45 protein-coding genes (2 of these 45 cut by a window edge) are annotated in these 57,671 nt (G+C 41.6%); 7 read left to right on the forward strand and 38 right to left on the reverse strand.

Annotation, left to right across the window (positions count from 1 at the left end):
• The 23 genes from ligA to MKY98_RS23530 all read right to left on the reverse strand — a co-directional run.
• Nucleotides 1-1,433, reverse strand: partial view of an NAD-dependent DNA ligase LigA gene (gene ligA / locus MKY98_RS23430; RefSeq protein ID WP_069010719.1) — the 5' portion only. 583 nt of this gene lie to the left of the window's left edge; only the first 1,433 of its 2,016 coding nucleotides appear in the window; its start codon is at nucleotides 1,431-1,433; its stop codon lies beyond the left edge, outside the window.
• Between the two features lie 89 nt (nucleotides 1,434-1,522).
• Nucleotides 1,523-3,847 carry a DNA helicase PcrA gene (gene pcrA, locus MKY98_RS23435; RefSeq protein ID WP_029514509.1) on the reverse strand — a complete coding sequence of 775 codons (2,325 nt, stop codon included), beginning with the start codon at nucleotides 3,845-3,847 and terminating at the stop codon, nucleotides 1,523-1,525.
• Between the two features lie 41 nt (nucleotides 3,848-3,888).
• Nucleotides 3,889-4,599 (reverse strand): heptaprenylglyceryl phosphate synthase, encoded by a 711-nt coding sequence (locus MKY98_RS23440; protein ID WP_069010718.1) that lies wholly within the window; start codon nucleotides 4,597-4,599, stop codon nucleotides 3,889-3,891.
• 126 nt (nucleotides 4,600-4,725) lie between these two features.
• Nucleotides 4,726-5,598: a phosphatidylinositol-specific phospholipase C/glycerophosphodiester phosphodiesterase family protein gene (locus MKY98_RS23445; RefSeq protein WP_069010717.1), complete on the reverse strand. Its 873-nt coding sequence runs from the start codon at nucleotides 5,596-5,598 to the stop codon at nucleotides 4,726-4,728.
• A gap of 106 nt (nucleotides 5,599-5,704) precedes the next feature.
• A complete protein-coding gene (locus MKY98_RS23450; RefSeq protein ID WP_029514512.1) occupies nucleotides 5,705-7,105 on the reverse strand; it encodes an undecaprenyl-phosphate glucose phosphotransferase in 1,401 nt (466 codons plus the stop codon).
• A complete protein-coding gene (locus tag MKY98_RS23455) occupies nucleotides 7,102-8,010 on the reverse strand; it encodes a glycosyltransferase family 2 protein (protein ID WP_069010716.1) in 909 nt (302 codons plus the stop codon). Before MKY98_RS23455 ends, MKY98_RS23450 begins: the two co-directional genes overlap by 4 nt.
• Nucleotides 8,011-8,381: 371 nt before the next feature.
• On the reverse strand, nucleotides 8,382-8,474 hold the full coding sequence (locus tag MKY98_RS27115) for a putative holin-like toxin (RefSeq protein WP_219727884.1): 93 nt from the start codon (nucleotides 8,472-8,474) through the stop codon (nucleotides 8,382-8,384).
• A gap of 185 nt (nucleotides 8,475-8,659) precedes the next feature.
• Nucleotides 8,660-9,571, reverse strand: coding sequence for a glycosyltransferase family 2 protein (locus MKY98_RS23460; RefSeq protein WP_069010715.1), 912 nt, complete (start codon nucleotides 9,569-9,571; stop codon nucleotides 8,660-8,662).
• 191 nt (nucleotides 9,572-9,762) lie between these two features.
• Entirely contained in the window at nucleotides 9,763-10,635 is an 873-nt protein-coding gene (gene rfbD, locus MKY98_RS23465) for a dTDP-4-dehydrorhamnose reductase (RefSeq protein ID WP_069010714.1), read from the reverse strand.
• A gap of 1 nt (nucleotide 10,636) precedes the next feature.
• Complete coding sequence (gene rfbB / locus MKY98_RS23470; RefSeq protein WP_069010713.1) at nucleotides 10,637-11,656, reverse strand: dTDP-glucose 4,6-dehydratase; 1,020 nt, start codon at nucleotides 11,654-11,656, stop codon at nucleotides 10,637-10,639.
• A 96-nt stretch (nucleotides 11,657-11,752) separates the two neighbouring features.
• Nucleotides 11,753-12,301, reverse strand: a complete 549-nt coding sequence (gene rfbC / locus MKY98_RS23475) for a dTDP-4-dehydrorhamnose 3,5-epimerase (protein ID WP_069010712.1) — start codon at nucleotides 12,299-12,301, stop codon at nucleotides 11,753-11,755.
• A 37-nt stretch (nucleotides 12,302-12,338) separates the two neighbouring features.
• On the reverse strand, nucleotides 12,339-13,082 hold the full coding sequence (locus MKY98_RS23480; protein WP_069010711.1) for a sugar phosphate nucleotidyltransferase: 744 nt from the start codon (nucleotides 13,080-13,082) through the stop codon (nucleotides 12,339-12,341).
• Nucleotides 13,083-13,107: 25 nt separating this feature from the next.
• Nucleotides 13,108-13,545 (reverse strand): acyltransferase, encoded by a 438-nt coding sequence (locus MKY98_RS23485; RefSeq protein WP_280635060.1) that lies wholly within the window; start codon nucleotides 13,543-13,545, stop codon nucleotides 13,108-13,110.
• Nucleotides 13,546-13,583: 38 nt separating this feature from the next.
• Entirely contained in the window at nucleotides 13,584-13,982 is a 399-nt protein-coding gene (locus tag MKY98_RS27120) for a GtrA family protein (RefSeq protein ID WP_069010710.1), read from the reverse strand.
• The gene (locus MKY98_RS23490; protein ID WP_069010709.1) at nucleotides 13,972-14,349 is read right to left on the reverse strand and encodes a DUF2304 domain-containing protein; all 378 of its coding nucleotides are present in this window, start codon (nucleotides 14,347-14,349) and stop codon (nucleotides 13,972-13,974) included. Before MKY98_RS23490 ends, MKY98_RS27120 begins: the two co-directional genes overlap by 11 nt.
• A complete protein-coding gene (locus MKY98_RS23495; RefSeq protein WP_069010708.1) occupies nucleotides 14,346-15,059 on the reverse strand; it encodes a glycosyltransferase family 2 protein in 714 nt (237 codons plus the stop codon). Before MKY98_RS23495 ends, MKY98_RS23490 begins: the two co-directional genes overlap by 4 nt.
• Nucleotides 15,056-17,188: a DUF6020 family protein gene (locus tag MKY98_RS23500; RefSeq protein ID WP_069010707.1), complete on the reverse strand. Its 2,133-nt coding sequence runs from the start codon at nucleotides 17,186-17,188 to the stop codon at nucleotides 15,056-15,058. The genes MKY98_RS23495 and MKY98_RS23500 overlap by 4 nt, the downstream gene beginning before the upstream one ends.
• A 59-nt stretch (nucleotides 17,189-17,247) precedes the next feature.
• The gene (locus tag MKY98_RS23505; protein WP_069010706.1) at nucleotides 17,248-18,495 is read right to left on the reverse strand and encodes a glycosyltransferase; all 1,248 of its coding nucleotides are present in this window, start codon (nucleotides 18,493-18,495) and stop codon (nucleotides 17,248-17,250) included.
• A gap of 12 nt (nucleotides 18,496-18,507) precedes the next feature.
• On the reverse strand, nucleotides 18,508-20,775 hold the full coding sequence (locus tag MKY98_RS23510; RefSeq protein ID WP_208332590.1) for an HAD hydrolase-like protein: 2,268 nt from the start codon (nucleotides 20,773-20,775) through the stop codon (nucleotides 18,508-18,510).
• 9 nt (nucleotides 20,776-20,784) lie between these two features.
• Complete coding sequence (locus MKY98_RS27125) at nucleotides 20,785-21,909, reverse strand: class I SAM-dependent methyltransferase (RefSeq protein WP_069010704.1); 1,125 nt, start codon at nucleotides 21,907-21,909, stop codon at nucleotides 20,785-20,787.
• Nucleotides 21,910-21,921: 12 nt separating this feature from the next.
• Nucleotides 21,922-23,196, reverse strand: a complete 1,275-nt coding sequence (locus MKY98_RS23520; RefSeq protein ID WP_069010703.1) for an ABC transporter ATP-binding protein — start codon at nucleotides 23,194-23,196, stop codon at nucleotides 21,922-21,924.
• Between the two features lie 15 nt (nucleotides 23,197-23,211).
• On the reverse strand, nucleotides 23,212-24,006 hold the full coding sequence (locus MKY98_RS23525) for an ABC transporter permease (RefSeq protein WP_069010702.1): 795 nt from the start codon (nucleotides 24,004-24,006) through the stop codon (nucleotides 23,212-23,214).
• Complete coding sequence (locus MKY98_RS23530) at nucleotides 23,990-24,928, reverse strand: NAD-dependent epimerase/dehydratase family protein (RefSeq protein ID WP_069010701.1); 939 nt, start codon at nucleotides 24,926-24,928, stop codon at nucleotides 23,990-23,992. Before MKY98_RS23530 ends, MKY98_RS23525 begins: the two co-directional genes overlap by 17 nt.
• Before the next feature lie 144 nt (nucleotides 24,929-25,072).
• Here MKY98_RS23530 and MKY98_RS23535 point away from each other — a divergent pair, with 144 nt between their 5' ends.
• A complete protein-coding gene (locus MKY98_RS23535) occupies nucleotides 25,073-27,532 on the forward strand; it encodes an O-antigen ligase family protein (protein ID WP_069010700.1) in 2,460 nt (819 codons plus the stop codon).
• Between the two features lie 113 nt (nucleotides 27,533-27,645).
• On the opposite strand, the gene MKY98_RS23540 is transcribed toward MKY98_RS23535, so the two are convergent.
• The 7 genes from MKY98_RS23540 to MKY98_RS23570 all read right to left on the reverse strand — a co-directional run bounded on the left by MKY98_RS23540 (nucleotide 27,646) and on the right by MKY98_RS23570 (nucleotide 40,100).
• Nucleotides 27,646-28,986 (reverse strand): lanthionine synthetase C family protein, encoded by a 1,341-nt coding sequence (locus tag MKY98_RS23540; protein ID WP_069010699.1) that lies wholly within the window; start codon nucleotides 28,984-28,986, stop codon nucleotides 27,646-27,648.
• Between the two features lie 3 nt (nucleotides 28,987-28,989).
• The gene (locus MKY98_RS23545; protein ID WP_069010698.1) at nucleotides 28,990-32,202 is read right to left on the reverse strand and encodes a lantibiotic dehydratase; all 3,213 of its coding nucleotides are present in this window, start codon (nucleotides 32,200-32,202) and stop codon (nucleotides 28,990-28,992) included.
• A gap of 74 nt (nucleotides 32,203-32,276) precedes the next feature.
• Complete coding sequence (locus MKY98_RS23550; protein ID WP_176715693.1) at nucleotides 32,277-32,441, reverse strand: FDLD family class I lanthipeptide; 165 nt, start codon at nucleotides 32,439-32,441, stop codon at nucleotides 32,277-32,279.
• 101 nt (nucleotides 32,442-32,542) lie between these two features.
• On the reverse strand, nucleotides 32,543-33,433 hold the full coding sequence (gene galU, locus MKY98_RS23555) for a UTP--glucose-1-phosphate uridylyltransferase GalU (protein ID WP_069010697.1): 891 nt from the start codon (nucleotides 33,431-33,433) through the stop codon (nucleotides 32,543-32,545).
• Nucleotides 33,434-33,628: 195 nt separating this feature from the next.
• The gene (locus MKY98_RS23560) at nucleotides 33,629-36,139 is read right to left on the reverse strand and encodes a U32 family peptidase (protein ID WP_029514530.1); all 2,511 of its coding nucleotides are present in this window, start codon (nucleotides 36,137-36,139) and stop codon (nucleotides 33,629-33,631) included.
• A 753-nt stretch (nucleotides 36,140-36,892) separates the two neighbouring features.
• Nucleotides 36,893-38,806 (reverse strand): stalk domain-containing protein, encoded by a 1,914-nt coding sequence (locus MKY98_RS23565; RefSeq protein ID WP_029514531.1) that lies wholly within the window; start codon nucleotides 38,804-38,806, stop codon nucleotides 36,893-36,895.
• Nucleotides 38,807-38,855: 49 nt separating this feature from the next.
• Nucleotides 38,856-40,100, reverse strand: coding sequence for a S1C family serine protease (locus MKY98_RS23570; protein ID WP_029514532.1), 1,245 nt, complete (start codon nucleotides 40,098-40,100; stop codon nucleotides 38,856-38,858).
• A gap of 359 nt (nucleotides 40,101-40,459) precedes the next feature.
• Here MKY98_RS23570 and MKY98_RS23575 point away from each other — a divergent pair, with 359 nt between their 5' ends.
• A complete protein-coding gene (locus MKY98_RS23575) occupies nucleotides 40,460-42,085 on the forward strand; it encodes a nitrite/sulfite reductase (RefSeq protein ID WP_039271414.1) in 1,626 nt (541 codons plus the stop codon).
• A 113-nt stretch (nucleotides 42,086-42,198) separates the two neighbouring features.
• Here MKY98_RS23575 and MKY98_RS23580 read toward each other — a convergent pair whose 3' ends face one another.
• From MKY98_RS23580 to uvrB, 3 genes are all read right to left on the reverse strand, one after another.
• Nucleotides 42,199-43,410, reverse strand: a complete 1,212-nt coding sequence (locus MKY98_RS23580) for a hypothetical protein (protein WP_029514534.1) — start codon at nucleotides 43,408-43,410, stop codon at nucleotides 42,199-42,201.
• A 405-nt stretch (nucleotides 43,411-43,815) separates the two neighbouring features.
• Nucleotides 43,816-46,677 (reverse strand): excinuclease ABC subunit UvrA, encoded by a 2,862-nt coding sequence (uvrA, locus tag MKY98_RS23585; RefSeq protein WP_029514535.1) that lies wholly within the window; start codon nucleotides 46,675-46,677, stop codon nucleotides 43,816-43,818.
• 172 nt (nucleotides 46,678-46,849) lie between these two features.
• Nucleotides 46,850-48,841 (reverse strand): excinuclease ABC subunit UvrB, encoded by a 1,992-nt coding sequence (gene uvrB / locus MKY98_RS23590; RefSeq protein WP_029514536.1) that lies wholly within the window; start codon nucleotides 48,839-48,841, stop codon nucleotides 46,850-46,852.
• Between the two features lie 208 nt (nucleotides 48,842-49,049).
• Here uvrB and MKY98_RS23595 point away from each other — a divergent pair, with 208 nt between their 5' ends.
• Nucleotides 49,050-49,877, forward strand: a complete 828-nt coding sequence (locus tag MKY98_RS23595) for a flagellar motor protein (protein WP_069010696.1) — start codon at nucleotides 49,050-49,052, stop codon at nucleotides 49,875-49,877.
• Nucleotides 49,861-50,676: a flagellar motor protein MotB gene (locus MKY98_RS23600; RefSeq protein ID WP_069010695.1), complete on the forward strand. Its 816-nt coding sequence runs from the start codon at nucleotides 49,861-49,863 to the stop codon at nucleotides 50,674-50,676. The genes MKY98_RS23595 and MKY98_RS23600 overlap by 17 nt, the downstream gene beginning before the upstream one ends.
• A gap of 235 nt (nucleotides 50,677-50,911) precedes the next feature.
• On the opposite strand, the gene MKY98_RS23605 is transcribed toward MKY98_RS23600, so the two are convergent.
• Together MKY98_RS23605 and MKY98_RS23610 are read right to left on the reverse strand one after the other, a co-directional pair.
• Complete coding sequence (locus MKY98_RS23605; protein ID WP_023990607.1) at nucleotides 50,912-51,139, reverse strand: aspartyl-phosphate phosphatase Spo0E family protein; 228 nt, start codon at nucleotides 51,137-51,139, stop codon at nucleotides 50,912-50,914.
• A 297-nt stretch (nucleotides 51,140-51,436) separates the two neighbouring features.
• Nucleotides 51,437-52,837, reverse strand: coding sequence for a DNA-binding protein (locus MKY98_RS23610; protein WP_245231602.1), 1,401 nt, complete (start codon nucleotides 52,835-52,837; stop codon nucleotides 51,437-51,439).
• A 255-nt stretch (nucleotides 52,838-53,092) separates the two neighbouring features.
• Between MKY98_RS23610 and MKY98_RS23615 the strand changes: the two genes are divergently transcribed.
• Nucleotides 53,093-53,476: a helix-turn-helix domain-containing protein gene (locus MKY98_RS23615; RefSeq protein ID WP_069010693.1), complete on the forward strand. Its 384-nt coding sequence runs from the start codon at nucleotides 53,093-53,095 to the stop codon at nucleotides 53,474-53,476.
• Nucleotides 53,477-53,565: 89 nt separating this feature from the next.
• On the opposite strand, the gene MKY98_RS23620 is transcribed toward MKY98_RS23615, so the two are convergent.
• A complete protein-coding gene (locus tag MKY98_RS23620) occupies nucleotides 53,566-54,963 on the reverse strand; it encodes a helix-turn-helix domain-containing protein (RefSeq protein WP_069010692.1) in 1,398 nt (465 codons plus the stop codon).
• 296 nt (nucleotides 54,964-55,259) lie between these two features.
• Here MKY98_RS23620 and MKY98_RS23625 point away from each other — a divergent pair, with 296 nt between their 5' ends.
• Together MKY98_RS23625 and MKY98_RS23630 are read left to right on the forward strand one after the other, a co-directional pair.
• On the forward strand, nucleotides 55,260-55,835 hold the full coding sequence (locus tag MKY98_RS23625; protein ID WP_069010691.1) for an RNA polymerase sigma factor: 576 nt from the start codon (nucleotides 55,260-55,262) through the stop codon (nucleotides 55,833-55,835).
• Nucleotides 55,807-56,943 (forward strand): DUF4179 domain-containing protein, encoded by a 1,137-nt coding sequence (locus tag MKY98_RS23630; protein WP_069010690.1) that lies wholly within the window; start codon nucleotides 55,807-55,809, stop codon nucleotides 56,941-56,943. The genes MKY98_RS23625 and MKY98_RS23630 overlap by 29 nt, the downstream gene beginning before the upstream one ends.
• Before the next feature lie 60 nt (nucleotides 56,944-57,003).
• On the opposite strand, the gene MKY98_RS23635 is transcribed toward MKY98_RS23630, so the two are convergent.
• Nucleotides 57,004-57,366: a hypothetical protein gene (locus MKY98_RS23635; RefSeq protein ID WP_029514544.1), complete on the reverse strand. Its 363-nt coding sequence runs from the start codon at nucleotides 57,364-57,366 to the stop codon at nucleotides 57,004-57,006.
• 272 nt (nucleotides 57,367-57,638) lie between these two features.
• Nucleotides 57,639-57,671, reverse strand: the end of a protein-coding gene (locus MKY98_RS23640; protein WP_069010689.1) for a glycosyl hydrolase. It continues 4,032 nt past the right edge of the window; only the last 33 of its 4,065 coding nucleotides appear in the window; the start codon falls outside the window, past its right edge; the stop codon is at nucleotides 57,639-57,641.

The raw sequence follows: 57,671 nt of genomic DNA on the forward strand, positions 1-57,671 counted from the left end.
TCATATTGGAGTGTATACAAATCCGCAGGCTCGCGCACTTCCAGTTCGTCATGCAGCTGTATGGCCGTTTTGTCACTGAATGTCTCAATATCCATAGCATCACGTGAAGCAAAATGGGAAATACGAGCTACAATTTGTGGTTTACACCCCAGCTTATTGTCGCAAAACAAATGGGCACCTCGCTGCTGTAACGGAAACCCGCAGGCTGGACAATGATCTGGTACGACAATTTCCTCCCCGTCGTTCTTAGACGTTACCTTTCCTAATATCTCCGGAATGACATCGTTTGAGCGACGGATAAACACACGTGCACCCAAAGCAAACTTCAGGTTTTTGCGCTCGATGTCACCAGCATTGTTCAGTGTACAATTTTGTACAGTGACTCCCGCCAGCTCTACCGGCTCTACCCTTGCGAGTGGGGTGATTTTACCGGTTCGTCCTACATTCCACTCAACCGAGTTAAGCACCGTTGTCGTTTCCTCGGCTTCGAACTTATAGGCCACCGCCCAGCGCGGGAATTTATCGGTATACCCGAGAGCCTCACGTGTGCGCATATCTGTAATTTTCAATACTGCCCCATCAATGAGGTAATCCAATCCGGCACGAGATTTTTCAATCTCAATCAGTTGCTCCATTACATCTTCAAAATTATCAAAGTAAGTCAGGTAAGGGTTTACCTTAAAATGATTTTCACGCAGGAAAGTCATCATTTCCTGGTGGCTGTTAAACTGGATACGGTCTGCATATCCCACATTGTAGAAAAATGCATTCAAGCGCCGCTCTGCTGTCACTTTGGGATTCAAGTTGCGCAAAGCACCAGCTGCGGCGTTGCGTGCATTTTTAAGAGGGTCCACGGCAGTCTCATTATATTTGGACAATACAGAGAGATTCATGATCCCTTCTCCCTGTACTTCAATGGTTCCATTTCGAAAAGGAATTGTAAGTGGCACAGATTTAATGGTCTTCACCTGTGCCAGTATTCCCTCACCCACTACGCCATTACCGCGGGTAGAAGCCTGTACAAGCTGTCCATCTGTATACGTCAGGTTCAGCGTCAGTCCATCGAATTTAAGTTCTATCGCATAGCCTGGAGATGGCAAAGGTTTCTCCGGGTTCTTGGTATTGTAATCATTAACCAGTTTCACAACACGCGCGTTCCATGCACGCAGCTGTTCCATATTCTGAGCTTTATCAAGGCTCCATAATGGGGCAAGGTGGCGATGCGGTGTGAAACCTTTGAGTAACTCCCCACCCACACGCTGTGTCGGCGAATCCGGCAGCACAAGACCGCTCGTCTGTTCGAGCGCTACCAGCTCGTCATAAAGCACATCATATTCTTTGTCGCTGATCTTGGGTTCATCCAGTGTGTAGTAATGATAGTTATATGTGTTCAGTTCAGCAACAAGCTGCTCCATTCTGTGCATTGGGTTCATGCAGGCGTATCCCTCCGGGAACTTCATCAGGGCAGAGGCCTAAGCCAAACTGCCACTCATGAGGTTCGAGATTTAATGATGTTTGAGATTTATTCTACTTTTGTAATAGGTGCAAAGCCAGCCAGCAGTCGTTTAACCCCTACCGGAGCCGGGAAAGCAATTTGAAGTTCCATATCATTGCCAGTCCCTTTTACAGCTACAATGGTTCCAATTCCCCATTTGCCATGCTGCACCTTGTCTCCAGCAGCAAAAATGGAGGGACCTCCTGCCGAAGCAGCCGGAGTCGGTTTCGCGGATGAAGATGTCGTTACGGTTACGCGGGGTGACGCGGAAGCGGACGAACCACTGCGGCTCATCGTATCAAACGAGCGTTCTCCACCAAAGTTGCTGCCACTACCTTTATTCAGTCCGCGCCCACCATAAGATCCGCCTACATTGCCTGAACGGCGGTAGCGGTCACGTTTGATGATCGTATCCTCTTTTAACTCGTCTGGAATCTCTTCGAGAAAGCGGGAAGGCGGGTTAGCCGTGGTGCGTCCAAACAAAGTGCGCATCTGTGCACATGTAAGGAACAGTTGCTCCTCTGCACGGGTTATGCCGACATACGCCAATCTGCGCTCTTCTTCCAGTTCTTCGTTATCCAGAAAGGCACGACTATGAGGGAACACTCCCTCCTCCATACCGACAATAAATACAATGGGAAACTCCAGACCTTTGGCGCTATGCATGGTCATCAATACAACCGCATCGCTTTGCTCTTCTTCGTCGTCATTCATGGAATCAATATCAGCAATCAGCGCAAGGTCGGTCAGGAAGGAGACGAGTGACTTGTCTTCCGCTCCTTTTTCAAATTCCATGGTTACCGACAGGAACTCATCAATATTCTCCAAACGCGAGCGTGACTCGAGTGTATTCTCGTTTTGCAGTTCCAATCGATATTGGGTGGTTTCCAGCATTTTTTCTGTTAACTCTGTAACCGACAGGTAGTCTACCATACGGCTTAAACCTTCGATCATATCGTAAAACTCTACCAACGCATTGCGCGTACGTCCTGCAAAGCCCAAATCATCTACCACTTGAAGGACACGGAAAATCGAAACTCCACGTTCCGCTGCAGCTGCCTGCAATTTGCCGACAGTTGTGTCTCCGATGCTTCGTTTTGGCACATTAATGATTCGGATCAAACTGATGTCGTCGTCAGGATTGGAGAGCAGGCGAAGATACGCCAGCAAATCCTTAATTTCCTTCCGATCATAGAACTTGATACCGCCCACGATCTGATAAGGAATATCTGATTTAATCAGAATTTCCTCGACAACCCGAGACTGAGCATTCGTACGGTACAAAATGGCATGATGGCTATAGGTTTTGCCCGCTTTAATATTCTTATGAATTTCTGAGGCGATAAAGTAGCCCTCATCATGTTCAGAATCAGCACGGTAAACCTTAATCTTGGCGCCGCCTTCTTTGTCAGTCCATAGTTTTTTCGGCTTGCGGCCTGTATTTTGACCAATGACTTCGTTGGCAGCATTGAGAATATTCGAGGTGGACCGGTAGTTCTGCTCCAGCAAAATGGTACGCGCTTCCGGGTAGTCCTCTTCAAAATTCAAAATGTTGCTAATATCGGCACCTCGCCACCGATAGATGGATTGGTCACTGTCACCTACTACGCAAATCCGGTGATGCTTGTCGGCCAGCATTTTGCACAGCATGTACTGCGCACGGTTTGTATCCTGATATTCATCAACATGAATGTATTGAAATTTCTTCTGGTAGAAGTCCAGTACCTCAGGTACTTCTTTAAACAGCTGAATCGTTGCCATGATCAAATCATCAAAATCAAGAGAGTTGTTGTTTTTGAGCCGCTGTTGGTACTTGGTATATACCTTCGCCACAATCCCTTCAAAATAGTCGCCAATCTTGCGCTCATACATTTCGGGAGTGACCAGTTCATTTTTTGCCGTACTCATCATAGACTGAACCGCTTTGGGTTCAAATTTTTTGGTGTCTATATTCAGATCCTTCATGCAGCTCCGAATGACAGACAATTGATCCGTAGAATCCAAAATGCTGAAATTCGAGGTAAATCCAATCCGCTCGATATCCCGACGTAAAATACGCACACACATCGAGTGGAAGGTGGATACCCACACATCTCTTCCCTGTGGGCCAATCAGCTTGGATACGCGATCCTGCATCTCACGCGCGGCCTTGTTCGTAAAGGTAATCGCCAAAATGCCCCATGGAGCCGTCTTGCGGGTTGCGATGAGGTAGGCTATTCGGTGCGTGAGCACCCGTGTTTTACCACTGCCTGCGCCAGCCATAATCAGCAGCGGACCATCTACCGCCTCCACAGCCTGACGCTGAGGCGGATTAAGGCGAGCTACCGCCTCGTGTATATCTATTGATTGCATGCGTGCATGCTCCTTTCCCTGAGCTTCCATAAAATCACGTTCTATACTTCCAATTTCACAGCTATCGTCTCCAGCGCTTTCGCCAAGTCACGATAAATGATGTTTCCTACTACAATGGTGTCACAAACGGCAGCCGCTTGTAACGCGGTAGATTTATCCACGATTCCTCCCCCGTATAGGACACGAGAGTGCTCTGTACTGCGATGGATTTTTTGCACCAGCTCCATATCCCCAAAAGCACCGCTATATTCCACATATACAATCGGCAGATGCATGAGCTTGTCAGCAATCTGTGCATATGAGGTGGCAGATGAAGTATCCAGCGAAGTATCTGCTCCGGTAAGCTTAGCGACTGTAGAATCACCGTTCAAAACAATATATCCTTCCGTCACAAGCAAATCCCAAGGGATCATATAACCAAACTGTTCAATCGCACGTTGGTGCTGTCCTAGAATCCAATTACTGTCAGCGGTATTCAGTACCATAGGAATCATATATAGATCAAACCCTGGTACTACAGCTTCCAGATCGGACACCTCAAGCACACACGGCACCTCATAACGTCGAACCCTCGACAGCAAATCCACCGTATTTTCGTAGGTAATACCTGATGAACCTCCTACCATAATCGCATCCGTACCAGACATACACACGGCGTCAAGTGCCTCATCATCCAGTTCCTTTTCAGGATCAAGCTTAAACACATGCCTCCATGATTGAATTGAATCTGCCAACACACATTCCTCCAGCATCCATTGCTTTTGTCATGATCCAGTCGAACCGAATTCCAATATCCAAAAGCGTTCTATGCTAAGTCTATGACAGTGCTTAAAAGGTGTCAATGTTCGTATCAAATGGGAACACCCCGTTCAGACAGCTTAGGGGCGTAGCGCATACAACCAACTACGTTTACTAAGTTCTTTTTCCGTTAAAATATCTGTATAGAAACCTTGCACACCCATCTGTTCATACTCAGCCGCATCCTTCAACTCATTAATGGTATTTACGTAGCATACCGCTCCGGCCTGACGCAAACTTTCCACTAGAGCACCACTCACCCGATTCTCTGGTAAGGTTACTGCCGTTATATCATTTTGTTGTACAAATCGAATGATCTGGTCATCTTTATCCTCTGTGGCGTAGAGCGTATAAATAACGGATGGATAGGGATAAATACTCCGCAATGTTTGCAGCATTTCTTCATTATAAATTTGGGGAACAATACGAGACAAAAGCTCGGGGTTTTTCTCCTGTGCCTGACGGGTCAGTTGTGCAAACAACTGTTTGATCTGGGCAGGGTCCTGTTCTTTCGTATCGGTCACAATATAAGCATCCGGGTATGTTTCCAATAAATCCAATACATCCTTCCAATCTACTGGGGTATAAGAACCGTGTATGGGGGTGTTCTTGAATTGATGATAGCTCCAAGGTTTTCCTCCCTGTTCTGTAGCAACTGCGTGTTCCTGTTGCATTTGCTCTGTAAAAGATTCTGTCCATTCATGGCGCGCCACCAATTGTCCATCCGATGTAAACATCAGGTCGACCTCGAATACGCGGCTGCCTTTTTTATAATTTTCCACAAACGCTTCACGCGCATTAGTATAGGCCAAACCATCAACGGCTCCCATGGCATGCGAAATCACACGGTGCATGGTAAAGCCAGTATGTTCTTCTGTAGATTTTCCTTTGTATGCCAGTAAAAATGTGCCGATTAACATTAAAAGAATAACCGAAACAATCAATCGTTTCATGGGGTGTCACATCCTTTTCGTACAGGTCAATACCCCACATACGCATGCTCAAAACAACTGCCAGACGCAAAAACACCCTCCGGCTAAACCGAAGGGTGCTTTTGTATTAATATGCGTTCTTGAAACCGTTGCGAATCGTGCGGAAAATAATTTTAATATCGAATAAGAGCGACCAGTTCTCAATATAGAAGATGTCATGCTTAATCCGTTCCTCAATAGATGTATCTCCACGCAACCCGTTGCTCTGTGCCCAGCCTGTGATTCCAGGACGAACATGATGCTTCACCATGTATTTTGGAATTTCCTCACGGAACTGATCCACATAATAGGGGCGTTCTGGGCGTGGACCAACGACACTCATATCACCCAGCAGAACGTTGAAAAATTGAGGCAGCTCGTCGAGACTCGTTTTACGAATAAAAGTACCAAAACGTGTGCGTCTTGGGTCATTAGCAGTCGTCCAGCCCGTATCTTCAGTTCCAGGAGGCAGCACCTTCATCGAACGAAATTTGTACATTCGGAAGGTGCGACGGTTCAAGCCTACCCGCTCCTGCTTAAAAATGATGGGCCCTCTGGATGTAATCATCACACCAATCGCTACTGCTAGCATGATCGGAAAGGTCAGGAGAATCGCGAATAAAGAGAATAAAATATCGAATAGGCGCTTAAACAATCGATTCCCCGCTACATCCAGTGGAATATCCCGCACATTGATCATCGGCATACCTGCAAAGTTATCAAAGTACGGGCGAGCCGGCAAATAATCGAAAAAGTCGGGGATTATAAGCGTGCGCACTCCAGCCTTTTCACACATGTTGATAATCTTGGGGTACTTATCATGAGCATCCAGCGGCAGCGCCAGAATGACCTCGTCAATCATCAGACGCGACAGTGTAGCCTCCAATTGATCTAAACCTCCAAGAATCGGGCGGAAATGCGCCTCTTCCTCTTCACTCCAATGCCGCTTATCATCCAGAAAACCCACTACCTCGTATCCCAGATCAGGATACTGTCCAAGGTTATGATAAAATCGCTGGCCTAGAGTACCCGCCCCAAGAATAAGCATAAATTGTTTGTTGTACCCTTTTTGACGGAGAGCTTTAAGAACTTGCTTCAAGAAAAATCGATAAAACAAAATAAGCAGCACGTTTCCAACCATATAGATTGCCAGATAGGACCGCGAGATGTCGATTTGTTTCACGAAGAACATCACACTCAACAGCACGAACAGTCCAACGATATGAATCTGGGTGACGCGAAATACATCATCTGCAAATCGTTTTTTGCGTTTGGGCGAATAGAGCGAAAACAACATCCCCAGCACTACGGCAATCAGGCCGTAGATTAAGCTCCAGCCTCCATATACTTGAATAGGAAGCGGTTCTGTATAGGTGATCCATTCACTTTCAAATTTGAAAAACCAAGCGATCAGAAAGGACAACTGAATGACCGCGAAATCCGCCACAATATATAATTGGGTTAAAAAACGCTGATTTCTGCGTATCATGCTTTCACCTCAGTATGAGATTGTTCCCCGCCGTCCGGCTTGACCGGTGCGGACAACTTATTTTTTAGGAAAGCCATTCCAAATTTCACGGCAATCCCCGCATATACAGCCATATTGGTGATCCAACTGTATTGCTGTTTATAATGCTTACGATGAAATACCCACATAGCTCTATGAAACTCATAAATAATTTTCAAAGGACGACGGCGAGCGCTGCCCCCTTTGATATGAATAATATATGTGCGCGGGTAGTAGTAAATGCCCCACCCGGCTTGCTTAATCCGGTAACACCAGTCAATGTCCTCACCATACATAAAAAAGGTTTCATCCAAGCCACCGACCTGGTCAATCGTTTCTCGGCGCACCAGCATAAAAGCACCTACCAGTACATCTACTGGATACTCATCATCCGGGCTTAGATGCCCAAGCTGATATTGATTGTACTTCGGGTTATCCGGGTAACGCTTCGACCAGCCAAAAGCATAGTAAAAAGAAGCTGATGGCGTTGGAAAACCACGCTTACAAGCCTTGTCTAATGATCCATCCGGCAGGATGACCTTACAGCCCGATGCCCCCATCTCCGGATGCGTATCCATAAACTGGATCATTGTATCCAGCGTGTCCGGTTGCACCAACGTATCGGAGTTCAATAACAATACATAACGCCCGCTGGCTACTTCCATCCCCTGATTGTTCGCCTTGGCAAAACCTGTATTATCCTTATTGGCTATCAACGTAATCTCCGGGTATGCAGCACGAATAGCCTCAACAGATCCGTCACTGGAGTGATTATCAATAACAATCACTTCATATCGGTATTGCGTCTTGGACGCATACACCGACTGCAAACAATCCAGCGTCAATTGACACGTATTATAGTTGACGACCAGTATGCTTACATCCATATTTAAAACGCTCCTGACAAATTCAGTAATCTATTCTACTATCGCCTATTATAGCATACCGCGCAGACCACGGGGCGCAAAAAAGCACATAACCTGTAACCTTACATAGTTAGCAGAATTTCAAAAAATTCGATTCCAGTCGCTCCAAAGTGCAAATATAGACAAACGAAACCATTTCGATCTATATATTGTTCATTGGAAGTCGTTTATTAGATTTTTGTAAAATCCTCGGTTGAGGTCTAAAATTCATCGTGGTAAGATATACATGGAAAAAGGGCTGGTGCCAGCCAGCCCCTGCGCAACCAACGCTCCAAGAGCGGACGGTTTTGGAACAATCAGGCCGAAAATAGACCCTTCCTTGCGGGGGCGGTCTATTTTCGTTTGTTAAACTCTAACAGTGTGACGATTAACGCCCCGAACGTCAGCATTAAACTGAGCGCCTCAAACACTGTCACAGGCTTCACCCCCCTCCTCGGGAGAGTTAGCCGACCGCCCTTGGTAGCTCTATCGGTTGCACGTTTCAATTATACTATATTTTTCCATAAAGGAACACGCATTCGATGGTATTTTATCTAGTATTCATTTGCACCTTTGACTATTTGACGCTCATATATGGAAAAAAGTTTCAATATTTTTTCTTTCCATACCTCTATAATTTCCTCAATATGAAAACCAACTTATAAATCCAGTTGTCCAACCGTGACTGCCTATAAAATGGAGACTGCCAAATATATTTCATACGAGAAAATACGCCCTTTTGGTAGCTGTCCAAGAATTGACCCATATCTTTATACATTTGAGGAGATATGTCTTGTCCATAAAGCTGAATAAATTGCTGGGCTTGTTTGCTTAAAATATGGCGATTTTTTCCTTTTGCAAATCTACTTAGTCTTTTCCTCCACTTGCTAACCCAGCCATCCGTAGAACCTCCCAGTACATTGTTTTGATGCTGCCGATACCAAATGGACGGCTCGGGGTCAAAAACAACCTCACCAAAAGAGGAAGTGCATAAGTAAATCCACCAGTCATGCATAATAATGTTATCCAAAGAAGTCGGAATTCTCTTTTTCACGAGTTGGAGTGTTTCTTTATTGATCACCATGGTACAACCTACACATACATTCTCAATGAGAGCATTATAGAAGGATACAGGTCGGGGGATGTTCGCTGGCCATACTTTAAGTGGTTCCAATGTTTGAGAGACCATTTGTGTAGCAGAACAGTACATCAACGGCCGACTCCCATCCTGATCCCTGAGATGAGCCACAGCCTGAGCAAGTTTGTTCGGCATCCACACATCATCCTGATCACAAAAAGCGTAATAGTCGAATGTCTCAGACGATCTTTGAATCAAATCAAAAAAGCTTTTGATAACCCCTACATTGCTTTCGAGGCATAAAATAATCTGTTGAGGATAACGTTGCTTCAGGGCGCTCAACTTGGCAACCGTATCGTCTGTCGAGCCATCATCGCGAATTAAAATCTGAACTTCTACGTCTTTTTGATTGATGAGACTTTCGATTTGCTCATCTAAATAAGCTGCTCCATTATATGTAGACAATAAAATTTGTATGATAGGTCTGTTCAGAGTAATGACCTCCTTCTTTTAAATTGTGTAATAGCGGGACAATATGTTCCATCTGCTTATACATTATAATGCTCATTGTCCTTAATCAACATAGACTTTAATACAATAAAATCTCCCAATCATGAACTGATGGGAGATTGCTGATATTTATAATAAAGTTTTAATTACTCGGATTTACTAAGACACTCCTGCAAAAAATCACGCAATCCCTTACGCCAGTCGCGCAAATCATTTAACCCGTTGGTTCGGATCGCTATATGCTCCATAACAGAGTTGAATGGCCGCGCTGCCGGTCTGGGGAATTGCTCTGTGCTGCACGGCTCCAATTTCGCTGTGATCTTGGCATCTAATATTTCCGCCGCATCCTGTAAAATAGCTTGTGTAAATTCATACCAGGTACAGGAACCACTATTGGATGCATGGTATATGCCGTACTTCTCCGTTTGAATCAATTCCGCCAAAAAACGTGCCAAATCCACCGTATAGGTAGGTGAACCCTTCTGATCATTCACTACCTGGAGGAACGGCTTCTCCTGTCCAAGCTTCAGCATCGTTTTCACAAAATTGTTCCCGTGCAATCCATATACCCAAGATGTACGAACAATAAAGTACCTGGAGGAAAGTGTCTGGGTCAACACTTCTCCCGCACGTTTGGACTTTCCGTAGATACTCTGCGGATTGGTATTATCGTACTCATGATATGGCTGCTTTGCCGTTCCATCGAACACATAATCTGTGCTGATATAAACCAGCTTGGCTCCAACCTTTTCCGCAGCCACTGCCATATTACGTGTACCTGCCGCGTTGACTTGATAAGCCCCGTCGACATCAGTCTCCGCTGCATCCACAGCCGTATACGCTGCACAATGGATGACAGCATCAGGTTGGTACTGTTCCACGATCTTCACAGCCTGCTCCAAATCCGTGATATCCAATTGTTCCCGATCGTAACCAAGGACATCATGTCCTTGCTCCTGAAAAACCTTTACTACGTCTTTACCAAGTTGGCCGGATGCTCCAGTAACCAATACCTTCATTCTACGCATCCCCCAAGCGGGAACCGTACTGCTTTGCATAGTATTGTTGATATTCGCCAGATTGAATGCGAGTCCACCATTCTTCGTTGTCTAAATACCAGCGAATCGTTTCTTTAATGCCGGTTTCAAAAGAGTGGTTTGGCTTCCAGCCCAGCTCATTCATGGTCTTCGTTGGATCAATGCCATAACGGCGGTCATGTCCTGGACGATCCTGCACATACGAAATCAGAGATTCTGGCTTTCCCAGCTCCTCTAATACTGTTTTGACGATATGCACATTTGTCCGCTCGTTATTTCCCCCGATATTGTATACTTCACCCAGTTTACCCTGATGAATGACCAGATCAATGGCGCTGCAATGATCCTCTACATACAACCAATCGCGAATGTTCAAGCCATCCCCGTATACAGGTAGCTGTTGATCGCTCAGTGCACGAGAGATCATTAGCGGGATCAATTTCTCAGGAAACTGATATGGACCATAGTTGTTAGAACAACGCGTGATATTCACTGGTAAACCGAAGGTTTCATTATATGCACGGACTAGCAAATCGCCGCCTGCCTTGGATGCAGAATAAGGACTATTAGGTTGCAACGGAGTTTCCTCCGTAAACAATCCTGTTTCTCCGAGAGAACCGTATACCTCATCTGTTGATACCTGTACAAACTTGGTCACGTTATACTTCTTGGCTGCGTCCAGTAGCACTTGCGTACCTAATACGTTTGTTTTCACAAACACTTCCGGTTCCAAAATACTCCGATCCACATGTGACTCCGCTGCAAAATTAACCACCACATTAATTCCCTGCTGCATCAGTTGGTCAATCGCTTGTGCGTCGGTAATATCTACTTTGATGAAGCTATGTTTGGGGTTATTTTCAATGGATTTCAAATTTTCCAGGTTACCTGCATAGGTAAGAGCATCTATATTTACAATTTCGTAATCTGGATGGTGTTTTAACATATACAAGACAAAGTTACTGCCTATAAATCCGGCCCCGCCGGTGACAAGAAGTTTCATACAGACCTCCTAAGCTGAGCAATGTCTAAAGTATATTAGACATCTGACTCATTTTCTTAACTCAAAAGCATACAAAGTATAAATTTGCATTAGCCTCTAATCAAAATTGATTTCCGCATCTGTCAGTACTGGCTGCTGTCTATCCTTCTCTGACATTATCGCCTTGGAGGTAGGCCAGTCAATACTCAATGCAGGGTCATTCCACCGTATCCCTCTGTCGTGCAAAGGAGAGTAATATTCATCAACCTTATACAACACCTGAGTATTGGGAACAAGCGTACAAAAACCATGAGCAAACCCCTTAGGTACCAGTAACTGGCGACGATTATGCTCACTTAAAATGACACTCATCCATTGCCCAAACGTAGGAGAACTTTTTCGAATGTCCAAAATCACATCATAGATAGCACCTGTGAGTACCCTGATAAGTTTCGTTTGTGCCTTCGGATTTAATTGGTAATGCAACCCACGTATAACTCCTGCATCAGCAGAAAGAGATTGGTTATCCTGAACAAAAGTATGATTAATCCCCTCATTTTGCATAACCTGTTGATTATAACTTTCCATAAAAAAACCGCGTTGATCACCATGAACAGTCGGCTCCATTATACTTGCACCTGTTAATTTTAAAGGTATCACTTTCATGCTATACGTCCTTCCCTCAATGCTGTGAAACTTTGCATTACAACTTTAACTTACCAAATTCCTCACCAAATATAATATTTTGCGCGAGTTCATTTGCTCTGGCAAGCGAAGTATGCGTTCCTGCATCCGTCCACCAACCTTGAAGAATATCATAGGTCAATGTTCCGTTAGCAATATACGCATTGTTAACGTCTGTAATCTCTAATTCTCCACGTGTCGAAGGTTTTAGGGTTTTCACAATATTAAAAACATTATGATCAAACATGTATATCCCCGTAACTGCATAATCACTTTTAGGTAACTGAGGCTTTTCTTCTATAGATAGAATACGTTGATTTTGAATTTCTGCCACACCAAATCGCTGCGGATCATGAACCTTTTGCAATAATAATTTAGCTCCTGCGTTTTGTGTACGAAAATTTTGCACAAACGGAGAAATATCATCCTCAAACACATTATCCCCCAGAATGACGACCATTTGATCATTACCAACGAAATGCTCTGCCAAATCTAACGCCTGCGCAATGCCACCCGCTTCGTCCTGTACCTTATATGTAAAGGTTACGCCCATATTACGGCCGCTTCCAAGCAGATTTACAACATCTCCCATGTGTTCTTTACCTGTCACGATAAGGATGTCCGTAATGTCAGCTTGTTTCAGCTTATATATGGAATGAAAGATCATGGGATACTTACCGACAGGAAGCAGATGTTTATTGGTCACCTTAGTTAAAGGAAAAAGGCGAGAACCAGTCCCGCCCGCAAGAATTATACCTTTCATATTTCCTCCTATTTAATTTATTTATCTATTTCCTTTTAATTACTCTTGCCGGGTTGCCAGCAACAACACAATTTGGTGGGACATCTTTTGTAACTACAGCACCAGCTCCTACAATAGCCCCTTCACCAATTGTAACTCCTGGCAAAACAATAGCTCCAACGCCAATAAAAACCCCATCGCAAATAATTACTTTTTTTCTCACTAGTTCTCCATATATTTCGGACGCTGCCTTAGTAGGATGAAAATGACTTAATATCGTTACATTGCGAGTGATTTTAACGTCTTCACCAATTTGAATTAATTCAGGTGTCATATTATCTATATTAACATTATAAGCAATAAAAATTTTTGTTATGTCTTTTATTTTCACTCCTCTAATTTTATGAATTAAAGCAATTAAAAACGATGGCCATATTATTATGCTCGCCAAACTTCCTAAGACACCCTTAAGGAATACTTTCAAGAATTTAACCCCACTCTTTTTTATAATGTAAGACAATATCATTTTGTTTTAATATCTTTTTCTCCAAAAGTCCATCGTTTATTGAGAATAAAATTAAAAATAGGTACAACAATAACAGATAGTAACTGCCCAACCAAATATACTATATGAAATATATATACAATAAAATACATTAAAATCAGATTAATCAACAGCCCCAACAAAGATGTTATACAGTAGCGCAGGAAATAAATCCTGGTATTATTCACCACCCCAAATGTCCACCGCAAATTAATATAATAGGTCAATGTAATAATAAGCGCATAGCCAAATATTGTAGCTGTCAGTGGCTCGAAATGAAAAACCTCTACCAAAAACATTATCAATACGAGGTGAAGCATAGTGCCAATGCCGCCGACGAAACCATACTTTATAAATTGGAATAAATCAGTTCTCATTCGAACCAACAATCCTGTTTTTTTTCATTTCTTCAATTTCAATTTTCAAAAGACCTATTTCTTGAGATAAATTTTTTATCTTATTTGAGCTTCTTGAGGAAGCGACAGTTAAACTATAAAGGACAAAAAATAAAGCTACCAACGAAAGTAAAAAAAGAGCATTAACAGGGGTCTCTATATACAACCAATCAGAAATATAAAATAGAAAATGAGGAAATATTGAAAGAAATATTCCTGCCAGATTAATAAAGATCCATAATAAGGCATACTTTAATTCTAGCTGATATTTTTTTATTTTTTTTATTAATATAACTAGAATCATTACGCAAAAAAACAAAAGAATTAATTTCAGCTGAATGGGAATCATAATTGATCAACCTCATAAAATTTATTTCCCCTTAAACCATCAATCAATATTGCAAATGAAACCTTTACCATATAGTAAATTGATCTAAATGCTCTAATTGAGGAAATCCCACCTTGTCTCTCTATCATTTCCACGGGTACCTCCTGCACCTTATGATTCGTTCTTAATAAATGTACAATCGATTCGGGTTCAGGATAATCAACTGGATAGTAAACATTGGCGAATACCGTAATCACTTTACGATTACATGCTCTAAACCCAGAAGTAGGATCAGTGATTTTTCTTTTCGTTAATACATATATTAAACGACTAAAATACTTTATCCCTATCCTTCTTATAAGTGTTGACTGGAATCCTCTTTTTACTATATATCTCGATCCTATTACCATATCTGCATGTCCATTTATTATTGGTTCAATTAATAGTCTGATTTGTTTAGGATCATGCTGCCCATCTCCATCCACCTGAATAGCTATATCATAGTTTTCTTTAAAAGCAAATTTATATCCTGTCTGTACAGCCCCTCCAATACCCAAGTTACAGGGTAAATCTATGACATTAACATTATTTTGTCTACATATTAAAGAAGTACTATCAGTTGAGCCATCATTGATTACTAATAAATCCACATTTTCTTTTTTTAAGTTATCTATTAACTCTTTAATACTACTACTTTCATTATAAGCCGGAATAATAATCAATATTCTCATCTCAATTCTTCCTCTCGGTGCAAACTTACTCTGTCTGAGCTAGGCAATTTAATGAAAACAAGGCCAACCAAAAAGAAAGAACATAAAATTGTAGAATATAAATATCTTGATTGCTGTGCTGGTATTGCAGAAGCTAAGCCTAATACATTCAACATAACAGGTGCAAAAATAAGAGTACTTTTAAAATTATTTCTAAAACCAATTATTAGAGCGCATAATATTGTTATTAAAATAAAAATAGCTGGCCTCCAAATTAACCATACCAAATCCGTTTGTTGCGATCTATCTAAATTATACTGAAACTTATCAAATAATTCAGGTGCTAGTGAGTCCGTCTGCAAATCGAAATTTTTCAAATTTTCCTGATCGCTCTTAATAATTCCACGTTCTGTAAAAAAAGTAGCCGAACCATATGGTTCGCTAATTCTCCATATAATTGAAGTTTGGTTGATCCAGCTTTTAAGGGCTATTTCGGGATGCTTAACGGCCAACTGCATCCATACTTTCACAAATTGCGTTTTATAACCAGGTTCATCAAAAACTAACATATTGAATTTTGGATTAAACACAAGTGGATCAATAACAAACTTGTTATAATAATCTCCCCATAATGAAGGGTTCATAGCTTTGCCTATTACCTCTTTTTGATAATCATTTAATTCCACATTAGCTGCCAACATGGAAGCAACTTGTTGAATCGGTACATTCACAGTTAAAATAGTAGGACTAGGTTTACTGTCTAATAAATTCAACAACACCGTTTTACTTCCAAAAAAAATAAAAAACACTACTAGAAACATACCAAATATTCTCTTCCAATTTGATTTATAAACTATTGCTAGTAGTAATGAGGTACCTGTGACAGAAATTATGCCATTATGTCTAAACATCAGCACAAGAAATAGAGCACTTCCAAGTAAAAATATATTCTTATTTGGTCTTAACCAATTTTCTTTTTCAAAATACAAAGTAGCTACTATGATAGTAAGAAAAAGTATGGATATGCTATAAGGAATATCCTTCCATAAACTTAACATCATCATTGAATTCAGTGGTAAAAGGGCAAAAATTATCGATAATAACCATAAAATTCGTTTATTAACTTGTAGTTTTGTAAGAAGTCTAAATGCTAGAAAAAGAACAAACAATAAGTACATGGACTGTACTATAACTATAGATGCTGGTGAGTACCATAACCGGGTAATTAACCATTTAACTAAAGTGTCAAAAATAGGATGTGCGTCTCCAAATTCTAAAGTAGATAGCTGTCTCCATTGGTCTAAGGAATCTCCACTCATTAAACCTGGATAATAAGTAAGGAAGTAAATTAACCACACAAAAAATATAGGTAAGATATATATAAATTCATTCTTGTAATTGCTATTGATCATCCGTTTTGAATCAGAACGGTGCGTTAAGGTAAATATTATAATGAACATTAAAAAAGATAAAAGAAATAAATCAGATAGTAAAATAAAACCCTTTTCACAAAAAGAGAATTCTTTCAGATTAGTTAAAATAAACTCCCTAGAATCATTCTTCGGGGAATATAAATCAAGAATTTGGCTTTTTCCATCTATATTTATTTGAACGATACCAGAATAAGGATGATTACTAAGTTTTAGTTTAATATCTTTCTGAATTTTCCCCTTCCATTTTATTTCTGCATCACCTTCACCTGTATAAACAGGTGTGTTATCGATTATCTCCCACTTACCTTTCATTAACATTTCATTTATAGCTATGGTATGGTCATCTATTTTTAATTCTTTTAACCAAACCTCTTTACCCAAAGACGCAGAACTTTTTTGTGCTAATGGATGAATCTCGATAATGTGATATGCAGAGATATTAAATGGCAACATAACAACCACCAAGAGCGCCATTAGTATACTAGATATATAGATTTTTTTTGCGTTCTCTTGCTTACAATGTATTTGACAGAAAGATAAAAATCCTATTATAAAGCCCTTGAGAAATAAACCTAAAGTCAATGTTCCTAGTACTAGCAAGAACAACATCAAAATTATATTATTAGTGATACTAGGAACAAAATGATATGTTATACTTATACTCAATAAAAAACAAACAATATAAACAAAACTTAACTTAATAATATATTTATTCATCCTAATCCCCGTTTATAATATTTTCTTTTCTTATGCCAGTTTCCAAGTAAACTTTCTTTTTACTTATCAGTATAATTATCTTTATTTATCGCACGTACTTTCATCTTATATTTAATATTTCTTAGTAGTCTAAATAGAACCGGGAATTTTCTGCGGACAAACGATTTAAAAAACTGGAGATCGCTTATATTTGGTTTTCCTGAGTTTCCACTTTTACTCTCTTCCGCTATCACATACCATTGAAAATAAAATTTACTTTTCTTTTCTATGATATCTTTCGAATTGTGAACAAAAAGACTATTATCCTCACAAATAGATTTTACAGCTTTATAGAATTGTTCAGATGATTCGTCCCAAGCTGGCCAATTGTTAGCAGTATCTATAGCTTTATCCTTCAAATCTCTTAATAAAGTAGGAGAATGCTTTAAGCTATTTATAAAATTCAAAACAGCTTTGTCATCATCTTTTGCAGCAACCAAAGCATTCTGATCTGAAACAATATATTCATCATGGCCTGTAACATTATATGTTATCGAGGTACCACCACAATGGAACATCTCGAGAGGAGGACCAAACATTCCTTCCACATAACTGAGTTTGATAATAACATCACAAGATCTGTAAATTTGAGCTGTTTCAAAAATAGGAACTTGGGAGAATACCTTGTCTACTCCAGGATAAGAACTTATCGGACTTGAAGTTAATAACCAAACTTCATCAGCGTCAGATTGTTTGCAGATTTCTATCGTTTTTGGAACATTCTTGAAAGGCACGTCTATCGGCCCTTCTACTAAAACCCTAAGTTTCCCCTCTTCTCTTGCCTGATGTCTAACACCTTCAATCGAATAAATATCTTTTCTAATACCATTGGGCACTAATTTTGCATCTTTATTAAAGTGTTCATTTAAATGCTTTTGTATCCATTTTGCTTCGGTAATTATGTGCAAGGGAAGCTGATAGGTAGAGTCTACCAAATGCCGTAGTGATCTCTCATTCTCATCATAAAATCTTGATTCAATAGACTGAACAAAATAAGCATATGTTTCTGCGGTCACTCGATATAGTTCGTAAACAGTTCTCCACCAAGTTGCAATACATACATCAAATTTATCATTTTCGACTTCTTTGTATGTTTTCCAAATTAAAGACCTAGCTTCAGGATGCCAATGTAATCTCTCCATATTAATTTTTTCTTCAGTAATAATTGTTACAAGTACACCTTTTTTTGTTGCTTTTATTGCATGTTCAAAAATTACATACGAACCTCCACTAATATCAGGAGATCCTAATAAGAAAGCCCATTTCATTTTCTTCTTCCCCTAATCATGTTTTGATTTTGATAACTTTTCTATAACCTCATCTCTTTCATCAATCATTTGTGTCATACTTTTAATAGCAGCATCTCGATCATCTATCATTTGTGTCATTTTTTTTATTGCTTCATCTCGATCATCTATCATTTGCGTCAGGTCTAAAATGGTCCTATCCTTTTCATCCAATGACCTTTTAAGCTCTTCCACAAGCTGCCTATCGTTTGCGGAAACGACCGTGCCAATTTGATGATTACTCCCACCTTTAAAACTTTTATTATATTTGTAACGTCCATAAATAGGCACTAAATAGCCAAGTCCATGACTACTAAGTGTTATTGGCCCCCAAAAGCCCTTTTCAAGAATAGCTCTCGGGTTTCGTGTCAATATAAAAGTATTTTTAATCGTTTTGATTAAGTCAAACTTATTTTTTGTATTAAAAGTAGAATACTCGAATACCCCAAAATTCTCATAATGATACAGACCATTAAAGAAATTTATCTCCGCTTTTGTTGGAAATAAGACCATTCTAGAATGAACTTTAGCAATTTGTTCAGTGTAATATTCAAGTTTTACACCTCTATTGCAGAAGAGATTACACAATCTCTCAAAAAAATCATATATTTGGCTCTGTAATGGGCTTATTACCTCATCGAATAATTTCTTTTCCATATCTGTTTGGACGGTTTCGACTTCAATCCTATGATTATAATCATCACGAATATATTTATTAGCACTTCCATGAGAAGCACCCAACACTATTTCGTATAATGCTCTGTTTTCATTGTATACATTAAAATAAGGAGTTCTATAAGGAATAGAAGAGAATAGGAGTCCCTGCTTTTTATTATTTTCTCGAGCATCTCCTGAGGCAATTAACCCTAAATAGTATCCATGTACTGATACATTTTCATTGTATATTCTATATATATTATCTTGTATAGTGCCCTTCCAACCCACATCAACTAAATGAAAGCCCTGTTTTTTTATATTCACAGTGAAATTTTCTATATAACTGTAAAAATTATCTCGTTGCTGAAGCCTTGATTCTTCATATTTTTCAATAAACGTCGAATCATTTCTTAAATCCGTAAAAATCTTGCTACTAGGGAAATTTTCAATTTTCAACTTGGCATCTATATTAAGTTTATGAGAAATTTCTTCTATTACTTTTTCCTCAAAACTTAAACTTGACAAAAAATCGTATAACGAAATATGAATATATTGTCTAAACAAAATCTCAAACTTTTCACTGTCAAGAGGCAGTAAGCTCGGTAAAAATGTAGATTTTCTAGATACTTTCAAGTAATGAGGCTTAACATAAAAAGTATCTTTGTATCCCTCTTTTTCCTGATATAGGTCAAATAACTTTAACAGAAATTCTCCTTCTCTTGACAAAAAGAATACATTTTTCACGCCATTTTTCATTAGAGATTTGTGAAGCATAACGATATAAAAAAACAAAGAACAGGATATTTCTAGAAATCTCCCCACATGTGACATATCCCTTGCCATCGCGGTTAACTCATTAGCATAATGAGTCTCGCTCTCAACCCGCTTACGAAATTCACTATAGAAAGCATGCTGTTGTTTCCTATCTATATAATAAGCATCAATCCCCTGAGAAAGAGGCACTTTGTAATCTGAGTGTTCATTATCGCCTACCATAATAATGTCTGAGGGATTGAAGTTATTATCACCAACTATTTTTGTGAATAGTTTACCGCTTTTCTTAGTCAGCAAATACTCACTGGATACATAAATCTCATTAATGTACTGAAGAATTCCATGTTTAGCAAATAACTCAGCTATTAACTTTTGCGAGAGATAAAAATCCGAAACACAATAAATTTTAATATTGTGCTTAAGTAACTGAACTACTACTTCGAGCCATTTTGGATCAATGTATTGAACTGCCATTTCTGTTTCAATTTCAATTTTTTCACATATAGAAATAAATGTATCCTTATCGATATCATTGTTCAAAAGTCCTTTATTAATCAGAACTACATACATCGAGGATAGCAAATTGGAGTAGTTAAATTCCATGTCAAAACCTGAATTTGCATTATCTTTACACATTTCGGCTTCCATATTATTTCTCAATCTATATAATTCTTCATAATCAATTGAATCGCCAAAATAAATGCTAACTCGTTTAGCCCATATTTTCTTCACATATTCCGGTTCTACATGACGGAGAATTATTGTATCAAACACATCAAAGAAAGCTATTTTTTTATTTTTTTCCAGTACCGTATGAATTAAATTTTCCATGTAGGCTCCTTAATCCGCTTTGTTTCTGAAATTAAAAATTATTTTCTTACTTTCGTAATAGTTAACTTTAGTTTCTAAGAGCTCAATTCTCTTATACAAGTCCACAATATTCGCCCTTAAGTTTTGAATTTCATTTTGGTACTGATTACATAACTGTTCTCTTTCCTCAATCATCTTTTCCATATTGCGTATTAATTGATCCCGTTCCTTCACCAAACTTTCAGTCGCTTCCAGGGCAACATCCCGTTCATAAATCAAACTCTCATTCTTCTTTATGACTTCATCACGTTCGGATATCATAATTTCATTACTTCTAATCGTTTTATCACGTTCGGATATCATCATCCCATTGCTTTTTATTGCCTCATCCCTTTCAGCAATCATCCGTGAGTTGTCGTTTATTATTTTATCACGTTCTTCAACCATCAAAGAGAGATCATTTGTTTTTATTTGCTCAAATGAATATAGAGCCTTATAAGTATACAGATTTATCTTGTCCTCAATATTTTGATCAAGTAATAAATTATATACTTTATCTCCCTTAGGAAATAGAATCCCCAACCCCCAACTGTGTTTAAACTCCAAGTAAGAATATTTTTGCTTTACCTCACTCCAGAAAACATTTGAACCATACTCAAGAGGACTAAAAACATCATGAAAGAAGATAACACCGTCTTTAGACAACTTAGGTAGCCATGTCTCAAAATCATGCTTCACCGCTTCATAGGTGTGTAGACCATCTATGTGGATTAAATCAGCTGTGCCCTCATTCACTTCAGATAATGCATTATCAAACGTCATCCTTTTCAAGTCAATATTTAAATGACTAAAATGAGCCGCTACTGTACTTTTCACAGTACGGTATACTTCTTCGTCATAATACCCAGCCTGCTCATCTCCAGCCCAAGTATCTATAGCAATAAGCTTTGTGTTTAAGTTGAAATCCTTAACAGCCTGACAGAATGAAAAAAATGAACATCCATAATGGGTTCCCAGCTCTACAATTGTATTTGGTTCAATAAAGTTAATATAATCGTATGCAAACCAACGATGACCTTCCCATGGGGCCACTTTCAACTTCTCGTTGATCTGGTCGGATTCGAATGTTGGCGTGCTAATATCCCATTTATTCAAATCGATCTCTCCTTATAATTCTTCAATTGCAACATGCTCAATTTTATTATTAAAGATCGCATGGATTGAAGTGAATACAATATTTTTGAGTTGAATGACATTATGGGCCCAGCATTGTATAGTATGTTGCATCTCATGAAACCCCTCACCTAAACCAAGAGTCACGAAATACTCGTTTTCTTGAATCTCAGGCCATCTAAACTGTAACTTGACAAGATAAGACTTACCTTTTGTTACAGAACCTGAAAATATATTTGAACCGGTTGTATTTTCTCCAAAAATAGCATTTCCATACTTATCATTCACAAGATAACCAACGATCAATTCATCTGTTGTTTTATGAGCTTCTATCAACATATCAATCTCAACTAGATCATTCGCTGAAATATATCCTTTATACTTTTCGCTATTCACACTGAAGTCCAAAGCTTTGATTATGACTTCTTGTGCTCCACCTAATGACTCTTCATTAACAGGTATCCAGTTTAAAGGAATACTTGTTTCTTTATTCAATTCCAAAGCGAGGGAATTTGTCTCCGAGTTAGCTTTAAACACCTCAGAATGTACGGATTTAGTATAGTATTCAATCCCTTTCAAGGGATCCCCCTCAAATACAATCTCCCCATTTGAAAGAACAATAACTCTATCTGCCATATTAGCAATAGAACTGAGATCATGTGTCACGAGCAATTTTGTGATATCTGACATTTCCTCTTTCATATATCGATTGCATTTCTGCTGAAAAAAAACATCTCCTACTGATAATGCTTCGTCAACTATGAGAATCTCTGGCTTAAAACTGATCATTACTGAAAATGCTAATCGGGCAAACATACCACTTGAGTATGTCTTAACCGGTTGGTGGATAAACTCCCCAATATCAGCAAACTCAATAATCTGTTCCAATTTACTATTCATTTCTTCTTTCGAAAAGCCACGCATTGTTCCATTTAGATAAATGTTCTCTATCCCAGTATATTCAGGGTTAAATCCAGTTCCAAGCTCTAAAAGTGCTGAAATCTGACCATTAACCAGTCTATCACCATCAGTTTGTGTCAAAACCCCAGTAATTATTTTCAAAAGAGTGGACTTACCAGAACCATTCTTACCTATGATACCTAGTGTCTCCCCCCTCTTAACGTTCAGAGATACATCTTTCAAAGCAAAAAAATCAGTATGATAGGATCCACCAAAAATATTCACAGCTTCCTTAATCCTGTCAGTCGGTTTTGAATACAACTTATACTTTTTATATATTCTTTTTAATTCTATAGCTACTTCTTCCATAATAACCTCCACAACTTATAGCACATCCGCAAAATGAGGCTTTAACTTTTTAAATAAATATATGCCTAAAAGCATGATAAATGTAGAAAGAATCCAGAAATATGCAGTTTGATTATATCGGTGCCAAAACCAAACATGATGTATAAAAGTATCGCGATAACCCTCAACAATGTAGTATGCCGGATTAAGCTTAAACCATTTAATGAGCTTATCTGAGATAATTTCAGGTGACCACACAATCGGAATCAACCAAAATCCAATCTGAACGAAAATCCCCAAAACTTGCAATGCGTCTTTCATAAAAACAACTAGAGAAGACGTAATAAGCGTTATTCCAATTAATAAATAAAATAAACAAAACAGATAATAAAATACCTGTATATAAACAATATCTGGGTTATAACCAAAATAAAAAAGTATAACAATAAGAAACAACAAAAAGAATAAATGAATAAAAAACGAAGATATTATCTTAACAATCGGAAGAAAGCCAATACGGAACGAGACCTTCTTTACTAAATAACTATACTCTGGAAAACTATTTGAAGAAGTAAGTAGAGCTTCTGAAAAAAAGAACCACGGAATCATTCCACAAGTGAGCCATAAAATAAACGGGGTCCCATCGGGTCTACTACCAGAACGAAATCCAACTTCAAAGACGAACCAGTACACTGCTATAGTCATGAAAGGTTGAATAAAAGCCCAAAACATCCCAAGATAGGATCCTGCATATCTAGTTTTAAAATCATTTTTAGCTAGCTCAAAAATAAGTTTTAGTTGAGGTTTAATAATGCTAGTTCTTGCCGCCATTTGATAACTCCTTCTGATAGTAATCCAAGGTTAATGCTAGCCCTTCTTCCAAACTATGTCTCGGGATCCAATTCAAAAGTTCAGCCGCTTTTTGGTTAGTCAAAGCACTCCTCAGAATATCACCCGTTCTTTCATTACGATATTCAGGTCGGATACTGGACTGTAATAAAGAAGCTATTATATTATAAAGTTCATTTATTGTTACTTCTCTATCAGTACTTATATTTAAAACTTCATTGTGGGCTGTAGTTAAAGCAGCTAGGTTTGCCAAAGCGATATCCTTAACGTAGACAAAATCCCTAGTTTGCTCTCCACTTCCATATATCACAGGTACGTGCTTCTGTAGCAACTGATTCAAGAAAATTGAAATGACTCCACCTTCACCTTTAGGGTCCTGTCTTATCCCATATACATTTGCATACCGTAAAATTGTGTGCTTTAAGCCATAAGAAACAGAATACAGTTTTATATACTCTTCAGGTGCATACTTAGAAATCCCATAAAAAGAAATGGGAGAAACAGGATGTTGCTCGTTAATACTTACATATTGAGGCACTCCGTATACTGCAGCAGAAGAGGCATATATAATTTTCCTAACATTGTGAGAAACACATTGATTTAAAATATTAATTGTCCCGTTTATATTTATTTGTGCATCTAAGTACGGATCTCTAAATGATTCTTGCACACTTATTTGAGCAGCGTGATGAATTACAATTTCTGGATCTACATTTGAAAAAATATAGTCCAAACTATTAGTATCACGAATATCAGCTTCGAAGAATTCAGCAAAAGGATTTATATTTTCTCGCTTACCTGTAGAAAGGTTATCAATAATTGCAACCTTATGATTGTGTTTTACAAGTAAATCCACGATGTTAGAGCCAATAAATCCTGCTCCTCCAGTTACTATAACTTTCATAAAACTTCTCCTTTTTTTCGAATATATACTACAAATAAGTTTATCTTTTTGAATATAATTACAAAAGTACTTTGAACAACTGGTTAACTCATTTTCTCTATGCTAAAATGTTGACGTATCTACAAGAAAAGGAGATTGTAAACCTTGTCGAATCCAGTATACGGGAAACAGGCCAAAACGTCGACCCATGACGATAAAAGGCCGGCTATGTTTTGGGTGTTAATTGTTGGCATGATTCTGTTTTTAGCTTGGTCTCCCTTCCAGGCTGCACTATTTAATGGGCAAATGCTCGAATTTGAGAAGCCACTTTATTGTGCTTTGATCATCAGCATGATTCTATTGATTTTGGGAATCGCAACCTATTATAAGAAATTCAAATTGGAAGATCAAAGAGACTGGCTGGCAGTACTTGTTATGTTACTCCCGTTGACGTACGTACTATCATTGATTTCCGCTGCTTCTCATTATCTCGCGATGAATATGGTAGTTGTGCAGTGCATCTATGCCTCATTATTCATCATTACATTGTACGCCTTACGGGATCGGTTGAGCAACCGCATCATCCAGACGGCCATTATGACCATAGCCTACCTTATTATAGGCTTTGGGTTCATTAACTGGTTCGGGCAGTGGGTATTGGCTGGACGCTTGGTGGGTTGGTTCGCTGCTTGGGTACTTAACAATCGTTACATTGATGCGATATGGGTAGATGCTAACGGTCCACGTCTCACATCTGTCTTCCAGTACGCGAATACATACGCGGCGTTTTTGATGGCGTTTTTGTTTGCGGCTGTCTTTTGTCTGATGAAGTCAAAGACATGGTATGGAAAAGGGATTCACGGCTTTATGTTGGTACCTATTTTTATATCGTTGTTCCTAACTCTCTCACGTGGTGGTCTCGTAATGCTGCCCGTAGTATTTGTCCTGTTACTTTTGTTTTTTAAACCTGCACGACAAATTTTATGGATTTTGCATTTCGCTATAGCAGGTTTGGCCTCTTTTGTTATTTTAAGCCCGATTACTAGCTGGGGATTACAACTTATTCAAACCTACAACGGTGCAAAAGCTGCTCAAGCCTGGGGGGTACTCCTTACCACTTCTGCCGTGACTACTCTTGTTTTATGGTTCGTACAAAGCTATCTGAGTCCGCGTCTAGAAAAGGGTCTTCAAGGTCTGGCTTCACGCAAACTGTCTAATCTGTGGCTACCTATAGGAGCTGTGGTAATTACTGGACTTTTCGCGTTCCTGCTGGTTGGCACGGGACTGAAATCCCTTCTTCCAGCTAACATGGAGTCACGTCTGGAAAATATCAACTTCCGACAGCATAGTGTACTGGAACGTATAACCTTTTATCGCGATGCTTCCAAACTAATTGCTGACTATCCGTTGATTGGTGCAGGTGGTGGCGGTTGGGCTACGCTGTATGAAAAATATCAAGACTATGGCTACACAAGCGCACAAGCTCATAACTTCTTCATGCAGTATCTGGTAGAGGTTGGTATCATTGGATTCGTTATTTTTATGGCGTTTATCCTTTATATTTTTTATAAATATATTAAAGGTTACATCAAAACCGACGATGAAAACCGAGATAGCTACTTCCTATACCTGATTTTGGCGATGTCCATTTTGCTCCATAGTCTATTGGACTTTAATATGAGTTATGTGTTCATGGGCATACTAGTATTTGTGAGTCTTGGTGGTATGGCCGCTGCTATGGACAGCAAGTCGCTTAAACGCCTGTCAATGAGTGCTTCCGGATTCCGAATTATGTATAGTTCAGTCATTGGCATTCTAAGCATCGTGGTGCTTTTTGCAGGTCTCCGCTTCTTGCAATCGGCTAATGCTGCCACATATGCTAAACGGATCATGGCGGTCAGCACATCATTTGAAGAAATCCAAAGTGCTATTAATAAAGATCTTGCACTTCGTCCTACACACCCGGATTCTGTTCTGAGACTGGCTGCACTGTATAAGAATGTTTATGAGCAAACGAAAAAAGAAGAATTTTATAATGCTGCAATAGAGGTGCTAAATACGGGTTTGAAAGCAGAGCCGTATAACAAAACTATGATCAACTCTAAAGTTTCCCTCTTACAAATGAAAGGCGAGAATGAGCAAGCCTTTAGTATTTTGGAAAATAACATTTCCAACTTTAACTGGGACAATGACTGGTACAATATGTTGATTACCCAAGCTTACACCATTGGTAATAAGGCACGTGAGCAAAAAGACACCACCAAAGAACAGAAGTATTTCCAAGCAGGTCTTGCTGCTTATCAGAAGGTTCTGGATGGGGTAGCTCATATTAAGACGGTTCCACCTGAAATTGAGTTGACACGTACTTTTGAAGTGACTCCAGGTATTGCGCTCAGTACTGGTAAAATAGAGTTCATGTCAGGTAAGCCTGCTGAGGCTGCAAGCATCCTCAAAAGCGGCTTGAAAGACGACCTGAGTGATGCTACAAATCGTGAGGTCGCTCGCTATTATATCGTCGCTCTGCAACAGCAGGGACAAGATGACAAAGCTTTGTACGATAAGCTGATTAAGGCTGATCCGAAGGAAAAAGAGCAAATTGAGCAGTTAAAGGCCTTAAAGCTCTAGGTATACGTTTAACATTGAACGCAAATACAAAAATGCACCCACCAAAAAAGGAACGCAGAAGTTTTTCACTTCTAGCGTTCCTTCCTTTATATCCTAAGTTTTACTTCCTTCCGCTATGTGATTAATAAGCTTCTTCCCCAAATACTTTCCTCGGACTCTAGAGTATCTAGTAAAGTCATAACAATGCCTGCAACCCCATCCAATACGCCTACGAAATCCAAATGTTTGACCGATTGAGTATCCTTTACGATATCCCAAAAACCGAATGCTGCCCCTCTATCGAACATGTTAACGACTTCTAAAAGCAAGCCCTGAGCATAATCACGCAACTCGGCATCTCCCGTATCCAGATACATCTGATGCGTGAGCTTTATTAATCCCGAATATCCATGACATACCGATGGAGAATATATGCTCCAACGTTCACGGGGACGTGCGTATATGGATTTGAAAGCATCCACAGCGAGCGCCTCTAATTTTTCGTTCTCCAGAGCCCTCCCTGCTAGCCATAAGCTCCTGGCAACCCCTGGAGTTCCATAACACCAGGCTTCACGTTCTGTTTCATCGAAAATAATTCCATTCATATATTCTCTATAGCTTATATTATTGGGCCAATACCACCCAAAATCATTCTGTTGCTTCCAATGACTCAACCATGAACCGAAGCGTTCTATTGCCTTTTTATGTCCTGACACTCTCACATCGTGATGCCAAGCTATTGATAGTAAGGCCAACGGTCCAGGAATTCCATGAGCCAACCCCATGTTGAAGTATCCTTCAGGATACCTCTGCTGCTCATGTGGGGGCAGATTGTGAACGGGGATATACCAGCCTGGTAGAACTTCACCATTCCAAGCCCTCTCTTCACTTAACATGACAAGATATTCAAGAACATCTTTAAGGAGATCTCTCATCTCAGGCACATCTTTGAACAATAACAGGTATCTACCTATCCCACTCCATCCCGAAATAACATCATAGTCATGAAAAATGACTCCCGCTTTTAGATTATTTCTTGAACTTTCCAACAGAGCAGCACCATAACGAAGGATTAAATGATTGATCTGTTCAATAAAACTTCGGTATTTGCGCAGATTGTCAGACAGTGCGTAGGCCGTAAATCCAATACCCGATAGCCCGCTCCACAGCGATAAAGATATGTTTTCCTTCAGCTTGAGTGCTTCTCTTGTATTCACAAGATACTGATGTGCGTATCGGGTAAACGTCTCCTCGCGGAATACAGTACCCAGCCTTCCGTATAGTAGACTCACCGCTGGATAGCCACTCGCAAGACTAATCTCATCCCATTTGTAATCCAATTGTAAATCTGTTCGATTCGAGTCCGATGAGCACATTGCCGTTACGTAATCCGAATCTGCCAATCTTCTTCCAACCTCATGTACAATCTCCAAAATAGTCTGACGCAAATCTTCTGATATTCCCGTTGTAATCATGCCTCAGCACTCCTTATAATTCATTCGCTTTGTATACTTCTGAGCATGGTTTAGATGATAAAGAGCGTGGCTTAATAGTGACATTATTTTCGCCTCCTTCATTCGATCCGTGCCTAGTAATCTGTTCAGATGCATGTGAATAAAACTTTCCATAATATCCAATAAAGGTCCGTCCCAGCATGTTTCCTTTTTTTTCTGAAAGAACCTCTCCTTATATTGTTTCAGTTTTTCCCTTCGAGGTTGAAAGCGTTCTATCATAAACTCACCATAATTACAAGCTCTCAATGAACTCCATCGATCGGAAACATCGCATATCGACATGTACCATGTACGATTCTTTTGGAACTCTTTGATATGATGGTTATGCCACTCTTTCTGTTGGGACCATTCAACCTGCTTAGCTAGTGAAGGCATCCATTGATTTAACATATCAATCACACTAATCAATGCAATGTCTTCTAATGGCATATTCCATTTTTTGTTGTAGTGCAAATAAATGAATTCAGAAGCGAGCTTGGAATCTGCAGCAAAAACTTCCTCAGCCAGTTGAATGAAGCTTCCCCCCCCATATCTTTCCACCTCTTGCTCGTATGTATCATACACAAGTTGGTTTAGCAGTCCTTCCTTCTTAAGCTTGTTCGCCCACGTCTGAATAGCAGGAATCAGTTGCGCACACAACATCGCTGCATCCCCATGAAATCTCACTCGTACATGATCATCAGGATCTTTATATCGAATAATAAAATGTTGATCGACTATTTTTTGTTTTTCTGCCAGTTCACAAAAAGGTCTGAGATAATTTCCAATAAACTCCTCCTTCCGTTCAGACATACCATATAATTTAACGTACAGCCATTCACTGCCTGGAAAATAAACATCCATCGAACGGGTACTGATAGGGTTTTGCATCATATCTGGTTGAATAAGGTCCTTTGATCTCGATTGGCCTACTTTATTCGTTTTCACCAAAGGAATGACATACTCTGCAATGTGGTGTCCTTTCGTGGACTCTCCCCATACTTCACTCCACTCAAAACCGCATTCAGTCAACCATATGGAGGCTGAATCTGTAAGCTTTTGATATTTATCATATAGTTCGGATATGCAAAAATCATGTGTAGTGTCAATTAACAATCTGTTATCTGCAATAGTTATATACACGTATCTCGGAATACTCCATTCTTTTTTCAGCCTTTCAAATGCATTGCGCCAATCACTCTTGGTATGACAATTCTGGAAAGCCTTCATATCTGCATTTAAAGACCACGACGCTAATGACAGAATGGTATTGCCGTATCTTATGCGGGGAAGAAAAGGCAACTCTGATAAGTGATTCCCCCACTGAAACATTGAAACATTCCTCTGTCCTTCCTGCTCCATTTCACGCAAAAATCGATAAACATTCGGCGCTTTGTAGTAATTCAACATATTTGTGGCTACCGGGATTACCCTTTTATTCAAAGAGCGTGACATTAGATAAAAAGAGTCATGGGTACAACCTACATATAAATCGGCTAAAGAAATAGTAGACGCACGGTCATCTGTATAATCATTGGTCCCAAGGATAATCTGATGAGAACAGGAACGATTCGTTATCACAACGTTGGAATGTCTACTATTAATCGTAAGATAGATAAGCTCCGCAAAAATCACATTTGGATTTTGATCTGACTGTATTTTATAAATACTGGAGATTTGTTTTTGTGCAGAACCATCTAGAATCGGACCGAATCTCCCAAATGTTTTACCTGCACCTGTGCCGCCTGAATTGGGGTTAACAATCAATTTATAGTCCCCACCTTCGAGAGCGGTGGCATCCGAAGTGGCGACGGTAACGTACATCTCCAGTGATGGTGGAGGAGAAAGCTCCGAAGGGGCACATTCTATTTTTCTGATTTTTTCATCTGTAAGCTCAATTTCGATACTACCTTGTTTGATAGCTTCTGCAACCCAGCGTGCTAAATGTTTATCTCTGTCTGCATTCGCAGTAGACTTTTCCCAGCTACGTTTGCTCATAGGATATTTATAATCAGGAGGGGCTCCTAATCCCATATCTTCATCCAACAGTTCTAACAAGGGAATCTGACGATGTACTCCGTACTTCTCAATAAAGGCGCCTCGATAGGTCGCAAGATGCGGATTGCATACATTATTCGATAGTCTCCATAAGACTTCGGCCGCTATTGCGACCTCTTCCGCTATTTCGTGACTTAAAGTCGCGTTTGTTATAGCTGTTTCCATGTCAATTTGAAGCGGATCTTTGCTGGGGAACATTTCATTGATGCTGCTGCATATGTTCGTATATAGCTCTTCCCCCTCACCTACAGAGGTTTGATTATATTGCTGAATGTAGTTATAAATCTTCTGAATTGAGGCTTTGAGATCGTCTATGCCTGTCATGGATGCGAGTTGCCCTTTTATATATTCAAATGGCAATTCAGAATTACGTATGGATAAGGGGGGTCTTAAATTACTTATTAAAAACTCTTGTTCTACTAACTTCAATAACAAACCAAATAGTTGCTCTTGATTTATAGTCGGGAACTCTTCTTTCATTTTGTCCATTAGCTTTAAGATAGGAACGGGCTGTTTCGCGCAGTGAATAACATAGTCTACAAATTTAGAAATTCGGATTGAGCTACTTTTCATTTCATCAGAGGAATCAAAATGATCTATATAATTGAGATAAGGTAACTTCACACGTGAGCCGGAAGTATAGAGGATCGAGTTCGTACGAACTTCGACTTGTTCAACGACGTGCCTTATACGTTCCAAACCCTTTACAAGATCCATTAACCATTGCATATCTGGGCGTGCTATTTTTCGATGAAAGCTCAAGTCTCCTATTACCAGCCTGCTTTCACTTTCAAAAGAACCCATGGCAACTCCAGCAAAAACACCGTAAGGGGTAGCGCGTGTTGAAAGCCTAATCATATAATGAGCTATTGCTTTGATAATTTTATCTGCTTTCTTTGAATTTGAATTGTCCAGTATTTGATTAACAGAGTGCATTAATGAGGGACTTGCAATTAAAAGCGCTTCGCAGACAATTGGCTCTTTTACCATATGAAGCAACTTGTTACGTAAATTTTCATATGAAGGCTCATAAAATAGTTCATTGTACATCTCTACAGGCAACAACGGAATTCTAACCAAAAAAAAATCTAACGCTCTAAACAAATTCCTATTTTCATTCCTGTGTCTTATACCCTTCATAGCTAGTAGCCCTCCTTCTTTACATAAGAAAACCCCAGATATACAAAGCATATCTGGGGTTAGTTTTAACACAATTAACAGCAGTTACAAGTTACATAAGTATCGTAGCAAGCAGAGACAGCACAAGTAACAGTACCAGTACATGCCATAGTAACCGGTTCAGATGAGAAAGCATTAACCTGTAAGTCCAAATCAAGAGTGTCTTCTTGTTCCAAAACGAATAGTTCTAAAGAGTTCATCTTTGTTCCTCCTTCGATAGAATAAGAGATTATTTGGAATATTACTCTCTCATTTTAAAAGAAGAACTAAAAAATCCAAAACTTCTTTTTATCGCATACAATTACAATTTTGTTATATTTTCATCAATCCCTTCAATAACCTGTCTCATATAAGCCAGTACTTCATCCTTTATCTCGTTATGCTGTAGAGCATAATGAATGGTCGTTTCAATGAATCCCAATTTCTCGCCAACATCGTGGCGATTGCCATCAAATTCGTAGGCCAGAATGGGGCTCTTTTCTCCCAGTTTGGACAATGCGTCCGTCAGTTGAATCTCCCCGCCTACTCCCGCAGATTGCTGACCCAGGATATCAAAAATATCAGGCGTCAAGATATAACGTCCCATAATCGCCAAGTTGGAGTTGGTTTCTTCCTTCTTTGGCTTTTCTACCAATCGTTCCGCCTCAGAGATTTTGGAAGTAAGTGCATGGCCTTCAACTATCCCGTAACGATGTACCTCGTTCCAATTTACTTGTTTTACACCTACAACAGAACGCTGATACTCATCGAACACGTCAATCATCTGTTTGAGGCATGGATTCTCAGACTCAACGATGTCATCCCCTAAAAGGACGGCAAAAGGTTCGTCACCGATAAACTTACGTGCACACCATATGGCATGCCCCAACCCTTTAGGTTCCTTTTGACGAATATAGTGGATATCTGCCATCTCTGATGGTTTACGCACTTCATTGAGCAGGTTCCATTTTTCCTTCGCAGTCAAATTATGCTCCAGCTCAAAGGAGTAGTCAAAATGATCCTCAATCGCCCTTTTGCCTTTACCAGTAACGATAATGATATCCTCTATACCAGATGCAACAGCTTCTTCAATAATATATTGAATTGTTGGTTTGTCTACAATGGGAAGCATCTCTTTAGGCATCGCTTTCGTAGCAGGAAGGAACCGGGTTCCTAATCCCGCAGCAGGAATAATCGCTTTACGGATTTTCATAGGTTAAACTCCTTTGTCATCAATATAACGGTAAGATATACTGTCTATGATTATAACAGGAAGGTCAATTATTGTAATAGATTAAAGAAGAAGACATCTTCCCTCAAAGAGAACATGTCTTCCAATCACTAGCTTTCTATATAAATATATTATGCTGCCGGAATCTTTCTGGCTCCCGAACAAATATACAGTTATTTACTTCACCAGCTGACCACGTGTAACACCCAACTGATTCGTCGCTTTCAGCGTCTTCCATACTTGTGTTCCGCTGATTTCTCCGCGCAGGGCACGGTTATAGAGATCAATAACCTCATGCACTTGCTCCGGTGTCTCCTCCAAAAATTCCACACGGTAACGGGACACGCCCAGCTCCAGGAAGTTGGACAGGTACTCCGCGCCAGATTGCTCAATCGCGTTGTATACCGTGTTGCGGCAGCCTTCGTCCACACGGACCGGATGAGACATACCAATTCGATCACGCAGGGATGCGCGATGGTCCTCACACGGACGTCCACAGTTCGTGTAGTCGGTGCCTTCACTCATAAAGGTACAGTATACGCAATGTTCAGTATGGAACATTGGCATATGCTGCTGGATCACGATCTCCAGCTTATCGGTACGCGTACGTCTGAGCATATCGACCATTTGCTGGATGTTCAGATCGTACGACGGCGTAACCAGGTCGCAGCCAGAATCCAAGAACAGATCAGCCGCTTTATGATTGGCTATGTTCAGCGAGAAGTCACCAATCAATTGCGGGTGATGTGCGTCCGGGTTCTCCAACCGATGTCGCAAGTAGAAATACAGTGCCCCTGGATTGCGTACCAGCACAGCATCCGGCTTTAGGCGCAGGATGTTGTTGTGATAGCCATTTTCACCCGGCATGTGAATACGCGGGGTCGCCAGCGCAATTCGGCGGCCTGCAGCGTGCACTGCCTCTACGGCTGCCGGGAATTGCTTGATGAACTCGAAGTCGGCGTAGATGAACTCCACGCCGGCCTCGAGCGCAGCCTCCACCTGAGGGAGGCTGCGGCACAACGCGGTCAGCTCTGCCTGACCGCGTGCCACAGACGATGCCGGAGTCGATGCATCGTCATACACCTCGACCGCCCGCTTCGTGTACACGGGCGGTTTGGGGCGCTCGCCCGCGAGCAGTTCCACCGCCTGACGGCGGATACCATTCAGCTCGCGCATCGGCACGATGACGTCCCCATGCAGATGGACGTCCAGCTCTTCCAGCTGGAACACCGTTCCGCCCAGTCGGCCGAACTGCTCTTCGAGCAGCTCGTGCGTCATCGGACGCTTCTGGGCAATTTCAAGTTCCAGCTCGGAGTCCACGCGGACCGTTGTGCCTTTCTGCACGTCGGTCCACCATGTCGACAGCGGTTGTCCTGGGGAGCCGCTGACCCGCACATGTACTGGGAAGACCCGGTACGGCTTGTCCGTGTCGTACGACTGGCGCAGACGCTTGTCCAGCGCCGGGTCGTTGGTCTTCCAAATGCGATCGCCCACGTGTACACGGCGCAGATCAACATCGTTGCGTCCCGCTACGATGTCAATGATCCAGCCTTCTCCGGCTTCGCCTTCAATCTTCACGCCCTTGCGACGGATATCGTATACGCGTCCGCCTTCTTCTTTTTGCGTGGGATCTCCCGCATCGAATACAATACCATCGCCACGCTTGAGCGGTGCATCAATACGGCACACTACGCCATCACGAAGGATTTGTTCCACTCGGCCCAGATACACCCCCCGGCTTTTCGGGAACGTCCCGTCAACCAGCTTCTTGTTATTGGTTCCTTCGAGAAAACCGTGCGTAAAGCCGCGTGAAAAGCTCTGCTGCAGCTCGCGGATATCTTCTTTGCTCGTCTTGGACGTATCGCCATCAAAATACTTATCAATGGCCTTGCGGTACTTGCTGACCACATTTGCCACATATTCAGGTGTTTTCAGTCGCCCTTCAATTTTAAAAGAAACCACACCCGCGTCGATCAGTTCAGGCATCAGGTCAATCGCTGCTAGATCCTTAGGTGACAGCAGATACGTCACATCTGCCATTGGCTTCTGCTCTCCATCCACCATCAGATCGTAAGGCAAACGACATGCCTGTGCACACTCACCACGGTTAGCAGAGCGGCCGCCCCACATTTCTGAAGTCAGGCATTGGCCAGAATAAGATACGCATAATGCTCCATGTACGAATACCTCCATTGGAAGTCTCGCCTGATCGCCTATTTTTTGGATCTGTTTCAGGTTGTTTTCACGTCCAAGCACGACCCGTTCCATATTGTACGGCTTTGTAAACTCTACCGCTTCCGGCGAGGTAATCGTCATTTGGGTAGAACCATGAATCGGAAAATCCGGTGAAATGTCGCGGATCATTTTCACCAGGCCCATATCCTGGACAATTAAAGCATCGACTCCAGCATCAATACAGGCATCGACCAGCTCCTTAGCGTCCTCCAACTCGTTTTCAAATACCAATATATTGAATGTTAAAAAACCTTTAACCCCATAGCTATGCAAAAACGCCATAATTTCAGGCAGTTCCTCCATGCGGAAATTATTCGCCCGTGCCCGTGCGTTGAACTTTTCCACCCCGAAAAAGATCGCATCAGCCCCGTTTGCCACCGCCGCACGCATACAATCCCAGTCACCGGCTGGTGCCAGAAGCTCAACATCTTCTCTTCGTACTACTGATTTCATTTTTGTCCTCCCTATATGGAGAAATAACTGATTAACCTTGAGTTAAAGTTATTTTCCAGAGCAGCGATGCTGCTTATTTTATAGCCCTATGAATTATCATCCTATCCGATCATCCCCACTCTGAACCACTGGCTCGAGGGATAAATGGCATCCAACTCAAAAAATCCGCATCACGAACATTTGCGGCATAGTTATTCTTATCTTGTAACTAATCTAGTGTACCAGACTGCGTCCCAAGCTTCTACACTTTCCAAGCGATTCCTCGTAAAAAACTCTTACCAAACCATACAAAAACACCTCCAATTCCGTCAAACGGAACTTTGGAGGTGAAGAATCCTATAGAACAAGAGGAACAACGTAGTAAAGGAAGCCAAATGGAGATGAAGACTGGCAACTTAGACGCGCTATTAAGCCTTACCTCGCCCTTTTAGAAAACGGCAGCCTTGTGCGGTACCAGCGTACTCGACAATGAATCCGAAAAAAGGCGTTCGCGTTCGCTGATCTAAGTACCGTAAATATCTGCCTTCGCTCTTCCCTGCTTACCTCACTCATCAAAAGATTGGTGGTATTTGGCGGGCGCCAGCGAAGCGGGCCATTTGAATCCGTAGAAGCGTCAGCGTTCGCCTTTGACCCGGGATTCTTACATATTAAATCCTTATACAATCCAAGAATCCCGGGTCAACAGCGATCGTAGGATCAAAAGGCACGCGTAGCGCTCTCACCATAACTCGCTAATCTCTTACCTACACCCTCTTACTTCACAAAATTAAACGAATTTAACGTCGAATCCAGTGCGTTAGACTGAATAGCCGTGTTGTTCGCATCATTCAATGTCGTTGTCACGGTATACGTTTTTCCGTCACGTTCTAAAACCAATTGGTGGCCTGTGTAGCCAATGCCTTCCTCGATACGATGGAATGTAAAGGACACTGCCGGAACACCAGCAAATGTTACGTCCTTAACCTCCTCAACTTTGAGGTTTTTGTAGTTCTTTGCTTGCTTATCGTAGAAGTCCTTGAGCTGGGATACCGTTAGTTCAAATGATTGGTCGTTGTCGATTTTGATGGAAAAACGTCCTCCGGTAAACTGGTACTCTACATCGCCCAATTCAAATTGATCGCTAATCGCGGTCCAATATCGTGGGATATTCACTGTATACTCATAGGCTTTTGACGTCTTTTTGACCGTTTTCGTTTTGTCTGTCAAATAGTCGTCTTCTTCCAACTGTCCAAAGTTACTCGCTACGGTTTGAAAATCGATTTGAAGCGAGGAAATGAGCGCGTTGAACTGATCATTTCCTTTGCTTACTTTTTCAGGCACTGCGTATTCAGCCAAGTAGCGGTATCCATTTTGCTGAATCAGCACATTGTACTCTTTGACCCATCCATCGCCAAAATTATAGCGGTACTCCTGTACTAACCCTTGAACGCCTGCAACCTCCAGCGGATACGTCTTCTGTGCCTCATAAGCCGTGGACACAAATGAATCGCTCAGCCATTTTTGCAGCTGCTGGCCCCAGTTCTCCAATTTTCCATCTGCTGGAGCTGAGGTTACTTTCACACGGAAGCTCGATCCATCATTACTTTCATATTGCATCCGTTGATCGTCCATTTTCCAGCCTGCGGGTATGCTGAGTGACACACCGTAGTCTGGATTCCCGGCCTCGCGTGTGCCTCCTACGACAGTAGACAAGTCTTTAATACTTTTATCCTGCGCATTAAAGGAGGTCTTGAAGGAATTTAAAAGTCCCGCATACTGGGCCAGATCTTTATAATTCGTTGCTTTAGCATCGGAAAAATAAACTACATACAATCGTCCGTTGTCATAGTACTGACGATTTTCCCACAGCACGCCGTCCCCATCCTTCGTAATGACACGAGCATAAGGTACCTTCGCTTTCGGGAAGGATTTTCGATCGATCACAGTTTCTCCCGTTTCCTTGGCTGCCTGCACCAATTGTTGCAGCAGATCGTCCGCATTCAGTGGAACCGGCTGTGACGCTGTGTGCACTTCCATATAATACGCACTGTTCTCGTCCATAAATGTGGAAATACTCTCATCTCCACCTCCCTGACCGATGACGAGCCCTGTTGGATAGTTCATAGACCAGTCATAGTAACTGTTCCCGATCTGTGTCTTACCCTCATCATTATCAATGTTCGGTGTCTCTTCAGCTACCGTGCCTGCCTCTTCTTGTGCTTCCATCCGAATAATGATTCCGGCACCATTCTTCTCCAACTTACCGCCAAGCCCTTCTGCTACTTGACGCAGAGGCACCATGAGAATACCTGATGACATTTCCGGTGGAGCTGGAAGTGTCACCTTGTGACCTCTCACCCACGCTGTACGGCTACCAATGGTTAGCGATACAACATGAGTTCCGCTAGTGATTTTAACCACATTATCTTCAGCTAATCGAATTTTGCTGTTAAATGCCTTTTTAAACACACCAGCCGGAACCATCAGTGCACCACTTTTGGAATACGGCTTCGTAATATTGGCATTATGACCGTTCACGATGGCTGTATTGCTGCCGCTTTGCAACCGTAATTCCAGCATGGTTTTATCATGATCTGCTGCAACTGCTGGCAAAGCGGAAAGCAGAAGGGACAATGCGACAGCGCCGACCCCCAGCTTACGCATCATTTTTCTTTGAATATGCTTCACAGTAAATCTCCCTTTAGCTTTATTTTATAGATTCAAGAGGCATTATTGTTCACTTTCCAGTAGTTGCTCCTTGAGCTGGCTCCGATGCTTCCTTAGAAGGCGCTACACCACCATCTTCAGCGGCTTCCGAACCGTTCGAATCTTCACTATCTTCTCCAGACTGAATGGACTCATAGATTTCACCATTATCCTGTGTCAGTACCAGCTTGCGCTTCACAATATCACCGTCAGACTGCATAAGTACACTCACCGTTTGACCTGGTTGATAGTTTTTAAGCAGTTCATTGACATCAATAGCGGAAGCTACACGCTTACCGTTAATACTATACAGCTCATCGCCTTCCTTGATTTTGGCCTGAACGGCATTGGCTGAAGTAATTTTCGTAACTTTCAAAGGATCCTCGGTAGGTAATCCGACGATAGCTGACCAGCTTTCTTCCAGCCCTAGACCAAGACTAGCGCGCCGAACCTCTCCGTATTTGAAAAATTGGCCGATGACATATTTCACCGTATCCGCCGGAATCGAAAAGCCCATATTTTCAATGCCGACCGCCGAGAATTTCATCGTATTGATCCCAATGACCTCACCCTTGAGATTGACCAGCGGACCGCCGCTGTTACCAGGATTGATCGCGGTATCACTTTGGATCAAACGATAAGCAGCGTTGACACCACGGTTCAGCCCGCTAACCACACCTGAGGTTGCCGAATTGCGAAGTGAAAAGGATATAGGCGTACCAATAGCCACTACCTGCTCCCCTACCTGTAGACTGTTCGTTGAAGCTGCCAAGGTAGCGGGTTTGAGGCCGCTTGCCTTGATTTTAACTAATGCCAAATCACTGATCGGATCGCTATAGCTGTCGGTGATTCCGTAAGATTTTCCGTCCGAGGTTACGACCACGGCATCACCTAATCCTTCGATAACATGCGCATTCGTCACAATCCATCCATCTGTACGAATGATGACACCCGTGCCGTGAGCCAGGTTGTATCGATCTCCTCCTGCTACGGTCTCTCCCGTGGCTGAACGGCCAATAATACCGACCACAGAAGGAGATACATTTTTAACCACCTGCGGCACACGACCGGCCGATAACGTATATGTACCATTTGCGCTGTTATATGCGCCGCTGGTTCCTAATGCCTTATTCATATCGCTTACGTTAACATAGACCCCACCATTAATGACTTTGGCCTTTAACGCAGTCCCACTGCTGGCTGCACCTGCCGTACCAGAAACACATAGAGCGCTGCCCAAAGCCAGAACAACTGCCCTTTTCCCCATCTTACGCATATACTCACCATTCCCTCTCTTACATGACCCTGTTCTATCAGTTAGTCCAAATCTACCATAGAGGGGACACGTATACAATCGCTTTAAGCCCTATCTTTTTCTAAAAGGCGCCGTTTGCTGCATCCCTGTCCTCTCATGCTATTTATATTATAAATTTTCCAAATCCTTATATCAAAAAAATAAGCAAAAACGATAAATAATCGTTATACCGTTTAGGTCATTCCTTCATTTACGGGCATAACCAACTATGATACCATCACATTATATCTTAGTTTTATTGTCGGAAATAAAGAATAAAATCATGAGTCCTCTATCCAAAACACTAAAGTATAAATAAGCACCTACAGGAGGTTAAAAGAATGGCCTACGAACCAATCTGGAACGCTCATCCCGATAAGCTTAACAAATTCGAGTTAGTCAAGCTGGAAAAGGACGGTCTCGACGTTATCCGTACCATTATTGAAAACTATGCCAACGAAGGCTATGACTCGATCTCTGCGGACGATATGGATCGTTTCAAATGGGCTGGGGTATATCAGCAAAAGCCCAAGGATGGTCATTTCATGATGCGAGTCCGCATCAACACAGGGATCATGACTTCAGCACAAGCACATGCACTGGCAGACATATCCGCGCTATACGGACGCGGTCTTGTGGACGTCACCACTCGCCAGGCGATTCAATTCCACTGGCTGACAGTCGAAAGCTTGCCCGATATTTTTGAAAGACTGGAAAAAGTCAACTTGTATTCCTTCGAAGCCTGTGGAGACTGCCCGCGTACCATTGTCGGTAATCCGCTGGCTGGTATTGATCCCAATGAATTGGTGGATACCCAAGAGATTGTAGATGAAGTAAACCGTTTTTTCTTATTAAATCGAGACTTCTCCAATCTGCCGCGTAAGTACAAAATGTCTATCTCCGGTAATACGTACAACAATGCACAGGCTGAAATTAACGACCTGTCCTTCACTCCGGCCACCAAGATCCTCGACGGAAAAGAAGTGATCGGCTTCCATGTGATGGTTGGTGGAGGTTTGTCCGCCAAGCCGCATATGGCACAGTCTCTGGATTTGTTTGTTCGTCCAGAGGAAGTGCTGAAGGTTGCTATTGCTGTCACCACCATTTTCCGTGATTACGGCTATCGGGAAAAGCGGCACCATGCTCGCTTGAAATTCCTGGTTGTCGATTGGGGCCCAGACAAATTTCTGGCTAAGCTCACCGAGTATATCGGTGAAATGCCCGGAAGAGGCGAGGACAAAACGATTGGCTGGCAAGCCGCCTATTTTGACGGTGTGCATCCTCAAGCCCAAAAAGGCCTGAACTATGTCGGTCTGAACGTGCCTGTCGGTCGCCTTAGCGCTGACGAGTTGCATGAACTGGCCGAACTGGCTGACCGCTATGGCGATGGTCAGATTCGTACCACGATGTCGCAAAATATTTTGCTGAGCGGCGTGCCGGATGAGCAAGTGGATGAACTACTGGAAGCTCCCGTGCTGCAACGCCTGACACCACGACCCAAGCATTTTATGAGTCGTACGGTATCGTGCACAGGAAATGAGTTTTGCAATCTGGCGATTGTGGAAACCAAAAAACGGGCGGTTGACGTTGCCGAGTATTTGGATCAGCACGTACAATTGGATGAAAAGGTGCGCATTCATTTTATCGGTTGCCCAAATTCCTGCGGTCAAAAGCATATTGCGGACATCGGTCTGCAAGGCTCGCTCATAAAGACACCGGAAGGCTTGGTCGACGCGTTCGACATCGCTGTCGGCGGAGCGCTTGGGGCAGGCGCCCAGTTTAACAAGGCGCTCAAAGGTCGCGTACGTGGGGATCAGGTTGGACCTGTGCTGGCGGAGCTCATTCTGTTCTACAAAGAAAACAGGAGCGCTGGCGAAAGCTTTTACGCATATGTACAGCGTGTAGGTATTCCGACTTTCCAGGAAAAGCTGTCTGCCATTTTACAGTCCAGCCACGTTGCATCCTAAATATAGAGCCTATTAACAGCCTGCTTGTATCCCATATACAAGCAGGCTGTTTCTTATCGCCATACAGCCCCGCAATATCGTCTCCCTCACTTTCACAAAAAAAAGACACCGGATTACTCCGGTATCAATATTTTTGCAAAATCAAGCACTGTCGGTTTATGAGCGCCTGTTGTAGATGTCACCACCGCGTAGCCTGAAGGTATCTTATATATCAATCCCGTATCATACCGGATGCCGAAGGAATTGTCCTCCTTATAATGAGTCCTCGTTTCCCACACCTTCGTACCGTTTTCTTTCAAGCCTGTAATGGTGATGCCATGCATCTTCGTCGTTTTCCCCAGTGGATCATATTGATCACTGAACTGGACATACAGCTGCTCCTCAGGCAGATACACCTGGTCAGCCCCGTAGTCCGCTGTATTGCTAAATAATTGCAGACTATTACTTAGCACCTGTGTACGCTTGCTGTTTCCTTTAAGCCCTGTTACAGCAATATGACCGCTCGGCAACTCACGTACTGCGGCAATTTCTTTACCTGATCCCAAGTCCAGATGGATGTCACGGATATCGCGACCATATACATCTGCTTGTACCCCCACGGGACCATCTGAGCTGTTCAAAAGCGCATAATATCCATTGTGACTGCCGACCAGCCAACCCGAGGTCACTCCGGCCGTCGTTCGATTCCATTGTATATCGCCAGTTTCAGTGTATTTGAGTACAGTGAAGGACTGTTCCGCAAGGTTCAGATAGGAGACCAGGAAACCGCCATCCTCCAGTGGCTCCAAGCCAACCTGAGAATCCTCCCCATGAGATATCAAGCCATCTGTGGGTAATGTTTTGGACCACAAGGTGTTTCCATCCTCGTCCAATCGTGAAGCCTGCAACTCTCGTATTCCGTTCGGTTTTGTATATTCAATCAGAAACAGCAAGCCACCATCCGACGTCTCCCGCTGGACTCCCCTGCTGCTTGTTCCAGGCTGTACGTTCAGATCCTGCTGATGTTTCCATACAGCCTCCACAGAACTGTCCAGCTTGCCATATGTGACGTGTACTACACTTGCTTCTGTATCGTCCTCGACGTTCAGCGTTAAAAACCCACCATTTGCTGTGGGTTGAATGTAATTGTGAGCGTTTCCTAAATCCTTAATACTGCCAATGGCCGCACTTGTTTCGATTTCGGCTTGTTTGGGCACAAACGCCTCGGACACCTCGGAGGCATAGGACGGTGCAGCACTATATCCCATCAAGCATGCCGCCAAAGCAGCTCCTGCTGCCCATGTATACACACGTGTACGTAAAACTCTACTTTGCTTAACCTTCAAGCGTTCCAGCTCCCTTCATGACTTCCTCAGAGATGTTGTATGAACCTTAGATGTGATAAAACTAGAGACGGTTTCGCTTCAACTTGTAATGGTGTCACGTGGGCACGGAACTTTGTATGATGCTATGACGATTTATATATTTACCTCTTCAAGTCCGAACCTAAACATCCAAAACTCCAAAATTTAGAGACTACTCAGAGACTTTCTGTCGATGAATATACGTATAGATTTATTATCCCAGCGCTTGGTAAACTACGTGTCACATGCTTTAACGCAGGAATTTGATAAAAGTTTTCTTTTTTTACAAAAAAAATAAAGCCCTGCCAAGGCGAAGGCATAAATACAGTAGTTCGTATTCTGCCTTCCTGCCTGTGCAGGGCTTTTAAAGCGTACGTTAAACGATATCTATAGATCGACTGTCTGAAGCGCTTGGCTACGCTCTGTATCCCGTTCAAGGATCGGCTTTAAGTATCGACCTGTATAGGATTCTTCGACTTTCACGAGTTGCTCCGGTGTCCCGGTAGCCAAGATCGTTCCACCGCCACTTCCGCCTTCCGGTCCCAAATCAATCAGATAATCGGCTGTTTTAATCACATCCAGATTATGCTCAATGACCAGCACCGTCTCTCCTGAATCAACCAAACGATGCAGCACCGTCAATAATCGATCAATATCGTGAACATGCAGACCAGTTGTCGGCTCATCCAAAATATAAATGGTTTTGCCTGTGCTGCGACGATACAATTCGGAGGCCAACTTCACACGCTGTGCTTCACCGCCAGACAAGGTAGTCGCAGGCTGACCCAGCTTGATATACCCCAAACCTACATCCATCAGCGTCTGGATCTTGCGATGAATCTTCGGAATATTTTCAAAAAACTCCGTCGCATCCTCTACCGTCATCTCCAGCACATCGGCAATACTTTTTCCTTTGTATTTAACCTCCAGGGTCTCCCGGTTGTAACGCTTGCCTTTGCACACTTCACATGGAACATACACATCTGGCAGAAAATGCATCTCAATCTTGATGATGCCGTCGCCTCTACAAGCTTCACAACGACCTCCCTTAACGTTAAAGCTAAAGCGGCCTTTCTTGTAGCCTCGTACTTTGGCCTCGTTCGTCTGCGAGAATAAGTCACGGATATCATCAAATACACCAGTATACGTTGCAGGATTGGAACGCGGTGTACGGCCAATTGGCGATTGATCGATCTCAACAACCTTTTCGATATGCTCTAGCCCGCGAATTTCTTTGTGCTGCCCTGGACGCACTCTCGCCCGGTTCAGATCACGCGCCAACGTTTTGTACAAAATTTCGTTGACCAGCGTCGATTTTCCAGAGCCGGATACACCAGTAACAGCCGAGAAAACACCCAACGGAATTTTGACATTCACATTTTTGAGATTGTTCTCCTTAGCTCCGCGAATCTCCAGCCACTTATCAGCAGGCTTGCGCCGCTCGGTATTGACCGGAATGAACTTGCGTCCGCTCAAATACTGCCCGGTTAAGGAATTCGGGTCTTCCATAACTTCCTGCGGGGTCCCCTGCGACATAATCATCCCACCGTGGATTCCAGCTCCCGGCCCGATATCAATGATATAGTCCGCCGCCATCATCGTATCTTCATCATGCTCCACCACGATCAAGGTATTGCCAAGATTCCGCATATGCTCCAAAGCACTAATCAGACGATCATTATCTCGCTGATGCAGCCCGATACTAGGCTCGTCCAAAATATAAAGCACACCCATCAGACTGGACCCGATCTGTGTCGCCAATCGGATACGCTGTGCCTCACCGCCTGACAACGTGCCTGCCGCACGGCTTAAAGTCAGGTATTCCAGACCCACGTTAACGAGGAATCCCAGTCGGCTGTTAATTTCTTTTAAAATGAGATTGGCAATCGACTTCTCCTTCTCACTCAGCTCCAGTGTATGGAAAAAGTTTGAGGCTTCACCGATAGACAGGGCTGTTACATAAGCAATATTGCGCTCTTGAATGGTTACCGACAGGCTTTCTTTTTTCAGTCGATGTCCCTTACAGGTGTTACATGGCTTTGCACTCATAAAGCCTTCAATAAATTCACGTATGCCCTCAGAAGCCGTATCACGATACCGACGCTCCAAGTTGGGGATAATCCCCTCAAAGGTCACATAGGCTTCCTTACGTTGACCAAAATCATTTTCATAGCGGAAACGGATCTTCTGCTCACCCGTTCCATGTAAAATGAGGTTCATTTGTTCTGTCGTCAATTGACTAACAGGAATGTCCTGTGGAATACCGTAGTGCTCGCATACTGACTGTAAAAATTGAGGATAATAAGTGGAAGTTCCCCCACTCCAAGCCTGAAACGCCCCATCTTCCACACTTTTTTCAGGATCGGGAATGAGCAAATCAGGGTCAACCACCATTTTAACTCCTAACCCATCGCAATCCGGGCAAGCGCCGAACGGACTATTAAAGGAAAACATCCGCGGAGACAGTTCATCTATGCTGAATCCACAAATAGGACATGCAAAGTTGGAGCTGAACCGCAACTCCTCTTGCCCCATAATGTCTACAAGCAACTGCCCGCCTGAAAGATTCAATGCCGTCTCAATAGAGTCAGACAGACGCGCACGCACATCTTCCTTGACAACGATGCGGTCTACGACCACTTCAATCGAGTGCTTCTTATTCTTTTCCAACTCAATCTTCTCAGACAATTCACGCAGTTCGCCATTCACACGTACCCGCACAAAGCCCTGCTTGGCTATATCCGTAAACAGTGTTTTATGCTCACCTTTGCGACCCGATACCAATGGAGCTAGGATTTGCAGTCGTGTCTTCTCAGGATACTGCAAAATGCGGTCTACCATCTGTTCGACGGTCTGTGACGTGATTTCAATGCCATGTTCAGGACAATGAGGATGACCCACCCGGGCAAACAACAACCGCAGGTAGTCATAGATTTCGGTAACTGTTCCGACAGTAGAACGCGGATTCCGACTTGTTGTTTTTTGGTCAATGGAAATGGCAGGAGACAGACCGTCAATCGAATCAACGTCCGGCTTCTCCATTTGCCCGAGAAATTGACGGGCATACGCAGATAAAGATTCCACATACCTCCGCTGCCCTTCCGCATAGATCGTATCGAAAGCCAGCGACGATTTACCTGAGCCGCTAAGCCCTGTCAGGACGACGAACTTGTCCCGTGGAATCGTCACGTCAATATTTTTGAGATTATGCGCGCGTGCGCCTTTGATGATGATGCTTTCATTCGCCAAATGTTTCATCTCCTTAGCCGTAGTTCACGTCATGCTATATCGCATTGGATTATCCCATGGAAGTGATATATCGCAAAGAGAACGACCACATAGGCCGCCCTCACTATTTTTAAAAGCAAAGCAATCAAACATTTTATTTTCATATGTTTTGCTTCTAGCTTATTCTCAATGTTTAATCAGCTCGCAACTCCAGCAAAGCATCACGCAGCTCGGCTGCCCGCTCGAACTGTAGGTTCTTGGCGGCGTCTTTCATCTCTGCTTCCAGACGCTGAATGAGTGATTGGCGCTCCTTCTTGGAAAGTTTACCCGTCTCATTAGGAAGGTAATCATTCTTCGATTCTGCCACCTTAGTTGCTTCAATAACATCACGAATCTTTTTACGTATGGTTTGCGGGGTAATCCCATGTTCTTCATTATACTGAATTTGAATCGCACGCCGACGTTCCGTTTCCTTTATCGCTTTATCCATAGAATCGGTAATCTTATCGCCGTACATAATAACACGACCGTCACTGTTCCGTGCTGCCCGTCCGATTGTCTGTATCAGAGAGCGCTCAGAACGCAGGAAGCCTTCTTTGTCTGCATCCAAAATCGTGACCAGAGATACTTCCGGCAAATCAAGACCCTCCCGCAAAAGATTGATCCCGATTAGCACGTCGAAGGTCCCTAGACGAAGATCCCGCAAAATAGCCATCCGCTCCAACGTCTTAATCTCGGAGTGCATATACCGGACCTTGATGCCTACTTCTTTTAAATAGTCAGTCAAATCTTCGGACATCTTCTTCGTAAGTGTGGTCACCAGCACCCGTTCTTCACGTTCTATGCGAAGCCGTATTTCATTAATAAGATCGTCAATCTGCCCCTTGCTCGGACGCACCTCAATAATCGGATCAAGAAGCCCGGTAGGACGAATAATCTGCTGCACCATCGTTTCGCACTTCTCCATCTCATAGGGTCCTGGAGTAGCTGATACATAGATAATCTGACTTACCTTGTCCTCAAACTCTTCAAACTTCAACGGGCGATTATCCAATGCAGACGGCAAACGAAAACCATGATCCACCAGTACATTCTTACGTGCTTGGTCACCGTTATACATGGCACGAATCTGCGGCAATGTAACATGGGACTCGTCAATGACGATCAGCATATCATCCGGGAAATAATCCATTAGCGTATATGGTGTTGCTCCTCGCTCACGGAATGTCAGTGGACCTGAATAATTCTCGACACCGGAACAAAAACCAACCTCTTTCATCATCTCGATATCATAGCGGGTACGTTGCTCCAAACGTTGCGCTTCTAACAGCTTCCCTTGCTCCTTCAACTCTGCTAACCGCTCTTCAAGCTCACGTTCAATGTTGACCAATGCTACCTTCATCGTATCCTCATGAGTAACGAAGTGAGATGCCGGGAAAATAGCAATATGATCACGTTCACCGATCAATTCACCTGTAAGCACATTAATCTCGGTAATTCGTTCAATTTCATCCCCGAATAGTTCTACACGTATAGCATGTTCCCCATGGGAAGCCGGGAATATTTCAACAACATCCCCCCGTACACGGAAAGTACCCCGCACGAAGTTGATATCGTTCCGCTGATATTGAATATCGACCAAGCGGGACAAAATCTGATTGCGGGGTTTCTCCATGCCAACTCTAAGCGAAAGCAGCAGGCTTGAATATTCTTTCGGCGAACCCAAACCATAAATGCAGGAGACACTCGCTACAATAATAACGTCACGACGCTCAAACAGAGAGCTTGTCGCTGAGTGGCGAAGTTTATCAATCTCCTCATTGATGCTGGAATCCTTCTCAATATACGTATCGGAAGACGGGATATATGCTTCCGGTTGATAGTAATCATAGTAGCTGACAAAATAATCGACGGAGTTATTCGGAAAGAATTCTTTAAACTCACTCGCCAGTTGAGCAGCCAAAGTCTTATTATGTGCAATAACCAGCGTAGGCCGATTTAACTTGGCAATGGTTTGTGCGATGGTAAACGTCTTACCTGTTCCCGTAGCACCCAATAGCGTTTGATGCTTCTTTCCTTCTGCAATTCCCTCTACCAATTCAAAAATGGCCTGGGGCTGATCGCCTTGAGGTTGGAATTCCGACTGAATTTCAAAAGTCTTATCGCTAACAACGATATCACTCATTGCCCTGCATCACCCTTATCGTCTAAAATGGAAACATCATGATTTTACACCAGTCGAGCTTTAACGTCTTTACCTGTAACTCTATGTCGATATTTCCCGAGCAATGATACTTGGGAAATATGGTTGGATAAGAATGTTTGTTCCCGTATTATACCTCTTTCTTACTGCGGATGCAAACGATAAGTCTTGAATAGGAGTGAATTAAATTTTGGATATCACCATCGTATTGGGCATCATCGCAGGAATCATAGCATTAATCGGTGGCTTCTTATGGGAAGGCGGCGAATTTACCGGGCTGCTTCAAGGTACATCGGCTCTCATTGTATTTGGAGGAACTTTCGCCGCAGTTGTGATCAGCTACCCCGCTTCCAAGCTGAAGACGATCCCCACCGCTCTACGGATGGCATTTAGCCGTGAGGAAAATCCTACGGAGCAATATATAGAAGATTTGGTTTCCATGGCTGCCACCTCACGCCGATCCGGTGTGCTTGCGCTAGAGCGTATTTCGTCAGAGCATCCGAATGCATTTTTGCGCGAAGGTCTTCAGTTGGTCATCGACGGCACCGAGCAGGAACAGATCAAACAGATCTTAGAGCTTGAGTTAGATGCCATTGAACACAAACATGAGGGGTACGCCAAAATATTTGAATCCGCAGGCGGTTATGCCCCTACGATGGGGATTATCGGTACTGTCATGGGCCTAATCCATGTACTGGGCAGCCTGACCGAGCCTACTGCGCTTGGTCCGTCCATTGCTGTTGCCTTTATCGCAACCCTATACGGCGTTGCTAGCGCCAATCTGATCTTTCTGCCCATCGCATCCAAAATAAGAGCTGCCAGTGAGAGTGAAATTATCACGATGGATTTGCTGCTGCAAGGTATTCTGGCTATCCAAAACGGAGAGAATCCAAAGCTTGTACGCAAAAAGTTGGAGTTCTTTATCCGCTCAGAGCAAAATATAGATCGCAAACCGCCTCGTCGCTCACGCACTGAGGACGCATCTCCAAAGGAGGACTTCCATGAGAACGCGCGGTAAGCGCCGTGGGGGTCAAGGAGGCGGCGGAGACCATCGTGACCGCTGGATGATTACCTATGCCGATCTAATCACCCTGCTGCTCATATTTTTCGTTGTGATGTATGCCATGAGTAGTTTGGATGCTAAAAAATACGATGTCGTTGTTCAATCCCTTCAGGATACGTTCCACAAGGGAGATTCTATTTTGGAGCAAGGCTCGGGCATTACAGGTACTGCCGATCGTTATACCAGCAAGAATCCACCCGCGACCAAGCAACCAGCAGCCGATAAAAAGGAAGCCGGATCGACAAAGCTTACCGAACGTGAACAAGCATTCCGCACGCAGGAAAAAGAACTGCAAAATTTAATGGGTGTCATTCAAGAATATATTACGGACAACAAACTGGAAAATCAGATTTTTGTGTCAGATCAGCCGCGTGGTATTGTCATTACGCTAAATGACCGCTTTTTATTCGATCAAGGTAGAGCTGCACTCAAGCAAGGCTCTGCCAACACACTATCCAAGTTGGCCAGTCTATTTCGAGATTTGAAAACACCGATTAGCATTGAGGGCCATACGGACAACATTCCGTTCACGCGCTCATCAAACTCATCGACCTACAAGGACAACTGGGAGCTTTCCGGCGCACGGGCACTATCTGTACTCCGATTCTTTCTCGACAGAGAGCAACTTTCACCCACAGGATTTCAGTATGCAGGTTATGCAGATACCCGACCGGTTGGTGACAATAGCACCGAAGCTGGACGACAAAAAAACCGCCGTGTCGAAATCACCGTACTACGCCAACTTCAACAGTAAAACCCAAAAACCTCCTGAGTCACGTAATAACGTGAATCGGGAGGTTTTTTTGATACATATTCATCATTAATACATGGCTTCCGCCTGATGTAGACGCAGAACAATAAACCGTACGAACAACGTGGATAAGAGCAGCGTACGAGATGCAATAGAGATTATCTTGTTTATTCTATATCCCACTATGTATTAGAAGCCCTGGTGAAGTTAGATTCTATCTTGTCATGATGCTTGAAGATTAATAAGATAGGACAAGCTCGTGTTGCTTCTCTTGTATTTGTGAACTTTGGGGGATGCTCTGTTGTCTACGATAGCTATATTTCCAGTCGCTGTATTTATTAAGAAGTCGATCTAACTCCATGGACTTGATTAACACCCGCCGATCCTTCAATCCCACCTCATTCGCCAAATCATTTAGTTCCTTCCGCTTTTCTTCGATGCATTCCTCCAATTGTTTCCATTTCACATCAATAAACCTCCTGTTCGGTGTGGTATTTACATTAGTTTACAAGCTGATACCTTCCCTACAGGTTAAAAATATAATAAAACCCAATTCATCCCTTTAACGGGATGAATCAAAAAACCAGCCTTAACGAGGCTGGTTTCTTGATTCATATCTATTTACTTGGAAAACTCCCTTGGAACTCATCTGGAAGTGAACAGCACTATTGGATTTCACCCACCTCTACCATGACTAGAAACTGAAATATGAGAATTATTACTAACTATAATATCATGGAAAGAAGAAAGAACCCCGATATTACTAACTACTATTAGAGAAAGCAAAAGTGAAAGTAAAACCTTCCTCATCTTTGCACACCTCCTTAATAATAGATTTATAAATCTCAATTTGTCCTTCGTCACATAAAGCTCTATTATTTTCGAATAAAACCATACTTTGGGCGAAACTCTCTACATTTTTAAGAAAGAATGATATCTGTATACATTGTAAATTAGCATTTATTGCATCCTTGTATCTCTTATTTCGTCTATAATAAATGGCTAATTGAAAATTAAAATTATAATAATCATCCATAATTATTACATCCTGAGTATTTCTAAAAATATCAATATATTGGATAAATCGATCCAATATACTGTCAACTGAGAAGAAATTTCTATTAGCCGATTCTAAAATATTTACAAGACCTGGTAATATCTCATCATTATTGTTCTCTAATAAGTTTACATATTGAGGGAGCACAGACGTATCTCCTAATAGTAAATCAAGTGTATAAGAGTTCCCCATAGACCATACCTTAAACTTTTCCACTTCTCTTTTCCCAACGGTGTTTAAACCCTCAAACCAACTTAGATCGGCATACTCAGCAACAATTTTTTTTGCATTCTCATAGTCACCAATTTTTTGTAAGGCATAAGCTTTCATAAGTAATCCTTGCCCATAATATACTACTAAATGTCGTTCGGTCTTTATCGGTACATAATTCCTGTTTTTCCGAGCCCTTCTTTTTTTTTCTTCTTCATATATAATTTTAGATTGTTCCCAAAGCTCATCGCTGTGTGTAATTGTTTCTTGCCATTTATGTAGTGAAGAATATATATTTGTTAGTTGCAACAATCCGTCTAATTGATGGCACTCTGGCAACCGAAAACGAAAAGGTTCAAATCGTATAGCCGCCTTTAAATTTAATTCAGTATTCTCTCCAACTTTTGCACGAAACAATTTATAATGGCTTATCGCCAATCTCTCAGAATGTTGATACTTTTCATTTTCAATGACACATTCATAGAAAGGAATTGCCTCTTGCAGCTTCCCCCCTTCATAAAGCTCCTCTGCCAAAGCAAAGATTGTTGGAATGTGGTTAAGATCTTCCATTAAGCGTGAAAGCACTTTCTCAACACATCGCAGGTTTCCCACTTCAACACAACGAATCAGGAACGGCTTGACCCTTTTCCAATGTGGTCTTCCATCATAAAAACATTCATCCACATACAGATCATATAACCAGCCCTCTGGATAATTAAAGGCTTTGGTAATCAAGTCCATTTGTCTTACAGATATAGGTTTAGGTGGATTTCCGTTAAGCATCGCACTAAATATACCCCGGTTAAGCCCCGTAGCTTGTCCAAAACTATTAAACGTGTAGCCACCTAGTTTTAATTCTTTCTCAATTTCCGAACGAATCGTGGTTGCATTTTCCAATAAAAACACCCCCGGCATATTCAGATGATTTTAAAAAATCACCCTCCTCGACAATCAATTACAATATACTAGAAATTATATGAATAAATTGGATGATGGTCAACCCCTTTTCTACACTGTTTTATTATATTATGGAATTTGATGTTATTAAAATAGTTCTTACAAGAACTAAACGACGAATAATTAAGGTAATTTAATTACCTCCACGCTTAATCTAGCTTTGTCTACACTCATACTATAGGAGTGTGGATGTCTATGGAAACAACGAAACTATTAGGAACAAAAATCCGCCAATTTCGAAAATTGCGGGGTATTACACAAGAACTGTTAGCAGAAGCATCCGATTCAACAGGTTCCTATATCGGCAAGTTAGAGCGCGGTGAGGTCAATGTGCAGATCAAGACACTGGAGAAAATAGCAGAGGCGCTGAACACAAACGTATTTGCATTTTTTGACTACAACCCATATGAAGAACTCAAAAGCCAGCCCTGGATTTGGGAATACATTCATATACTTTCCCAGCAGAATGAAGCGGAACAGAATAAAGCTTATCGTATTTTAAAGGAACTGTTTATTTCTTCAGAGCGTGAGCTTTCTGAAAATAACCCTGATAATTTAAATGGTAATGAAAAAAATTAGATTTCCGAATAGCCTTGCTATTTAAATACCAAATAGGCTATGTTTCTCTACCTAATAATAGTAGTAGGTCACATAGCCTTTTATAAGTTTCAAGAAGTCATTTGCTTAATATTACTTTCAACAGTTTTAAGTACTTTTTCATATTCTGCCCGTTGTTCATGTGTCGAACGGTCTTTGTATTTCTCAAACAACAACGTGATAGACTTGATATAGAAAGCTTTATCATTCAATTGTGAGGATGCTTTGAGACTGTTCAACATACTATCAATCGCCTCGGAGTAATTTCCCTTATTAAAATAATAGCGACTAAGCTCGAGAAAAAAACGGGAACAGTTTACTAGATTATAATTCGTTTTGTAATAGGAAATATTTGTACGTAAGTCTCTGAATTCCTTAATATTCTCAGCAAAATTGATCAAAATATCGTCTACTGTGTAATTGTAGGTATTGGCTGACTCTATTATGGTTAGTAGCCCAAGTAATATTTCCTGAGGATTATTCCTAATTAGTTCCACATAAGCGGGTAAATTAGTCATATCTCCCATTAGAATTTCTAAATTCAAACGGTTTGCCTCTGCCCACATTTCAAATTTCTGTGCTTCTAAAACTCCCACTTCATCTAGCCCTTTAAAAGAAGTCAATTTTTCATAGTAAGGTATAAATTTCATTGCTTCTTCATACAGCCCTTGCTTTTCAAGGGCAACTCCCTGTATTAAGTAGGCTTGACCATAATAGACGATTAGATGTCTTTCTGTATTTAGAGGCTTGATTTCATGTTTTTTCTGCCTAGTTAGAATCTGCTGTTCAAAAATATTTTTGGTGATCTCCTCAAGTTCTTTAGCATATTGTATAGTTATCTCACAATCATCAACCTGGTAGTACACATTTGCCAGCTTTAATAAAGCATCCAGTTGATGATTTTCAGGCAAGTTTCTGCGATATGGAGCAAATTTTATAGCTTGTTGACGATTATTCTCCAGATCTTTGTTTAAAGAGCAAGAAAATAGCCTATATTGGCTGACAGCCAGCCGCTCGGAATGATGATACCTTTCGTTCTCTACCACACACTCGTAAAAAGGGGCAACTTCCTTTTCCTTCCCCCCTTTATGCAGTTCTTCTGCAAACTCAAATACTGTAGACACATAGGATAAGTCCTCCGTTAGTCTCGACAATACCTTTTGAATACACTCCTTCCTCCCCAACTCCACACAACGCAATAAAAAAGGTTTGATCCGTTTCCAGTGCCCTTTCCCCTCGTGAAAGCACTCATCTATGTACAGCTCATACAGCCAGCCTTCTGGATATCCTAATGCCTTAGTAATCAGGTCCATCTGCCGAACGGAGATTGGCTTGGGCGGGTTACTGTTCAGCATGGTACTGAATGTACCACGGTTAATACCAGATATTTTACTAAAGCTGCTAAATGTATATCCCCTTTGCTTGAGTTCGGTCTCTATCGTCGAGCGGATCGTAGGTGTATGTTTCATTTCAATCCCCCTCAATATAGTTGCAGTTATATCGTAAGTCATACTTAACATGTGATTTCGGTCGTAAAAACTTCATTTCATTACAAAATAATTAAAATAGTGAAATATATGGTCTATAAAGTCATTTTATTTTATGATGCCTTAGAAGGAAGCCTTTTTTTTACGAATTCCGTGATAATTGAAAAGTTGAATGAGGTACATCTGGAGAACCATTAAAAACAAACTTCAAGTTTTTTTATTTGAATGTCACAAACGCATACCTTTTTCAGTTATATAGGCAGAAAGGAGGGACGTTAATGGAAAAACTAAATACAGATAATCAAAACGCAGACATTAATCTTGTCATAGAGCAGATCCAAGCAGGCGACAAACAAGCATACACACATATCATACGGCGTTATCAACAACAGATCTTTTTATATTGCTACTATTTACTTAAAAATCGGGAAGAAGCGGAAGATGCTGCTCAAGAAATATTCATTAGAGGGCTAGAACATTTACATCATTTTGTACCTACCGTCTCTTTTTCAGCTTGGCTTTACAAAATCGCTCAAAATCATTGTACTGACCTATTAAAAAGAAACGCTAGAACATTCAAGTCCTTCATTCAGTACAGACTGAATCTAAAGCAACAGCCCATACATGAATATACAAATTTAATTCACGAGTTACTGGACCAGCTAACATTAAAAGATCGCCAGATTTTATTATTACGTTCGCTTGAGGATTACAACTACGAAGAGATTGCTACAATTATGGGACTGAAATCATCCACGATCCGAAAAAGATATGAGCGACTCCGTAAAAAGCTAATTAACTACAATGAAAAGGGAGGAAAACAAATTGAGCATTCATTTAAACCCGGAAGATAAAGAAATCGAGCACTTACAAAAGCTTATTCGGAATACTCCATTACAAGTGGATTTAATAGATAGAACTATGGAACGCTATAGCAATATGAAAACAAGACGTTATAAGCGCTCTAACTCTCGTTCAAAAAGAGTTCGCAATGCCTTTTTCGGAACCTCCGCTGCACTTGTAATGGCGTTTACACTTGTCGTTAGTACTGGATTCATTTCACCAACAATGGCTGCATCCTTAAAACAAGTTCCAGGTATGAATTCTATATTCCAGCTAGCTGGTGATCTTGGTTTACAAACAGCGGACGAAAAAGGGCTACTATCCAAACCAAATCTTAGTGACACTCACGATGGCCTGACTCTCAGCGTACCGGAGGTCATGTTTGATGGAACACGTGTATCCATTGCCCTAGAACGACAAACCACTGATAAAAAATTTACAAATGAAACGGTATCATCACTGATCAACGATGTAATACTTACTATTAATGGAGAAGAAATAAACTCCTATGCACCTGCTAACACTAGCAACTCCATTGATCCTTATACGATACCTGGGAAAAATTCTAATTCAACAATTATACAATTTTCAGATTTACGTAACCAGGGAGGGAAGCCTTTCCCAGATAAGTTTAATTTGACAGTCTCCATGCCTGTCTCCGGCATTAAGCAACCATTTAAAATAGAAATTCCTGTGGAAAAGAACACCAAGAATAACTTGGTTTTTACACCGTCTCTTAAGCGAAAGTATTCAAACATTGACTATACCCTAGAAAAAGTTGAGCTCACACCGATTACAACCAGCATCACTACTCGCATAAAGCTACCTACTAATTCGAAAATTTCGTCACTTCCTTTTTTGGAGTATGAAATTTACGATGATAAAGGAAAACAACTAAAATTTATAAGCAACAACGGTTGGAGTGCTACGGATGGAAACGTTCTGATAACTGATTCACGTTTTGAACCTTTCACCTCTCTCCCCAAATCAATTACTATAAAGGTCGACAAGGTTATCTTAAGAAAAGATGATAAGAGCAAATTTGAATTAGACAAAGATGGAAATCCAAAAATAGAGTATTTCCCTGATCTAGAGATTACTTACCCGATTAATCCATGATAATAAATAAGTGAAGGAAGTGAAGCGTACTTCACCTCCTTCACTGCATATAAGTACTATCTATCTTCTAACATCAAAAGTATAAACTCCAAGCTTGTCTCCATTAGATTTATATGCGGCTACTTGGGCTGTTCCATAACCGATCATCTTAGCTTTATTTCCATGAAGTTCGACAACATCACTTCCATACAAAATCATCCAGTTAGAACCTTCCATAGCATATGAGCTACCTATACCTAATTTAAGTGGGGGAGTATCTTGCTTTGTAATAGGTGGCTTTTCTCCATTGGCAGGACTAAAGGTTACGGTTACTTTTGCTGGAGCTCCAACAGATATTGTTGAACTTACTGGTGAAGCCGAAGCTACTCCCCCTAAAGATAAAGCTAACGCGGAAATTGATAGTGCTAAGATTGCTTTTTTCATTTGTCATTTCTCCTCTTTAATAGTCTTCTTTAAAAGTTCTTAAGCTACTAAACACCTTGCTTTATGTCTGTGGCTACGTTTCTGTTACATTTTCCAACCCCCTTCCTTCTAATTAATTCCATTCTAATTCTTGATATGTTACAAAAAGAATAGAAATAAACATATCATTTCATTTTTTACAAAATAATCATATAGATGGCTTCTCGTATAAAAAAATGAGCAGGTAGGATACAAATCCCCCTGCTCATTTCAGCGATAGTATTTATATCATTTTAATTAGCTGTCGGTTCGGTTCCCCAAACAAG

It is taken from the genome of Paenibacillus sp. FSL M8-0228 (assembly GCF_038007385.1).
Lineage (GTDB): Bacteria > Bacillota > Bacilli > Paenibacillales > Paenibacillaceae > Paenibacillus > Paenibacillus polymyxa_D.

Bases quoted from the DNA above. Each gene is read 5' to 3' on its own strand.
- pcrA (WP_029514509.1), bottom strand. From the start codon at position 3,847: ATGCAATCAATAGATATACACGAGGCGGTAGCTCGCCTTAATCCGCCT.
- MKY98_RS23440 (WP_069010718.1), bottom strand. From the start codon at position 4,599: ATGCTGGAGGAATGTGTGTTGGCAGATTCAATTCAATCATGGAGGCAT.
- MKY98_RS23445 (WP_069010717.1), bottom strand. From the start codon at position 5,598: ATGAAACGATTGATTGTTTCGGTTATTCTTTTAATGTTAATCGGCACA.
- MKY98_RS23450 (WP_029514512.1), bottom strand. From the start codon at position 7,105: ATGATACGCAGAAATCAGCGTTTTTTAACCCAATTATATATTGTGGCG.
- MKY98_RS23455 (WP_069010716.1), bottom strand. From the start codon at position 8,010: ATGGATGTAAGCATACTGGTCGTCAACTATAATACGTGTCAATTGACG.
- rfbD (WP_069010714.1), bottom strand. From the start codon at position 10,635: ATGAAGGTATTGGTTACTGGAGCATCCGGCCAACTTGGTAAAGACGTA.
- rfbB (WP_069010713.1), bottom strand. From the start codon at position 11,656: ATGAAACTTCTTGTCACCGGCGGGGCCGGATTTATAGGCAGTAACTTT.
- rfbC (WP_069010712.1), bottom strand. From the start codon at position 12,301: ATGAAAGTGATACCTTTAAAATTAACAGGTGCAAGTATAATGGAGCCG.
- MKY98_RS23480 (WP_069010711.1), bottom strand. From the start codon at position 13,082: ATGAAAGGTATAATTCTTGCGGGCGGGACTGGTTCTCGCCTTTTTCCT.
- MKY98_RS27120 (WP_069010710.1), bottom strand. From the start codon at position 13,982: ATGAGAACTGATTTATTCCAATTTATAAAGTATGGTTTCGTCGGCGGC.
- MKY98_RS23490 (WP_069010709.1), bottom strand. From the start codon at position 14,349: ATGATTCCCATTCAGCTGAAATTAATTCTTTTGTTTTTTTGCGTAATG.
- MKY98_RS23495 (WP_069010708.1), bottom strand. From the start codon at position 15,059: ATGAGAATATTGATTATTATTCCGGCTTATAATGAAAGTAGTAGTATT.
- MKY98_RS23500 (WP_069010707.1), bottom strand. From the start codon at position 17,188: ATGAATAAATATATTATTAAGTTAAGTTTTGTTTATATTGTTTGTTTT.
- MKY98_RS23505 (WP_069010706.1), bottom strand. From the start codon at position 18,495: ATGAAATGGGCTTTCTTATTAGGATCTCCTGATATTAGTGGAGGTTCG.
- MKY98_RS23510 (WP_208332590.1), bottom strand. From the start codon at position 20,775: ATGGAAAATTTAATTCATACGGTACTGGAAAAAAATAAAAAAATAGCT.
- MKY98_RS23520 (WP_069010703.1), bottom strand. From the start codon at position 23,196: ATGGAAGAAGTAGCTATAGAATTAAAAAGAATATATAAAAAGTATAAG.
- MKY98_RS23525 (WP_069010702.1), bottom strand. From the start codon at position 24,006: ATGGCGGCAAGAACTAGCATTATTAAACCTCAACTAAAACTTATTTTT.
- MKY98_RS23530 (WP_069010701.1), bottom strand. From the start codon at position 24,928: ATGAAAGTTATAGTAACTGGAGGAGCAGGATTTATTGGCTCTAACATC.
- MKY98_RS23540 (WP_069010699.1), bottom strand. From the start codon at position 28,986: ATGATTACAACGGGAATATCAGAAGATTTGCGTCAGACTATTTTGGAG.
- MKY98_RS23545 (WP_069010698.1), bottom strand. From the start codon at position 32,202: ATGAAGGGTATAAGACACAGGAATGAAAATAGGAATTTGTTTAGAGCG.
- MKY98_RS23550 (WP_176715693.1), bottom strand. From the start codon at position 32,441: ATGAACTCTTTAGAACTATTCGTTTTGGAACAAGAAGACACTCTTGAT.
- galU (WP_069010697.1), bottom strand. From the start codon at position 33,433: ATGAAAATCCGTAAAGCGATTATTCCTGCTGCGGGATTAGGAACCCGG.
- MKY98_RS23560 (WP_029514530.1), bottom strand. From the start codon at position 36,139: ATGAAATCAGTAGTACGAAGAGAAGATGTTGAGCTTCTGGCACCAGCC.
- MKY98_RS23570 (WP_029514532.1), bottom strand. From the start codon at position 40,100: ATGCGTAAGATGGGGAAAAGGGCAGTTGTTCTGGCTTTGGGCAGCGCT.
- MKY98_RS23575 (WP_039271414.1), top strand. From the start codon at position 40,460: ATGGCCTACGAACCAATCTGGAACGCTCATCCCGATAAGCTTAACAAA.
- uvrB (WP_029514536.1), bottom strand. From the start codon at position 48,841: ATGAGTGATATCGTTGTTAGCGATAAGACTTTTGAAATTCAGTCGGAA.
- MKY98_RS23600 (WP_069010695.1), top strand. From the start codon at position 49,861: ATGAGAACGCGCGGTAAGCGCCGTGGGGGTCAAGGAGGCGGCGGAGAC.
- MKY98_RS23615 (WP_069010693.1), top strand. From the start codon at position 53,093: ATGGAAACAACGAAACTATTAGGAACAAAAATCCGCCAATTTCGAAAA.
- MKY98_RS23620 (WP_069010692.1), bottom strand. From the start codon at position 54,963: ATGAAACATACACCTACGATCCGCTCGACGATAGAGACCGAACTCAAG.
- MKY98_RS23625 (WP_069010691.1), top strand. From the start codon at position 55,260: ATGGAAAAACTAAATACAGATAATCAAAACGCAGACATTAATCTTGTC.
- MKY98_RS23635 (WP_029514544.1), bottom strand. From the start codon at position 57,366: ATGAAAAAAGCAATCTTAGCACTATCAATTTCCGCGTTAGCTTTATCT.